Annotated in this window: 49 protein-coding genes; 29 read left to right on the top strand and 20 right to left on the bottom strand. The window is 62.0% G+C overall.

What is annotated here, in order from left to right:
• Positions 1–157: NAD-dependent epimerase/dehydratase family protein (locus tag J4D52_RS23575; protein WP_207272158.1), on the bottom strand; the 157-nt coding region annotated here is incomplete at its 3' end.
• 84 nt (positions 158–241) lie between these two features.
• Positions 242–1,135 (bottom strand): LysR family transcriptional regulator ArgP, encoded by an 894-nt coding sequence (locus J4D52_RS23570; RefSeq protein ID WP_025805971.1) that lies wholly within the window; start codon positions 1,133–1,135, stop codon positions 242–244.
• Between the two features lie 96 nt (positions 1,136–1,231).
• On the opposite strand from J4D52_RS23570, the gene J4D52_RS23565 reads away from it, so the two are divergent.
• The 10 genes from J4D52_RS23565 (at position 1,232) to J4D52_RS23520 (ending at position 15,119) form a co-directional block, all read left to right on the top strand.
• Positions 1,232–1,633 (top strand): ACT domain-containing protein, encoded by a 402-nt coding sequence (locus tag J4D52_RS23565; RefSeq protein WP_009050524.1) that lies wholly within the window; start codon positions 1,232–1,234, stop codon positions 1,631–1,633.
• Between the two features lie 5 nt (positions 1,634–1,638).
• On the top strand, positions 1,639–2,241 hold the full coding sequence (locus tag J4D52_RS23560; protein ID WP_053280653.1) for a LysE/ArgO family amino acid transporter: 603 nt from the start codon (positions 1,639–1,641) through the stop codon (positions 2,239–2,241).
• A gap of 176 nt (positions 2,242–2,417) precedes the next feature.
• Positions 2,418–3,014, top strand: coding sequence for a superoxide dismutase (locus J4D52_RS23555; RefSeq protein WP_007929765.1), 597 nt, complete (start codon positions 2,418–2,420; stop codon positions 3,012–3,014).
• A gap of 305 nt (positions 3,015–3,319) precedes the next feature.
• Positions 3,320–5,371 (top strand): bifunctional diguanylate cyclase/phosphodiesterase, encoded by a 2,052-nt coding sequence (locus J4D52_RS23550; RefSeq protein ID WP_102677778.1) that lies wholly within the window; start codon positions 3,320–3,322, stop codon positions 5,369–5,371.
• A gap of 163 nt (positions 5,372–5,534) precedes the next feature.
• Positions 5,535–6,878, top strand: coding sequence for an imelysin family protein (locus J4D52_RS23545; RefSeq protein ID WP_025805977.1), 1,344 nt, complete (start codon positions 5,535–5,537; stop codon positions 6,876–6,878).
• Between the two features lie 280 nt (positions 6,879–7,158).
• Positions 7,159–8,586: a di-heme oxidoredictase family protein gene (locus J4D52_RS23540; RefSeq protein ID WP_063432814.1), complete on the top strand. Its 1,428-nt coding sequence runs from the start codon at positions 7,159–7,161 to the stop codon at positions 8,584–8,586.
• 30 nt (positions 8,587–8,616) lie between these two features.
• Positions 8,617–9,681, top strand: coding sequence for an imelysin family protein (locus J4D52_RS23535; RefSeq protein ID WP_063432815.1), 1,065 nt, complete (start codon positions 8,617–8,619; stop codon positions 9,679–9,681).
• Between the two features lie 2 nt (positions 9,682–9,683).
• Positions 9,684–10,781: a DUF1513 domain-containing protein gene (locus J4D52_RS23530; RefSeq protein ID WP_102677777.1), complete on the top strand. Its 1,098-nt coding sequence runs from the start codon at positions 9,684–9,686 to the stop codon at positions 10,779–10,781.
• Between the two features lie 149 nt (positions 10,782–10,930).
• Positions 10,931–12,082, top strand: a complete 1,152-nt coding sequence (locus J4D52_RS23525) for an efflux RND transporter periplasmic adaptor subunit (protein WP_102677776.1) — start codon at positions 10,931–10,933, stop codon at positions 12,080–12,082.
• Positions 12,083–12,095: 13 nt separating this feature from the next.
• Positions 12,096–15,119 (top strand): multidrug efflux RND transporter permease subunit, encoded by a 3,024-nt coding sequence (locus J4D52_RS23520; protein WP_102677775.1) that lies wholly within the window; start codon positions 12,096–12,098, stop codon positions 15,117–15,119.
• A gap of 59 nt (positions 15,120–15,178) precedes the next feature.
• Here the strand turns inward: J4D52_RS23520 and J4D52_RS23515 are convergent, their stop codons facing one another.
• The 5 genes from J4D52_RS23515 to colR all read right to left on the bottom strand — a co-directional run bounded on the left by J4D52_RS23515 (position 15,179) and on the right by colR (position 18,953).
• Entirely contained in the window at positions 15,179–15,406 is a 228-nt protein-coding gene (locus tag J4D52_RS23515) for a hypothetical protein (RefSeq protein WP_025805983.1), read from the bottom strand.
• 2 nt (positions 15,407–15,408) lie between these two features.
• Positions 15,409–16,122 (bottom strand): lipopolysaccharide kinase InaA family protein, encoded by a 714-nt coding sequence (locus tag J4D52_RS23510; RefSeq protein WP_025805984.1) that lies wholly within the window; start codon positions 16,120–16,122, stop codon positions 15,409–15,411.
• A gap of 4 nt (positions 16,123–16,126) precedes the next feature.
• Entirely contained in the window at positions 16,127–16,807 is a 681-nt protein-coding gene (locus tag J4D52_RS23505; RefSeq protein ID WP_025805985.1) for a class I SAM-dependent methyltransferase, read from the bottom strand.
• A 192-nt stretch (positions 16,808–16,999) separates the two neighbouring features.
• Entirely contained in the window at positions 17,000–18,280 is a 1,281-nt protein-coding gene (locus J4D52_RS23500) for a HAMP domain-containing sensor histidine kinase (protein ID WP_025805986.1), read from the bottom strand.
• Entirely contained in the window at positions 18,270–18,953 is a 684-nt protein-coding gene (gene colR / locus J4D52_RS23495; RefSeq protein WP_009050537.1) for a two-component system response regulator ColR, read from the bottom strand. The genes J4D52_RS23500 and colR overlap by 11 nt, the downstream gene beginning before the upstream one ends.
• A gap of 219 nt (positions 18,954–19,172) precedes the next feature.
• Between colR and J4D52_RS23490 the strand changes: the two genes are divergently transcribed.
• Positions 19,173–19,916 (top strand): phosphatase PAP2 family protein, encoded by a 744-nt coding sequence (locus tag J4D52_RS23490; protein ID WP_102677773.1) that lies wholly within the window; start codon positions 19,173–19,175, stop codon positions 19,914–19,916.
• Positions 19,917–20,063: 147 nt separating this feature from the next.
• On the opposite strand, the gene groL is transcribed toward J4D52_RS23490, so the two are convergent.
• The 4 genes from groL to J4D52_RS23470 all read right to left on the bottom strand — a co-directional run bounded on the left by groL (position 20,064) and on the right by J4D52_RS23470 (position 23,578).
• Positions 20,064–21,707: a chaperonin GroEL gene (gene groL, locus J4D52_RS23485; RefSeq protein ID WP_063432817.1), complete on the bottom strand. Its 1,644-nt coding sequence runs from the start codon at positions 21,705–21,707 to the stop codon at positions 20,064–20,066.
• Positions 21,708–21,756: 49 nt separating this feature from the next.
• Positions 21,757–22,050 carry a co-chaperone GroES gene (locus J4D52_RS23480; protein WP_009050540.1) on the bottom strand — a complete coding sequence of 98 codons (294 nt, stop codon included), beginning with the start codon at positions 22,048–22,050 and terminating at the stop codon, positions 21,757–21,759.
• A gap of 253 nt (positions 22,051–22,303) precedes the next feature.
• Entirely contained in the window at positions 22,304–22,780 is a 477-nt protein-coding gene (locus J4D52_RS23475; protein ID WP_007932702.1) for an FxsA family protein, read from the bottom strand.
• Between the two features lie 66 nt (positions 22,781–22,846).
• The gene (locus J4D52_RS23470; RefSeq protein WP_102677771.1) at positions 22,847–23,578 is read right to left on the bottom strand and encodes a HugZ family protein; all 732 of its coding nucleotides are present in this window, start codon (positions 23,576–23,578) and stop codon (positions 22,847–22,849) included.
• Between the two features lie 163 nt (positions 23,579–23,741).
• Here J4D52_RS23470 and J4D52_RS23465 point away from each other — a divergent pair, with 163 nt between their 5' ends.
• Entirely contained in the window at positions 23,742–24,500 is a 759-nt protein-coding gene (locus J4D52_RS23465; RefSeq protein WP_102677770.1) for an SDR family oxidoreductase, read from the top strand.
• A gap of 70 nt (positions 24,501–24,570) precedes the next feature.
• Here the strand turns inward: J4D52_RS23465 and apbC are convergent, their stop codons facing one another.
• Entirely contained in the window at positions 24,571–25,665 is a 1,095-nt protein-coding gene (apbC, locus tag J4D52_RS23460; protein WP_025805994.1) for an iron-sulfur cluster carrier protein ApbC, read from the bottom strand.
• Between the two features lie 189 nt (positions 25,666–25,854).
• Here apbC and metG point away from each other — a divergent pair, with 189 nt between their 5' ends.
• The 8 genes from metG (at position 25,855) to J4D52_RS23420 (ending at position 32,952) form a co-directional block, all read left to right on the top strand.
• Positions 25,855–27,900: a methionine--tRNA ligase gene (gene metG, locus J4D52_RS23455; RefSeq protein ID WP_025805995.1), complete on the top strand. Its 2,046-nt coding sequence runs from the start codon at positions 25,855–25,857 to the stop codon at positions 27,898–27,900.
• Between the two features lie 132 nt (positions 27,901–28,032).
• Positions 28,033–28,620 (top strand): Rnf-Nqr domain containing protein, encoded by a 588-nt coding sequence (locus J4D52_RS23450; protein ID WP_102677769.1) that lies wholly within the window; start codon positions 28,033–28,035, stop codon positions 28,618–28,620.
• Complete coding sequence (gene rsxB, locus J4D52_RS23445; RefSeq protein ID WP_102677768.1) at positions 28,617–29,837, top strand: electron transport complex subunit RsxB; 1,221 nt, start codon at positions 28,617–28,619, stop codon at positions 29,835–29,837. The genes J4D52_RS23450 and rsxB overlap by 4 nt, the downstream gene beginning before the upstream one ends.
• On the top strand, positions 29,824–30,819 hold the full coding sequence (locus J4D52_RS23440) for an RnfABCDGE type electron transport complex subunit D (RefSeq protein ID WP_102677767.1): 996 nt from the start codon (positions 29,824–29,826) through the stop codon (positions 30,817–30,819). Before rsxB ends, J4D52_RS23440 begins: the two co-directional genes overlap by 14 nt.
• The gene (locus J4D52_RS23435) at positions 30,816–31,427 is read left to right on the top strand and encodes an RnfABCDGE type electron transport complex subunit G (RefSeq protein ID WP_102677766.1); all 612 of its coding nucleotides are present in this window, start codon (positions 30,816–30,818) and stop codon (positions 31,425–31,427) included. Before J4D52_RS23440 ends, J4D52_RS23435 begins: the two co-directional genes overlap by 4 nt.
• Positions 31,420–32,019, top strand: a complete 600-nt coding sequence (locus J4D52_RS23430) for an Rnf-Nqr domain containing protein (protein WP_102677765.1) — start codon at positions 31,420–31,422, stop codon at positions 32,017–32,019. Before J4D52_RS23435 ends, J4D52_RS23430 begins: the two co-directional genes overlap by 8 nt.
• Positions 32,020–32,026: 7 nt before the next feature.
• Positions 32,027–32,665 (top strand): endonuclease III, encoded by a 639-nt coding sequence (gene nth, locus J4D52_RS23425; protein WP_025806001.1) that lies wholly within the window; start codon positions 32,027–32,029, stop codon positions 32,663–32,665.
• A gap of 107 nt (positions 32,666–32,772) precedes the next feature.
• Complete coding sequence (locus J4D52_RS23420) at positions 32,773–32,952, top strand: PA3496 family putative envelope integrity protein (protein WP_007922443.1); 180 nt, start codon at positions 32,773–32,775, stop codon at positions 32,950–32,952.
• A 189-nt stretch (positions 32,953–33,141) separates the two neighbouring features.
• On the opposite strand, the gene J4D52_RS23415 is transcribed toward J4D52_RS23420, so the two are convergent.
• The 3 genes from J4D52_RS23415 to J4D52_RS23405 all read right to left on the bottom strand — a co-directional run bounded on the left by J4D52_RS23415 (position 33,142) and on the right by J4D52_RS23405 (position 36,372).
• Positions 33,142–33,768 (bottom strand): response regulator transcription factor, encoded by a 627-nt coding sequence (locus J4D52_RS23415; protein ID WP_007922442.1) that lies wholly within the window; start codon positions 33,766–33,768, stop codon positions 33,142–33,144.
• A gap of 348 nt (positions 33,769–34,116) precedes the next feature.
• A complete protein-coding gene (locus J4D52_RS23410; RefSeq protein ID WP_102677764.1) occupies positions 34,117–35,334 on the bottom strand; it encodes an argininosuccinate synthase in 1,218 nt (405 codons plus the stop codon).
• A 129-nt stretch (positions 35,335–35,463) separates the two neighbouring features.
• Entirely contained in the window at positions 35,464–36,372 is a 909-nt protein-coding gene (locus J4D52_RS23405; protein WP_102677763.1) for an OmpA family protein, read from the bottom strand.
• A 156-nt stretch (positions 36,373–36,528) separates the two neighbouring features.
• Between J4D52_RS23405 and pyrC the strand changes: the two genes are divergently transcribed.
• On the top strand, positions 36,529–37,575 hold the full coding sequence (pyrC, locus tag J4D52_RS23400) for a dihydroorotase (RefSeq protein WP_025806003.1): 1,047 nt from the start codon (positions 36,529–36,531) through the stop codon (positions 37,573–37,575).
• The gene (rnt, locus tag J4D52_RS23395; protein ID WP_009050553.1) at positions 37,572–38,246 is read left to right on the top strand and encodes a ribonuclease T; all 675 of its coding nucleotides are present in this window, start codon (positions 37,572–37,574) and stop codon (positions 38,244–38,246) included. Before pyrC ends, rnt begins: the two co-directional genes overlap by 4 nt.
• 70 nt (positions 38,247–38,316) lie before the next feature.
• Here rnt and J4D52_RS23390 read toward each other — a convergent pair whose 3' ends face one another.
• On the bottom strand, positions 38,317–38,919 hold the full coding sequence (locus J4D52_RS23390; RefSeq protein WP_007922432.1) for a peroxiredoxin: 603 nt from the start codon (positions 38,917–38,919) through the stop codon (positions 38,317–38,319).
• Positions 38,920–39,246: 327 nt separating this feature from the next.
• On the opposite strand from J4D52_RS23390, the gene J4D52_RS23385 reads away from it, so the two are divergent.
• Positions 39,247–39,465: a bacterioferritin-associated ferredoxin gene (locus tag J4D52_RS23385; RefSeq protein ID WP_007922430.1), complete on the top strand. Its 219-nt coding sequence runs from the start codon at positions 39,247–39,249 to the stop codon at positions 39,463–39,465.
• 201 nt (positions 39,466–39,666) lie between these two features.
• Positions 39,667–40,140 carry a bacterioferritin gene (gene bfr, locus J4D52_RS23380; RefSeq protein WP_009050554.1) on the top strand — a complete coding sequence of 158 codons (474 nt, stop codon included), beginning with the start codon at positions 39,667–39,669 and terminating at the stop codon, positions 40,138–40,140.
• A 122-nt stretch (positions 40,141–40,262) separates the two neighbouring features.
• On the opposite strand, the gene grxD is transcribed toward bfr, so the two are convergent.
• The 3 genes from grxD to J4D52_RS23365 form a co-directional block, all read right to left on the bottom strand.
• Complete coding sequence (gene grxD / locus J4D52_RS23375; protein WP_007922425.1) at positions 40,263–40,601, bottom strand: Grx4 family monothiol glutaredoxin; 339 nt, start codon at positions 40,599–40,601, stop codon at positions 40,263–40,265.
• A 96-nt stretch (positions 40,602–40,697) separates the two neighbouring features.
• Positions 40,698–42,806, bottom strand: coding sequence for a molybdopterin oxidoreductase family protein (locus J4D52_RS23370; RefSeq protein ID WP_102677761.1), 2,109 nt, complete (start codon positions 42,804–42,806; stop codon positions 40,698–40,700).
• A 126-nt stretch (positions 42,807–42,932) separates the two neighbouring features.
• Positions 42,933–43,226: a hypothetical protein gene (locus J4D52_RS23365; protein ID WP_102677760.1), complete on the bottom strand. Its 294-nt coding sequence runs from the start codon at positions 43,224–43,226 to the stop codon at positions 42,933–42,935.
• 505 nt (positions 43,227–43,731) lie between these two features.
• Here J4D52_RS23365 and argF point away from each other — a divergent pair.
• Entirely contained in the window at positions 43,732–44,652 is a 921-nt protein-coding gene (gene argF / locus J4D52_RS23360) for an ornithine carbamoyltransferase (protein ID WP_025806006.1), read from the top strand.
• On the top strand, positions 44,649–45,758 hold the full coding sequence (locus J4D52_RS23355; protein WP_025806007.1) for an ABC transporter ATP-binding protein: 1,110 nt from the start codon (positions 44,649–44,651) through the stop codon (positions 45,756–45,758). Before argF ends, J4D52_RS23355 begins: the two co-directional genes overlap by 4 nt.
• Before the next feature lie 97 nt (positions 45,759–45,855).
• Here the strand turns inward: J4D52_RS23355 and ybaK are convergent, their stop codons facing one another.
• On the bottom strand, positions 45,856–46,326 hold the full coding sequence (ybaK, locus tag J4D52_RS23350; RefSeq protein WP_016703437.1) for a Cys-tRNA(Pro) deacylase: 471 nt from the start codon (positions 46,324–46,326) through the stop codon (positions 45,856–45,858).
• A 383-nt stretch (positions 46,327–46,709) separates the two neighbouring features.
• On the opposite strand from ybaK, the gene J4D52_RS23345 reads away from it, so the two are divergent.
• From J4D52_RS23345 to J4D52_RS23335, 3 genes are all read left to right on the top strand, one after another.
• Positions 46,710–47,561: an MIP/aquaporin family protein gene (locus tag J4D52_RS23345; RefSeq protein ID WP_025806008.1), complete on the top strand. Its 852-nt coding sequence runs from the start codon at positions 46,710–46,712 to the stop codon at positions 47,559–47,561.
• A gap of 78 nt (positions 47,562–47,639) precedes the next feature.
• Entirely contained in the window at positions 47,640–49,145 is a 1,506-nt protein-coding gene (gene glpK, locus J4D52_RS23340; RefSeq protein WP_025806009.1) for a glycerol kinase GlpK, read from the top strand.
• A gap of 95 nt (positions 49,146–49,240) precedes the next feature.
• Complete coding sequence (locus J4D52_RS23335) at positions 49,241–49,996, top strand: DeoR/GlpR family transcriptional regulator (protein ID WP_007922413.1); 756 nt, start codon at positions 49,241–49,243, stop codon at positions 49,994–49,996.

Raw genomic sequence — 49,996 nt, 5'->3', positions numbered from 1 at the left:
TCAAGTCACCCTGGACGAACTCGGCTCCACGCCGCACCAGATGTTCCACACCTTCGGCCCGACGCCCGTTGACCCGTACATCCAGGCCCTGCTCAAGGGCAAAACGCGCGAAGCGTCCACCAATGAAGCCGCTTGCGCCGGTGACCAGAATTTTCATGACTTGCTCCGATTGCTTTCGTGTTTCATGCCTGTCGCACACTTGTATTGCATGGGGTATTGCCTGATACCTTGACGCCTTGTGTCACGCCAACGGCACCAACCATTGCGCCGAAGAACGCGCCAGGTGCTCGGTGAGCAGACCCAGCAGTTGGCCACCATTGCGCCAATGATGCCAGTACAGCGGCACATCGATCGGCTTATCTGGCAAAAGCTCCACCAACACACCCCGCGCCAACTGGTCGCGCACCTGCAGTTCGGGCACCAGCCCCCAACCCAGGCCGGCCTCGGTCAGGCGGATAAAGCCCTCGGACGAAGGGCACAGGTGATGCTCGAACCCGCCATCGACCCCCAGCGCCGCCAGGTAGCGGTGCTGCAGGAAATCGTCCGGGCCGAACACCAGGGCCGGCGTCCGGGCCAGGCGCTCGGCTTGCACACCCTGCGGAAAATGCCGCTCAAGGAAGGCCGGGCTGGCCAGGGCACGGTAGCGCATGGCGCCCAGCAGCACGCTGCGGGCACCGGCCACCGGCCGCTCGCTGGCGCAGACACAGGCCGCCACTTCCCCGGCCCGCATGCGCTTGAGGCCCACGGTCTGGTCTTCGACGATCAGGTCCAGAAGCAAGTGCTGCTCGGCACAGAAGTCGCCCACGGCCTCGGCCCACCAGGTGGCCAGGCTGTCGGCGTTGAGGGCAATGCGCAGACGCTCCGGCAGACCTTCCTCGTCCAGGGCCGGCACCTGGCTCTGCAGGTCGCGTTCGAGCAGGCGTACCTGCTGCACATGGTTGAGCAGGCGCCGGCCGATTTCCGTCGGCGCCGGCGGCGTGACCCGCACCAGCACCGGCTGGCCGATCCGCGCCTCGAGCAGCTTGATCCGCTGGGAAATGGCCGACTGCGACAACCCCAGCACCTGCGCGGCGCGCTCGAATCCGGCCTGTTCGATCACCGCGGCCAGGGCGGACAGCAACTTATAGTCGAACATCAGTTTTCCTAATGAGCGATCAGTAATATTGGTTTTTCTTATACAGCCTGCGACCGGAAAATAGCCAGCATGCTTTCTCGTTCAAGGACCTTTTTCATGGCTGGCGAAACCTCCCTCGATACCCTGCTGCGCAGCATGAGCCCGCAGCTCAACCCCGGTGACTACGTGTTCTGCTCCATCGCCGACCGCGCCCTGCTCGAGGGCACCGACGTACTGGGCAGCTTTCGCGAGCAGGAAGGGCTCACGGTGATCCTCGAGCGCCAGCAAGCCGAACGCCTGGGGCTGGGCTTCGACTACGTCGCGGCCTGGATCACCCTGAACGTGCATTCGGCTCTGGAAGCCGTCGGCCTGACCGCCGCGTTCGCCAGCGCCCTGGGCAAGGCCGGGATCAGCTGCAACGTGATCGCCGGCTACTACCACGATCATCTGTTTGTCGGTAAGGCCGATGCCGAGCGCGCCATGCACGTACTGCGGCAACTGGCGGCGGGCGAGGAGTAAACGACATGTGGCAGAGCTACGTTAACGGGCTGCTGGTAGCAGCCGGGCTGATCATGGCGATCGGCAGCCAGAATGCTTTTGTCCTGGCCCAGAGCCTGCGGCGCGAACACCACCTGCCGGTGGCCGTGCTGTGCGTGACTTGCGATGCGTTGCTGGTGGCGGCCGGGGTATTCGGCCTGGCCACGGTGCTGGCGCAGAACCCGACGCTGCTGGCGGTTGCCCGCTGGGGCGGCGCCGCGTTCCTGATCTGGTACGGCAGCCAGGCCCTGCGTCGCGCCTGCTCCAGGCAGAGCCTGCAACAGGGCGAGAACCAGACCGTCCGCTCACTGCGCGCGGTGCTGCTCAGTGCGCTGGCAGTGACCCTGCTCAACCCCCATGTGTATCTGGACACCGTGCTGCTGATCGGCTCGCTGGGGGCGCAACAGACCGAACCCGGCGCCTATGTGGTCGGTGCGGCCAGCGCTTCGCTGCTGTGGTTTTTTACCCTCGCCCTCGGCGCCGCGTGGCTGGCTCCATGGCTGGCACGGCCGAGCACCTGGCGCATTCTCGACCTGCTGGTGGCAGTGATGATGTTCAGTGTCGCGATTCAACTCCTCACCGCCGCATGATTTATTCCAAAAGGCTCTGGAACCTCTATCCCACACAGTTGTTGCGTGGTTATGCCGCACCCCCGGTGCTATGATCCGAACCCTGCGCCGCAAAGAGTACAAACTCCCCGGCGCTTGTCTGGCCGCCCGTGATCGGCCTTGCGCCCACCGCAACTGACCTGATTAGGAGAATCACCATGGCTTTCGAATTGCCGCCGCTGCCTTACGCACACGATGCCCTGCAGCCGCACATTTCCAAGGAAACTCTGGAATACCACCACGACAAGCACCACAACACCTATGTCGTGAACCTGAACAATCTGGTGCCAGGCACCGAGTTCGAAGGCAAAACCCTGGAAGAGATCGTCAAATCCTCCTCGGGCGGTATCTTCAACAACGCCGCTCAGGTCTGGAACCACACTTTCTACTGGAACTGCCTGGCGCCAAACGCTGGCGGTCAACCAACCGGCGCACTGGCTGAAGCCATCAACGCGGCTTTCGGTTCGTTCGACAAGTTCAAAGAAGAATTCACCAAGACTTCCGTCGGCACCTTCGGTTCCGGTTGGGGCTGGCTGGTGAAAAAGGCTGACGGTTCCCTGGCCCTGGCCAGCACCATCGGCGCCGGCAACCCGCTGACCAGCGGCGACACCCCGCTGCTGACCTGCGACGTCTGGGAACACGCTTACTACATCGACTACCGCAACCTGCGTCCCAAGTACGTCGAAGCGTTCTGGAACCTGGTCAACTGGAAATTCGTGGCCGAGCAGTTCGAAGGCAAGACCTTCGTCGCCTAAGCCCGTTTGCAGTCAAAAAAACCCGGCATTGCCGGGTTTTTTCGTTTTACCGGCAAGGGCCCGGCTTGCCGCGCCAGCCCAGCGGGCTAACCTCTCTATTCAGGTAAAAAATCTCCGCCGTCCCTCAAGTTGCAAGGCTTGGCTACCGACATATAACCGATAAGCACGGATATGCTGGCTCCCGGCATTCCAGCCAAGCCTACAGGTGAAATATCCTGGGCCTGATTGTCCCTTTGACTGCCATCACGGGATTGCCAATACTCATGGCAACTTGACGCTACACGCACGGAACAAGGAATAACCCTTTGAAGCTGGAACTCAAAAACAGCTTGTCGGTGAAGTTGCTCCGGGTTGTGCTGCTGTCGGCACTGATAGTGGGCGTAGTTCTGAGCTGCGCACAAATCGTCTTCGATGCTTACAAGACTCGGCAGGCGGTCGCTAATGATGCCCAGCGCATTCTCGACATGTTTCGCGACCCCTCGACCCAGGCCGTTTACAGCCTGGACCGCGAAATGGGCATGCAAGTCATCGAAGGTCTGTTCCAGGACGATGCTGTGCGCATGGCCTCCATTGGCCATCCCAACGAAACCATGCTCGCGGAAAAAACCCGTGAGTTGCAGGCCTCCCCCAGCCGCTGGCTGACCGACCTGATCCTCGGCAAGGAACGCACCTTCACCACCCAACTGGTGGGTCGTGGACCCTACAGCGAATACTACGGCGACCTGAGCATCACCCTCGACACGGCCACCTACGGCCAGGGATTCATCGTCAGCTCAGTGATCATTTTCATTTCCGGCGTACTGCGCGCCCTGGCCATGGGCCTGGTGCTGTATCTGGTTTACCACTGGCTGCTGACCAAGCCGCTGTCGCGCATCATCGAGCACCTGACCACCATCAATCCGGACCGCCCCAGCGAACATCAGATTCCCTTGCTCAAGGGCCACGAGCGAAACGAACTGGGGATCTGGATCAATACCGCCAACCAGTTACTGGCGTCGATCGAGCGCAACACGCACCTGCGCCATGAAGCGGAAAACAGCCTGCTGCGCATGGCCCAGTACGACTTCCTCACCGGCCTGCCCAACCGCCAGCAGTTGCAGCAGCAACTGGACAAGATCCTCATCGATGCCGGCCGCCTGCAGCGCCGGGTCGCGGTGCTCTGTGTCGGCCTCGACGACTTCAAGGGCATCAACGAACAGTTCAGCTACCAGACCGGTGACCAGTTGCTGCTGGCCCTGGCCGATCGCCTGCGGGCCCACAGTGGTCGCCTGGGCGCCCTCGCCCGCCTCGGCGGCGACCAGTTCGCCCTGGTCCAGGCCGACATCGAACAACCCTACGAAGCCGCCGAGCTGGCGCAGAGCATTCTCGACGACCTGGAAGCGCCGTTCGCCCTCGACCACCAGGAAATCCGCCTGCGCGCCACCATCGGCATCACCCTGTTCCCGGAAGACGGCGACAGCACCGAGAAGCTGCTGCAGAAAGCCGAGCAGACCATGACCCTGGCCAAGAGCCGGTCGCGCAACCGTTATCAGTTCTATATCGCCAGCGTCGACAGCGAGATGCGTCGGCGCCGCGAACTGGAAAAGGACCTGCGCGAAGCCCTGAGCCGCGAGCAGTTCCACCTGGTCTACCAGCCGCAGATCAGCTACCGCGATCATCGGGTGGTCGGGGTCGAGGCGCTGCTGCGCTGGCAGCATCCGGAACACGGCTTCGTCCCGCCAGACCTGTTCATTCCCCTGGCCGAGCAGAATGGCACCATCATCGCCATCGGCGAATGGGTGCTGGACCAGGCCTGCCGCCAGCTGCGCGAATGGCATGACCTGGGCTTCAGCGACCTGCGCATGGCGGTCAACCTGTCCACCGTGCAACTGCACCACGCCGAGCTGCCGCGGGTGGTCAACAACCTGCTGCAGATCTATCGCTTGCCGCCGCGCAGCCTGGAACTGGAAGTCACCGAAACCGGCCTGATGGAAGACATCAGCACCGCCGCCCAGCACCTGTTGAGCCTGCGCCGCTCGGGTGCGCTGATCGCCATCGACGACTTCGGTACCGGCTATTCGTCCCTGAGCTACCTCAAGAGCCTGCCGCTGGACAAGATCAAGATCGACAAGAGCTTCGTCCAGGACCTGCTGGATGACGACGACGATGCGACCATCGTGCGGGCGATCATCCAGCTCGGCAAAAGCCTGGGCATGCAGGTGATCGCCGAGGGCGTGGAAACCGCCGAGCAGGAGGCCTACATCATCTCCGAAGGCTGCCACGAAGGTCAGGGTTACCACTACAGCAAACCCCTGCCGGCACGGGAGCTGAGCGCCTACCTGAAACAGGCCCAGCGCAGTAACGCGGCCATCCTCTGAAAGCACGATTGCGCGCATAGGCTTGATCCAGCGCAATCGCTTTCTGAATAGGAAATATTTACAACCACAACCCTTTACACATAATGCAAATCTTTCGCATTATGTCGCAGTTTTGCGCGCCCCTCGCGCCAGTCCACCCCTCTCTCGAAGCAGGATGTTCGCCATGATTCGTATGCCTCTGGCTACCGCCAGTCTGTTGGCCATCGCTATTTCCCTCGCCGGTTGCGGCGAAGGCAAAGACAAGGCTGCCGCGCCGCAAGCCGCTGCTCCAGCCGCCAGCACCGCAGCCCCGGCCACCGCTCCTGCGGCCGGCAAGGTCGATGAAGCGGCGGCCAAGGCTGTTGTCGCGCATTACGCCGACATGGTCTTCGCCGTATACAGCGATGCCGAATCCACCGCGAAGACCCTGCAGACCGCGATCGACGCCTTCCTCGCCAAGCCCAACGCCGACACCCTGAAAGCCGCCAAGGCCGCCTGGGTCGCCGCTCGCGTACCTTACCTGCAGAGCGAAGTGTTCCGCTTCGGCAACACCATCGTCGACGACTGGGAAGGTCAGGTGAACTCCTGGCCGCTGGACGAAGGCCTGATCGACTACGTCGACAAGTCCTACGAGCACGCGCTGGGTAACCCGGGCGCCACCGCCAACATCATCGCCAACACCGAAGTCCAGGTCGGCGAAGACAAGGTCGACGTGAAAGACATCACCCCGGAAAAACTCGCCAGCCTCAACGAGCTGGGCGGTTCCGAGGCCAACGTCGCCACCGGCTACCACGCCATCGAATTCCTGCTCTGGGGCCAGGACCTGAACGGCACCGGCCCTGGCGCCGGCAACCGTCCGGCGTCCGACTACCTGGAAGGCGCCGGCGCCACCGGTGGCCACAACGACCGTCGTCGCGCCTACCTGAAAGCCGTGACCCAACTGCTGGTCAACGACCTGGAAGAAATGGTCGGCAACTGGAAACCGAACGTGGCCGACAACTACCGCGCCACCCTGGAAGCCGAACCGGCTGAAAGCGGCCTGCGCAAAATGCTGTTCGGCATGGGCAGCCTGTCCCTGGGCGAACTGGCGGGCGAGCGCATGAAGGTTTCCCTGGAAGCCAACTCCCCTGAAGACGAGCAGGATTGCTTCAGCGACAACACCCACAACTCGCACTTCTACGACGCCAAGGGCATCCGCAACGTCTACCTGGGCGAGTACACCCGCGTCGACGGCACCAAGCTGACCGGCGCCAGCCTGTCGTCGCTGGTGGCGAAAATCGACCCGGCCGCCGACACCGCACTGAAAGCAGACCTGGCCGCTACCGAAGCCAAGATCCAGGTCATGGTCGATCACGCCAACAAGGGTGAGCACTACGACCAACTGATCGCTGCCGGCAACGACGCGGGCAACCAGATCGTGCGTGACGCCATCGCCGCGCTGGTCAAGCAGACCGGTTCGATCGAACAGGCCGCGGGCAAACTGGGCATCAGCGACCTGAACCCGGACAACGCCGATCACGAGTTCTGATCAGCGTTGCGGGAATGAAAAGGCGACCTTCGGGTCGCCTTTTTTGTGCCTGCAGTCCTGTAGCCGCTGCCGCAGGCTGCGATAAGGCCACAGGCCTTCAGCAATCTTGAAACCCTGCGCCCCCTTCGGTGGCGAGCGCAGCCTGCGGCAGCGGCTACAGGACCAGGAAGGCTCGAACCACAGTTGTCCCACGTCAAACGGAACGATAATTCCTCTTATTCAAACTCCCCTGCCCTGTTAGACTTTGCGCCCTTGTTTTGCTCGTCCTGCAGGATATCCGATGCCCCGATCGCTGCTTCGCTGGTCTGCGCTGTTCATGGCCTTGAGCCTGAGTGCCTGCGATGACGCCCCGCGTTTTACCCAGGCCGAGCCGGGTGAAGCGCGTTCCGGCGGTGAAGCGACCGTGCGCAAGAGCGACCAGAACGCCTTTTCCATGCCGTCGGCCAATCTGTCGCCGACCCGGCGCCTGGACTTCAGCGTCGGCAATAGTTTCTTCCGCAGCCCCTGGGTGATCGCCCCCTCGACCACCACCGCCCGCGACGGCCTGGGCCCGCTGTTCAATACCAACGGTTGCCAGAACTGCCATATCAAGGACGGCCGCGGCCACCCGCCGACGCCCGACTCGGACAACGCGGTGTCGATGCTGGTGCGCCTGTCGATCCCCAATGAGCCGGCCTACGCCAAGGTCATCGAGCAGATGGGCATAGTGCCCGAACCAGTGTACGGCGGGCAGTTCCAGGACATGGCGGTGCCTGGCGTCGCTCCGGAAGGCAAGGTGCGGGTCGAGTACGAGCCGCTGACCCTGCGCTTCAAGGACGGCAGCGAAGTCGAACTGCGCAAGCCAAAGCTGCAGATCACCCAGCTCGGCTACGGCCCGATGCATCCCGACACCCGATTCTCGGCCCGCGTGGCGCCACCGATGATCGGCCTGGGCCTGCTCGAAGCCATCCCCGAGGCAGCGATCCTGGCCAATGCCCAAGCACAAGCCAAGGCCAACAACGGCATCGCCGGACGGCCGAACCGGGTCTGGGACGACGCCCAGCAAAAGACCGTACTCGGGCGTTTTGGCTGGAAAGCCGGACAACCCAACCTCAATCAACAAAATGTTCACGCGTTCTCTGGTGATATGGGCCTGACCACCCGCCTGAGACCCTTCGATGACTGCACCGACGCCCAGACCGCCTGCAAGCAAGCCCCCAACGGCAACGGGCCGGATGGCGAACCGGAAGTCAGCGACAACATCCTGCGCCTGGTGCTGTTCTACAGCCGCAACCTCGGGGTGCCGGCGCGTCGCGATGTTGGTTCGCCACAAGTCCTGGCTGGCAAGAACCTGTTCTACCAGGCCGGCTGCCAGTCCTGTCATACCCCCCAGTTCACCACCGCCGCCGATGCCGCGGAACCCGAGCTGGCCAATCAGGTGATCCGCCCTTACAGCGACCTGCTGCTGCACGACATGGGCGAAGGCCTGGCCGACAACCGCAGCGAATTCCAGGCTGGCGGCCGCGACTGGCGCACCCCGCCGCTGTGGGGGATCGGCCTGACGCAAACGGTCAGCGGCCACACCCAGTTCCTGCATGACGGTCGCGCCCGCAACCTGCTCGAAGCCGTGCTCTGGCACGGCGGCGAAGCCCAGGCGGCGCAGCAACAGGTTTTGTCCTTCAATGCCGAACAGCGCGCTGCGCTGCTGGCATTCCTGAATTCTCTTTAACGCCTTCCTACAAGAACCGGGAGCCCGAACATGTTCCGTCCCAAGCTGTTGTTCACCAGCCTTGCCGCGCTCGCCCTGGGCGCCTGCTCGCCGCAGGACCCACAAGCCGTGACCTCGGCGGCCATCGCCAAGCAGGTGATCCTGCCGACCTACAGCCGTTGGGTCGAAGCCGACCGCCAGTTGGCGATCAGCGCCCTGGCCTTCTGTGAAGGCAAGCAAAGCCTGGACACCGCCCGCGCCGACTTCCTGCACGCGCAGAAAGCCTGGGCCGAACTGCAACCCTTGCTGATCGGTCCGCTGGCCGAGGGCAACCGTTCCTGGCAGGTGCAGTTCTGGCCGGACAAGAAGAACCTGGTCGGCCGTCAGGTCGAACAGCTGGTCACCGCCACGCCGCAGATCGACGCCGCCGCCCTGGCCAAATCCAGCGTCGTGGTACAGGGCCTCTCGGCCTACGAGTACATCCTGTTCGACGCCAAGATCGACATGGCCGACAGCGCGCAGAAAGCCCGCTACTGCCCGCTGCTGAGCGCCATTGGCGAACGCCAGAAGCAACTCGCCGAAGAGATCCTGTCGCGCTGGAACACCAGCGACGGCATGCTCGCGCAGATGAGCAAGTTCCCCAACCAGCGCTACGCCGATTCCCACGAGGCCATCGCCGACCTGCTGCGGGTCCAGGTCACCGCGCTGGACACCCTGAAGAAGAAACTCGGCACGCCGATGGGCCGTCAGAGCAAGGGCATTCCACAGCCGTTCCAGGCCGACGCCTGGCGCAGCCAGTCGTCCATGCAGAGCCTGGAAGCCAGCCTCGCCGCAGCCCAGACCGTCTGGGCCGGGGTCGACAACAAGGGCCTGCGCGGCCTGTTGCCGGCCGAGCAGAAGCCGCTGGCCGACAAGATCGACGCCGCCTACGCCGCCTCGCTGAAGCTGTTCGCCAGCACCCAGCGCTCGCTGACCGAGCTGCTGGCCGACGACGCCGGCCGCCAGCAACTGAACGATATCTACGACAGCCTCAACGTCGTCCACCGCCTGCACGAAGGCGAGCTGGCCAAGGCGCTGGGCATCCAACTGGGCTTCAACGCCAACGACGGTGACTGATCATGCTGCGACGTCAGGCTCTGGCACTCGGCAGCCTGCTGCTGAGCGCCGTCACGCTGGGTGGTTGGACGCTGTTCAAGCACAAGGACCAAGGCCCGCTGCTGCTCTCGGCGCGGGATGACGGCGACGGCAAGCACTACGCCGTCGGCTATCGCCTGGATGGCCAGCAAGTGTTCGCCACCCAGGTCGGTCAACGCTGCCATGACATCGTCAACCACCCGACGCTGCCGATCGCCCTGTTCGTCGCCCGCCGCCCGGGCACCGAAAGCTACCTGATCGACCTGCGCGACGGCGCCTTGCTGCAAACCCTGGCCTCGCAGCCCAACCGGCACTTCTATGGCCACGCGGTGATCCACAAGAGCGGCGACTGGCTGTACGCCACCGAGAACGACACAAGCGATCCGGGTCGCGGCCTGCTCGGGGTGTATCGGTTCGAGGGCGAACGCCTGGTGCACAGCGGCGAGATCCCGACCCACGGCATCGGCCCGCACCAGGTGTCGTGGATGCCGGACGGCGAAACCCTGGTGGTGGCCAACGGCGGGATTCGCACCGAAGCGGAAAGCCGCGTCGAGATGAACCTCAACGCCATGGAACCGAGCCTGGTGCTGATGCAGCGCGACGGCAGCCTGCTGAGCAAGGAAACCCTGGCCCAGCAGATGAACAGCGTGCGCCACATGGGCATCGCCGGCGACGGCACCATAGTCACCGGCCAGCAGTTCATGGGCGACGCCCATGAGTCGTCGCAACTGCTGGCGATCAAGCGCCCGGGGCAACCGTTCCAGGCTTTCCCGGTGGCCGAGCACCAGTTGCAGGCAATGGGGCATTACACCGCCAGCGTCGCGGTGCACAGCGAACTGCGCCTGGTGGCCCTCACCGCCCCGCGCGGCAATCGCTTTTTCATCTGGGACCTGGACAGCGCCGAAGTGCGCCTGGACGCGCCCTTGCCGGACTGTGCCGGGGTCGGTGCGGTGGCGGACGGTTTTGTCGTGACCTCGGGTCAGGGGCGTTGCCGCTTCTACGACTGTCGCCAGAAACAACTGGTGGCAAAGCCCCTGGATTTGCCGGCAGGGCTCTGGGACAACCATTTGCACCTGGTCTAGCTTTCGCCTGCGCGCAGGATCGGAAAGCGGAGCCCCAGATGACCGGATTGTCATCTGGAAGCCCCCGGAAAGTCGGAGTAATGTCTCCGGCAATCAGCTTGGTTTTCCCTGCTTGGTTTTCCCAGCTTTGTTTTCCAAGGGACCGGAATATGCTGCGTCGCCGCATGCTTATCATGTTGGGTGTCGTCCTGCTGATCCTGCTGTCGCTGGCGGGCTACAAGGCCTTCTCCATCTATCAGCAGGTCAAGCTCTTCTCGGTGCCCAAGCCGCCGATCAGCGTGGCCGTGGCCACGGCTCGCGAACAACCCTGGCAAACCCGCCTGCCCACGGTCGGCACCCTCAAGGCCCTGCAGGGGGTCAACCTCAGCCTGGAAGTGGCCGGCACCGTCAAGGAACTGCAGTTCGAGTCCGGGCAAAAGGTCACGTCCGGCCAGCCCTTGCTGCAACTCGACAGTGCCGTGGAAAGCGCCCTGCTGGAAACCGCCCAGGCCGACCTGGGCCTGTCCCAGCTGGATTTCGGTCGCGGCAGCCAGCTGGTAGGCAGCCAGGCGATTTCCCGCGGCGAATTCGATCGATTGTCGGCGGTGCTGCAAAAGAACAAGGCCACGGTCAATCAGCTCAAGGCGGCGCTGGCGAAAAAACGCATGCTCGCGCCCTTCAGCGGCACCATCGGCATCCGCCATGTGGATGTCGGCGACTACCTGGCCAGCGGCACGGTGATCGCCACCCTGCAGGACCTCAGCAGCCTGTATGTCGACTTCTTCGTCCCGGAACAGGCGGTGCCGAAAATCGCCCTGGGGCAATCGGTCAGCGTGATGGTCTCCGCCTATCCGGCGGACCAGTTCACCGCCACCATCAGTGCCATTAACCCCAAGGTCGAAGACACCACGCGTAACGTGCAGGTGCGCGCCACCCTGGCCAACCCCGACGGCAAGCTGCTGCCCGGCATGTTCACCAACCTGCAGGTGCTGCTGCCCGATCCGCAGCCCCGGGTGGTGGTCCCGGAAAGCGCCATCACCTACTCCCTGTATGGCAATTCGCTGTACGTGGTCAGTGAGAAAAAGGCCGACGACGGCAGCCCGGAAAAAGACGACAAGGGCCAGCCGGTGCTGATCGCCGAACGGCGCTTCGTTGAAACCGGCGAGCGGCGCAACGGGCTGGTGCTGATCAACAAAGGCGTGAGCAACGGCGAACAGGTGGTGAGCGGCGGGCAGATCAAGCTCGACCATGGCGCCCACATCACCACCACACCGGACAAGACGCTGCCCGCCGAACAGAACGGCCAGCCACGCGCGAACTGATCAAGGAGTCCTCATGGCTTTTACCGATCCGTTCATCCGTCGTCCGGTCCTGGCCACCGTGGTCAGCCTGCTGATCGTGCTGCTGGGCTTCCAGGCCTGGAGCAAACTGCCTCTGCGCCAGTATCCGCAGATGGAAAACGCCCTGATCACGGTGACCACCGCCTACCCCGGAGCCAACGCCGAGACCATCCAGGGCTATATCACCCAGCCGATGCAGCAGAGCCTGGCCAGCGCCGAGGGAATCGACTACATGACCTCGGTCAGCCGCCAGAACTTCTCGGTGATCTCGGTCTACGCCCGTATCGGCGCCAACAGCGACCGCCTGTTCACCGAGCTGCTGGCCAAGGCCAACGAGGTGAAAAACAAGCTGCCCCAGGACGCCGAGGACCCGGTGCTGAGCAAGGAAGCCGCCGACGCCTCGGCACTGATGTACATCAGCTTCTTCAGCCAGGATCTGAGCAACCCGCAGATCACCGACTACCTGTCGCGGGTGATCCAGCCGAAACTGGCGACCCTGCCGGGCATGGCCGAGGCCGAGATCCTTGGCAACCAGGTGTTCGCCATGCGCCTGTGGCTGGACCCGGTCAAGCTCGCCGGCTACGGCCTGAGCGCCAGCGACGTGACCAGCGCGGTGCGCCGCTACAACTTCCTGTCCGCGGCCGGCGAGGTCAAGGGCGAGTACGTGGTCACCAGCATCAACGCCAGCACCGAGCTGAAATCCGCCGAAGCCTTCGCCGCCATTCCCCTGCGGACCGAGGGCGACAGCCGGGTACTGCTCAGCGACGTGGCACAGGTGGAAATGGGTGCGGAGAACTACAACGCCATCAGCTCCTTTGGCGGCATTCCTTCGGTCTATATCGGCATCAAGGCGACCCCCAACGCCAACCCGCTGGACGTGATCAAGGAAGTGCGCAAGATCATGCCGGAGCTGGAGGCCCAGCTGCCGCCCAACCTCAAGTCCGAGATCGCCTACGACGCCACGCTATTCATCCAGGCCTCGATCAACGAGGTGGTGAAGACCCTGTTCGAAGCCGTGCTGATCGTGATCGTGGTGGTGTTCCTGTTCCTCGGCGCGCTGCGTTCGGTAGTGATCCCGGTGGTGACCATTCCGCTGTCGATGATCGGCGTGATGTTCTTCATGCAGTTGATGGGCTACTCGATCAACCTGCTGACCCTGCTGGCGATGGTGCTGGCCATCGGCCTGGTGGTGGACGACGCCATCGTGGTGGTGGAAAACATCCACCGCCATATCGAGGAAGGCAAGACGCCGCTGGACGCGGCCCTCGAAGGCGCCCGGGAAATCGCCATGCCGGTGGTGTCGATGACCATCACCCTGGCGGCGGTCTACGCCCCCATCGGCTTCCTGCAGGGGCTCACCGGGGCGCTGTTCAAGGAGTTCGCCCTGACCCTGGCCGGCGCGGTGGTGATTTCCGGCATCGTCGCCCTGACCCTGTCGCCGATGATGTGCGCCCTGCTGCTGCGCCACGACGAAAACCCCAGCGGCCTGGCCCACCGTCTCGACCTGATTTTCGAGAGCCTCAAGCGGCGCTACCAGAGCCTGCTGCATGGCACCCTCAACACCCGGCCGGTGGTGCTGGTGTTCGCCCTGATCGTGCTGTGCCTGATCCCGGTCCTGCTCATGTTCACCAAGTCGGAACTGGCCCCGGACGAGGACCAGGGCATCATTTTCATGATGGCCACCGCACCCCAGCCGGCCAACCTGGATTACCTCAACGCCTATACCGACGAGTTCCTGGAGATCTTCAAGACGTTCCCCGAGTACTACTCCTCGTTCCAGATCAACGGCTTCAACGGCGTGCAATCGGGGATCGGCGGCTTCCTGCTCAAGCCCTGGAACGAGCGCAAGCGCACGCAGATGCAGATCCTGCCCGAAGTCCAGGCCCGGCTCGCGGGCATCGCCGGGCTGCAGGTCTTCGGTTTCAACCTGCCATCCCTGCCGGGCACCGGCGAGGGGCTGCCGTTCGCCTTCATCATCAACAGCCCCAACGATTACGAGTCGTTGCTGGAGCTCTCCGACCGGGTGAAGAAGCGCGCCATGGAGTCGGGCAAGTTCGCCTTCGTCGACATCGACCTGGCCTTCGACAAGCCGGAAGTGGTGGTCGACATCGACCGCGCCAAGGCGGCGCAGATGGGCGTGTCGATGCTGGACCTGGGCGGGACCCTGGCCACCTTGCTCGGCGAGGCGGAAATCAACCGCTTCACCATCGAGGGGCGCAGCTACAAGGTCATCGCCCAGGTCGAACGGCCTTATCGCGACAACCCCGAATGGCTGAACAACTACTATGTGAAAAACGCCAGGGGCGAGGCGCTGCCGCTGTCGACCCTGATCAGCGTCCACGATAGGGCCCGCCCGCGACAGCTCAACCAGTTCCAGCAACTCAACGCCGCCACCATTTCCGGGTTCCCGGTCGTCAGCATGGGTGAAGCCATCGATACCGTGCGCCAGATCGCCGAGGAAGAAGCCCCGCCGGGCTACGCCTTCGACTATGCCGGGACCTCACGACAGTTCGTCCAGGAAGGCAGTGCGCTGTGGGTGACCTTTGGCCTGGCGCTGGCGATCATTTTCCTGGTGCTGGCGGCGCAGTTCGAGAGTTTCCGCGATCCGGTGGTGATCCTGGTGACGGTGCCGCTGTCGATCTGCGGGGCCTTGATTCCACTGTTTCTCGGCTGGTCGAGCATGAACATCTATACCCAGGTCGGGCTGGTGACCCTGATCGGCCTGATCAGCAAGCACGGGATCCTGATCGTCGAGTTCGCCAACCAGCTGCGCAAGGACCAGGGACTGACGCCGCGCGAGGCAGTGGAAGCTGCCGCGGCCATTCGCCTGCGGCCGGTATTGATGACCACCGCGGCGATGGTCTTCGGCATGGTGCCGCTGATCCTGGCCACGGGCGCCGGCGCGGTCAGCCGGTTCGACATCGGCACGGTGATCGCCACGGGGATGTCGATCGGCACCCTGTTCACCCTGTTCGTGCTGCCCTGCATCTACACCCTGCTGGCCAGACCGGACAAGTAAAGAGCTCCCAATAAAAAAGGCCTCGCGATGCGAGGCCTTTTTATCGGGCTTTATGGTCTTCAACTCTGCGGCCTCATTCCCTGAGTCAAGCCGAACATGAACAACAACAGGTCACGATCGGGTTGGGCTGCCTGGGTCGCCTTGACGACCCGTGGCAACGGGCAATGCGCATCACCCTGCGCCGTGCTGAGGACTTCCATGCGTGGCTGCTCCCATGCAGCCACCGCCAAGGATGCAACTGCCAAGGCTCCTATTAAAAACAAACCTCGTGCAATTTCGAGCTTCATCACTATAAGCCTTTGATAGCGCTGCCAAACGCCGTCCTATAAAAATAGTAGAGTTTGTCCCAGTCCGTGGCACTCCACGACGAGTGGCGACGCAATTGTTTCATGTCATGGGCGGCGGCCCGTTTAGCGGTCAGGCGCTGGCGGCATTTCTCGAAATCCAGCAGCGCGATATCCACCTTCGCCGCTGCGCCTTCACCCATGACCCGTACGAACACATGCTTGCTATACAGGCAGCCATGCTGCCAGCGGCCCCGGTGCATGCGCGCCAGCGTGGCCGCCAATTCCTTGAGTACAGACTCGTGCAGGGCCTCGCCGTGCCGCTCGCGCTCGCCAGCGGCATACCAGTGGTCGATTTCCACAAAGCCGTCCAGCGCCTCGGTCACCAGCAACGCACGCCACTGGCCCTGGGAATCACGCTGCGCACCACAGAACACCAGGTGCGGCACCTCCACGTTGAGCTGGCTCAGGCCCTTGAGCGCATCCTGCTCGCGCAGCACCGTGGGACGGCCGAAGGGGTGCAACCAGCTGCGATATATATGGCCGATCTGGCGCTTGGCATACAGCACACGCCCGTCAGTGCCCGGAAGACGTTGGACACCGCTTTCCCCGCCTCGACGTTGATTGGGCTCTTCGACCCACTCCCCCTGCTGATTCCAGAAGTAATCGAAACGGTCCGCAGCAGCGACTTCCATTCCCGGTGCACATTCAACGGCCATCCTGTTACCTCTTGCGTAATACGTAGACCCGCCACATGGCATAGAGCGGAAAAAAGTCCAGATGATCCTGAACGCGAAACCCGGCCTGCTTGAATTCTTCTTCAACCGTGGCAGCCGGTAACACAAAACGGTTCTGGTAACCTTCCTGCCCGGATTCCTCCTTGCGCCGGACTTCCATGCGCTTGCGTTTCCAGGCCTTGAAGTTGCCATCGACCCACAGTGAAACGATCACGCTGTCCCGGGTAACCCGCTGGAACTCCCGGAGCAGAGCCAGGCGATGGGACGACTCGCCAATGTGATGCAGCAGCCGCATGCAGAAAATGCTGTCGACGGCGTTGTCCGGTAAGTTGATGTCGAAGGCAGACGTCTGCAAGGGTTGTACCCGTTTCACCACCTCGGCCGGTTGCGCCACCGTGGCGATCTTCAACATCGCCGCGGAGTTGTCCGCACCGATGATCACCCGGTTGGGTTTCTCCGCCAGCAACGGCCAGAAACGCCCGGCACCACAGGGCAGGTCAAGCACCAGCCCCGGCTCTCCGGCCATGGCCAGCGCGGCACGCGCCAACTGCTCGTCACGCTTGTGGGACATCCGGCGAGCTACGCCATCCTGATGCTTGAGCAGATACTCCTGAGCATGTTGTTCGTCGTACTTCTCGGAAAATTCCAACTTGATCGGGGTCGCCATCACACAGTCTCCTGAATCTGATGGCCTCACCTTAGGCAGCGGCTTGTCAGCGTCAGGTCATGTCTTTGTGAAAACTTCGTCCGGTCCAGAGCGGAAATATTTCAGGGTTTTACAGGCTCTGACAGATGGCCTGGGGCCATCAACCAGGGAAATTCCCGACCTGACGGCCCACGCAGAAGCCATAGAGACCCGTCATGCCGTGCGACGGTTCAACTCGACATGAAACCGGCAGCCGTTGGGCTCCATGGTGCTGAGGCTGACGCTCCAGCCTTGGTCCTCGCAGATCCGCTGCACCAGCGACAAGCCCAGGCCCAGGCCCTCGCCGCGCTTCTCGTTGCCGCGCACGAAGGGTTCGAACATCGCCTCGCGTTTCTCCTCGGGAATGCCGACACCGCTGTCCTCGACCACAAAGCCGCGGGGCTCCAGACTCAGGCGAATGAAGCCCTGCTCGGTGTAGTGCAGGGCGTTACGCAGCAGGTTGCCCATCACCGCGTGCAGGAAGGTGGCGTTATAGCGGGTGTCCAGTGGTTGGCCGGCATCGAAGATCAGCTCCAGGCCCTTTTGCCGGATCGGTCCCCCCCACAGCCCCATCAGGTCTTCGGCCACCTGGCTCAAGCTCGCCTGGGGCGACATGCCGCCGTCTTCGCGCTGGGCGCGGGCCAGCATCAGGAAAGTCTGCACCAGCTCGCGCATCTCGCCACACGCCCGGGCGATACGCTCGACCTGGGCCCGACCGCGCTGGTCGATCGCCGGGTTTTCCAGTAACAGCTCGCAGGAGCTGGCCAGTACCATCAGCGGCGTACGCAGTTCGTGGCTGACATCGCTGGTGAACAGCCGCTCGCGGTTCAGGGCCTGGCGCAGACGTCCCAGGGTGGCGTCAAAGGCCACCGCCAGCTCCCCTACTTCGTCGGCCGCGTAGTCCGGTGCCAACGGCGGCGCCAGCCCCAGCAGTTGGTCGCGATGCCGCACCTGACGCGCCAGCCTCACCACCGGCGCCATGACCCGGCGCGCCAGTACCCAGCCGAGGAACACCGCCAAGGCCAGGCTCAGCACGAAGCCCACCAGCACCACCGCGAAGAGCACCCGTTCGCGCTCTTCGAAATCGCTCTGATCCTGCAGCAACACGTAGCGCCGACCGTCGACCACCTCGACCATGGCGTGGTACGACAGCTGTTCGCGGAATACCTCATGAAAGCCCGGATCCAGGTGCCGCAGATCCTTGGGCAACTCGAAGTCGCCACGCCCGCCGCTGAAGTAAAACAGCTGGTCCGGCTCGGGACGGTGGCTCCAGTCGGAAACGTTGTCCATCAACAGCAAACGCTGAAGGTCGCCCCCCAGGCCCGCGGAAATCAGCTTCTCTTCCACCAGGTGCACCGTCGCCACGATACCCAGGGCGAAGGCTCCAGCGACCAGCGCACTCATCAGCGCAAAGGCGATGATGATCCGCTGGGAAAGGCTTTGCTTAAACTCCATCACGACCCTCGGCCAGGCGGTAACCGACCCCGTGCACGGTATGCAGCAACGGTTTGCCGAACGGCTTGTCGATCACCTGGCGCAATTGGTGGACGTGGCTGCGCAGGCTGTCGCTGTCCGGGCAGTCGTCGCCCCACAGCGCTTCTTCGAGGATTTCGCGGCGCAGCACGTGCGGGCTCTTCTGCATCAGCACCGCCAGTAACTTGAGCCCGACCGGGTTGAGCTTGAGCAGGCGCCCTTCGCGAGTGACCTCCAGGGTATCGAGGTCATAACTCAGGTCGCCGACCTGCAGGGCCCGGCGTCCGCCGCCCTGGGTGCGGCGCATGACCGCCTCGACCCGCGCGGCCAGCTCGGACAAGGCGAAAGGCTTGACCAGGTAATCGTCGGCCCCGGACTTGAAGCCCTGCAGGCGATCGTCCAGTTGATCGCGGGCAGTGAGCATGATCACCGGCGTATCGCGGCGGGCATCTTCGCGCAGGCGCTTGCACAGGGTGTAGCCATCGATACCCGGCAGCATGATGTCGAGCACGATCAGGTCGTAATGTTCGGTGGCGGCCAGGTGCAGGCCCGACAGACCGTCCTGGGCACAGTCCACGGTGTAGCCTTTAAGCCCCAGGTAGTCGGCCAAGTTGGCCAGAATATCGCGGTTGTCTTCAACCAGTAGAATTCGCATGGGCACTCTCTCCGCACACAGTTACGGCCGTCTTGGCTCGCGCAGCTTAAGGCCAAGTGTGGCTGACGGCTAGGGTTGTTCAATCCCCCGTGGCGAATGCCGCCGCAGGGTTCCAGGGCCTTGACGAGTTTTTCACCCAGGGTTCACACGCTGACGACAAGGGCCGCTCCAGACTCCGCGGGAACCCGCGACCGCAACGCTTCCCTCGAAGGACTTTCCATGGCTCCGACCCTCGCCCGCCCCGCCTCCAGAGCGCTGAACTGGTGGATCTGCCTGGGCGTTCCCGCCCTGGCTGCCGTCAGCTTGCTGCTGCTTGAACTGACCTCCCTGGACATGGACCTGGCCCACTACTTTTATGACCCCGCCGCTGGTGGCTTCATCGGCGGCCACAGTTATTTCCTGGAAAATATCCTGCATGACCGGGCCAAGCAGGTGGTCATCGTCTTTTCGGTGCTGGCCATTGTCGGCTTCATCGGCGCCTTCTTCGTCCAGTGTCTCAAGCCGTTCAAGCGCGAACTGGGCTGCCTGGTGCTGTCGCTGGGCCTAGCCACCGCCTTCGTCACCCCGGTCAAGGCAGTCACCGCCGTGCAGTGTCCCTGGAGCCTGAAAGAGTTCGGCGGCAAGGAAACCTACAGCGAACTGCTCAGCCCCCGGCCAGCGACCGACAAGCCCGGCCGCTGCTGGCCAGGCGGCCATGCCGCCACCGGCTTCACTTTGTTCGCCCTGTTCTTTGTCCTGCGTGATCGCCGCCCGCGCCTGGCGCGCAAGGCGCTGGTGTTCGCCTTTGCCCTCGGCACGGTGTTCTCGGTCGGGCGCATGCTGCAGGGCGCGCACTTCTTCTCCCACAACGTCTGGACCGCGATCTTCTGCTGGCTGATCTGCCTGGGGGCCTACTACTTCATTCTCTATCGACCGGCGGGCAAGGCTGAGCCTGTGCTGGAGACGGAAGCGGTCAAGGCCTAAGTCTTATGGCGAAAACATGCCCACGCCTACCGCGTAGAGGCGAGCTTGTTCGCGATGGCGCCAGCCCAGGCAGTCAAAGATCCCGCCCATAAAAAAGCCCCGCCGGCTTTCGCCGGCGGGGCTTTTTCGTACGGGGGTAAGGCTGGCTTACATCATGCCGCCCATGCCACCCATGCCGCCCATGTCTGGCATGCCGCCAGCTGCAGGCTTGTCTTCAGCGATTTCAGCAACAGCCGCTTCGGTGGTCAGGATCAGACCGCCGATGGAGGATGCCGCTTGCAGCGCCGAACGGGTCACCTTGGTTGGGTCCAGGATGCCCATTTCGATCATGTCGCCGTATTCGCCGGAAGCAGCGTTGTAACCGAAGTTACCCGAACCCTGCTTGACCTTGTCGACCACTACGCTTGGCTCGTCGCCGGAGTTGGCAACGATCTGGCGCAGAGGTGCTTCGACAGCGCGACGCAGAACAGCGATACCCACGTCCTGATCGGCGTTGTCGCCTTTCAGGCCGCTGATCGATTGCAGAGCACGGATCAGGGCTACGCCACCGCCAGGTACCACGCCTTCTTCAACGGCCGCACGGGTAGCGTGCAGGGCGTCTTCAACGCGGGCTTTCTTCTCTTTCATTTCAACTTCGGAACCGGCGCCAACCTTGATCACCGCAACGCCGCCGGACAGCTTGGCCAGGCGCTCTTGCAGTTTTTCACGGTCGTAGTCGGACGAAGTGTCGGCCACTTGTTGACGGATCTGGGTCACACGAGCCTGGATGTCCGCTTCAACGCCAGCACCGTCGATGATGGTGGTGTTTTCTTTGGACAGGATCACGCGCTTGGCGTTACCCAGGTGCTCCAGGGTGGTGCTTTCCAGGCTCAGGCCGATCTCTTCGGAGATAACGGTACCGCCGGTCAGGACGGCGATGTCCTGCAGCATGGCCTTGCGACGGTCGCCGAAGCCTGGCGCCTTGACGGCAGCGACTTTGACGATGCCACGCATGTTGTTCACAACCAGAGTCGCCAGGGCTTCGCCTTCAACGTCTTCAGCCACGATCAGCAGTGGGCGGCCGGCTTTGGCAACGGCTTCCAGCACTGGCAGCATTTCGCGGATGTTGGAGATCTTCTTGTCCACCAGCAGGATCAGCGGGCCGTCCAGCTCGGCGACCATGGTGTCCGGCTTGTTGATGAAGTAAGGGGACAGGTAGCCACGGTCGAACTGCATGCCTTCAACGACAGACAGTTCGTTTTCCAGGCCCGAGCCTTCTTCAACGGTGATCACGCCTTCTTTACCGACTTTTTCCATGGCTTCGGCAATGATGTCGCCGATGGAGTTGTCGGAGTTGGCGGAGATAGTGCCGACCTGAGCGATCGCCTTGGAATCGGCGCATGGCTTGGACAGACCTTTGAGCTCTTTGACGATGGCGATGGTCGCCTTGTCGATGCCGCGCTTCAGGTCCATCGGGTTCATGCCGGCAGCGACGGCTTTCAGGCCTTCGTTGACGATCGACTGAGCCAGTACGGTAGCGGTGGTGGTACCGTCGCCGGCGTCATCGTTGGCACGGGAAGCAACGTCTTTTACCAGCTGTGCGCCCATGTTTTCGAAGCGATCTTTCAGCTCGATTTCTTTGGCGACGGAAACGCCGTCCTTGGTGATGGTCGGAGCGCCGAAGCTCTTCTCGATGATCACGTTACGGCCTTTCGGGCCCAGGGTCGCTTTTACCGCGTCAGCCAGGACGTTAACGCCGGTGAGCATTTTCTTGCGGGCGGAGTCGCCGAATTTAACTTCTTTAGCAGCCATGATCGATATTCCTTAAATACTTTGTAGTAACGGGAAAATGAGCGGGTAATCAGCCTTCGATAACGGCGAGAATTTCGTTCTCAGCCATTACCAGCAGGTCTTCGCCGTCTACTTTCACAGTGTTGCTGCCGGAGTAAGGGCCGAACACAACCTTGTCACCCACTTTCACGGCCAGCGCACGTACTTCACCGTTGTCGAGGATACGACCGGTACCTACAGCGACGATTTCGCCACGGTTAGGTTTTTCAGCGGCCGAACCTGGCAGAACGATACCGCCAGCGGTTTTCGATTCTTCTTCGCTGCGACGGATGACGACGCGGTCATGCAGAGGACGAAGCTTCATTGTCGATCTCTCCTAATTATGGTTTTCAGCGGCCGGTGTCGTTACCGGCGGGTTAACAAATCCGGCGTGGCCGGTTGCGGCTCGACGAGCGAGACGCGGAAGTCTGTCTGGTGTTGCCACCAGAAACCTTGCGGTGACCGATACATGTGGGCGCATATGCTTATTACAAGGGCTGCCCAGTGAAATTTTTTAGATTTTCAGTCGGGCAAAACGAACACGGCACCCGAAGGTGCCGTGTCGATCATTGAGAGACTCAGGAATCGCGGTGCTCGAACTCGCCTTCGATCACATTCGGCTCGCGGCCCAGAGGGCGTTGCGGCGCAGGTCCGCCACGGGCGGCCTGCATGTCGTCGGCAAAGGCACGCTGACGAATGGCCTGTTCTTCGGCACGCTGGCGCATCTTGTTGGCCAGCAGGCGACGGGTGATCGGCAACAGCATGAACAGGCCGAATACGTCACTGATGAAGCCAGGCAGGATCAACAGGCCGCCCGCCAGGGCCAGCATCAGGCCTTCGAGCATGGTCTGGGCCGGCAGCTCGCCGCGGTTCAGGCTTTCACGGGCACGCAATGCCGTGGCCAGCCCCGCGACGCGCAGGACCAGCACACCCAGCATCGAGCCCAGGATGATCAGCAGCAACGCCGGGAAAAACCCGATCGCACCGCTGACTTTGACGAATACGAACAGCTCTAGCACCGGGAACAGCAGAAAGAGCAACAGAAAAGGGCGCATCAAATGGTTTCCTCTACGGAAGAATGCCTTCCAGTAGACCCTAGATGACGTCGGCAATTCGTGAATTCAAGCCTCGGCCCCGGCATTTTTCGGCCATTGCTCGGCGTGAGCCAGAAAAACCAAGGCCTCGCGCACTTGTGTCGGCGTATTACAAGGGCTGGGGAACGGCAGCCAGTACAACCCCTGGCCGATCCGCAGGTGCATGCCTTCGGTATCGATGCCGGCCAGTTGCGCCGCAGCGGTTTTCGGCAACCCGGCCAGGTCGACGTAATGGGCGATGGCCTTGGCGTGATCGCTGTTCATGTGTTCGACCATGCTCAGCTCGGCCTTGCCGGCAAACGGGTTGGCCAGCGTTACCTGGTCGATCCAGTGGATCGCGCCAAAGCCGCCGATGTAGCGATGACGCACCGGCTTGAGCAGCCAGAAATCGAAATCGTGGGCCTTGTGGTAGTTATGCGACTCCGGGAAATAGCGGTAGTAGCGTTCGGCGGCCGCCTCGATCGCCGCGGCGTCCTCGAGCTTTTCGGCTTCGGCCAGATAGGTCAGGCGGCCCACCGCCTGGACGTCCTCGGCGTCGCGCTCGCCCACCAGCAGCGAACACTTGGGATCCTTCTGCAGGTTGTGGGTGTGCTGGGCAATACGGCTGATCAGGATCAGTGGCCGCCCCTGCTCGTCCAGGCAATAAGGAACCACCGAGCCGAAAGGAAAACCCGGCATCGCCTTGGAGTGCGTCGACAGCACGCCACGGTATTCCTTGAGCAGTAATTCTCGTGCATGCTTCGCAGCTTCAACGCTCAATTTATGACTCCTTATATAGAATCCGTCTAAAACGGACGGGCGTATGGAGCAAAGTTCCAGCGACGCCATCGGGGCAATTCTCAATCTGCAGCCAGGCCATGCCCGACGCACAAGAGAGGCGCCTTAAAGGACACCACTCCAGTTCTGCTTTCGGAGCATGCGAATGCAACTCAATGACAAAGTAATCATTATCACCGGCGGTTGCCAGGGTCTGGGCCGCTCCATGGCGGAGTATTTCGCCAGCAAAGGCGCCAGGCTGGCACTGGTCGACCTGAATCAGGAAAAGCTCGACCAGGCCGTTGCCGCCTGCCAGGCCGCGGGAGTCGAGGCCCGTGCCTACCTGTGCAACGTCGCCAATGAAGAGCAGGTGGAACATATGGTCACCCAGGTTGCCGCAGACTTCGGCGCCATTCACGGCCTGATCAATAACGCCGGCATCCTGCGCGACGGCTTGCTGCTCAAGGTCAAGGACGGCGAGATGACCAAGATGAGCCTGGCCCAATGGCAGTCGGTGATCGACGTCAACCTCACCGGCGTATTCCTCTGCACCCGCGAAGTCGCGGCGAAGATGATCGAGCTGAAAACCAGCGGCGCGATCATCAATATTTCCTCGATCTCCCGTGCCGGCAATATCGGCCAGACCAACTACTCCGCCGCCAAGGCCGGGGTCGCCGCGGCGACCGTGACCTGGGCCAAGGAGCTGGCGCGCTACGGCATTCGCGTGGCCGGCATCGCACCGGGCTTCATCGAAACCGAAATGACCCTGGGCATGAAGCCCGAAGCCCTGGAGAAAATGACCTCCGGCATCCCGCTCAAGCGCATGGGCAAGCCGGAAGAAATCGCTCACTCGGCGGCCTATATCTTCGAGAACGACTATTACACCGGCCGGATCCTTGAGCTGGACGGCGGCCTGCGGATCTGAACCCCGCCCATAAAACACCCATAAAAAAGCCCGGTGCACTGCACCGGGCTTTTTTGTTTGCCCAACCGGCTCAGTCGTCGCTGACGGTAATGTTCGGCATCGCCGGCGCCGCGGCTTCCTGCAACACGATGCGCGCGCCGACATGGCGGGCCAGTTCCTGGTAGACCATGGCGATCTGGCTTTCCGGCTCGGCGATCACGGTCGGCTTGCCGCCATCGGCCTGCTCGCGAATCAGCATCGACAACGGCAGCGAGGCCAGCAGTTCGACGCCATATTGGGTCGCCAGCTTCTCGCCACCGCCTTCGCCAAACAGGTGCTCGGCGTGGCCGCAGTTGGAGCAGATGTGCACCGCCATGTTTTCCACCACGCCCAGCACCGGGATGTTGACCTTGCGGAACATCTCCACGCCCTTGCGCGCGTCCAGCAGCGCCAGGTCTTGCGGGGTGGTGACGATGACTGCGCCGGCCACCGGGACCTTCTGCGCCAGGGTCAGCTGGATATCGCCGGTGCCTGGCGGCATGTCGATCACCAGGTAGTCCAGGTCGCCCCAGGCGGTCTGGGTCACCAATTGCAGCAGGGCACCGGAGACCATCGGCCCGCGCCAGACCATCGGCGTGTTGTCATCGGTCAGGAAAGCCATGGACATGACCTCGACCCCGTGGGACTTGATCGGCACGAACCATTTCTGGTCCTTGACCTGCGGCCGGGTGCCCTCGGCGATACCGAACATGATGCCCTGGCTCGGGCCATAGATATCCGCATCGAGAATCCCCACCTTGGCGCCTTCGCGGGCCAACGCCAGGGCCAGGTTGGCCGCGGTGGTGGACTTGCCCACGCCACCCTTGCCGGATGCCACTGCCACCACGTTCTTGACGTTGGCCAGGCCCGGAACCTGCGCCTGGGCCTTGTGCGCGGCGATCACGCTGGTGACCTCGACCTTGGCCGCTGTCACGCCGTCCAGGCCTTCGATGGCCAGTTGCAGCATCTGCGCCCAGCCGCTCTTGAACAGGCCGGCGGCATAACCCAGCTCGAGCTGGACCGTTACCCGGTCCCCCTGGACATCGATGGCACGGACACAACCGGCACTGACCGGGTCCTGGTTCAGGTAGGGGTCGGTGTATTGGCGAAGAACGGCTTCCACCGCTGCGCGATTGACGGCGCTCATGGGCAACTCCGATAACAAGACGGGAAAATCAGGCGGCTATCCTACGCCGGACGCTCATTTGTGGCGAGGGAGCTCGTCCTTCGCCACGAACCCCGGCGGCGCGACACCCGGAAACCGGCCTGAAGGGTGAAAAATATGCGCCGGCGCTTTATAGTGGCCGACCTCCGTTTCATCAAGTAGCCGAGCCCCATGTCCGAGCCACGCAAGATCCTCGTCACCAGCGCCCTGCCCTATGCCAATGGTTCCATCCATCTTGGCCATATGCTTGAGTACATCCAGACCGATATGTGGGTGCGCTTCCAGAAGCATCGCGGCAATCAATGCATCTATGTCTGTGCGGACGACGCTCACGGCTCGGCCATCATGCTGCGCGCGGAAAAGGAAGGCATCACCCCGGAACAACTGATCGCCAACGTCCAGGCCGAACACAGCGCCGACTTTGCCGACTTCCTGGTGGACTTCGACAACTTCCACTCGACCCACGCCGAAGAGAACCGTGAGCTGTCGAGCCAGATCTACCTGAAGCTGCGCGACGCCGGGCACATCGCCACGCGCTCGATCACTCAGTATTTCGACCCGGAAAAACAAATGTTCCTGGCCGACCGCTTCATCAAGGGCACCTGCCCGAAATGCGGCACCGAGGACCAGTACGGCGACAACTGCGAAAAATGCGGCGCCACCTACGCGCCGACCGATCTGAAGGATCCGAAGTCGGCGATTTCCGGTGCTACCCCGGTGCTCAAGGATTCCCAGCACTTCTTCTTCAAGCTGCCGGACTTCCAGCAGATGCTGCAGGAGTGGACCCGCAGCGGCACCCTGCAGGACGCCGTGGCGAACAAGATCGCCGAATGGCTGGATGTCGGCCTGCAGCAGTGGGACATCTCCCGCGACGCGCCGTATTTCGGCTTCGAGATCCCCGACGAGCCGGGCAAGTACTTCTATGTCTGGCTGGACGCGCCGATCGGCTACATGGCCAGCTTCAAGAACCTGTGCAACCGCACGCCGGAGCTGGACTTCGACGCGTTCTGGGGCAAGGACTCGACGGCCGAGCTGTACCACTTCATCGGCAAGGACATCGTCAACTTCCACGCGCTGTTCTGGCCAGCCATGCTCGAAGGCGCCGGCTACCGCAAGCCGACCGGCATCAACGTGCACGGCTACCTGACCGTCAATGGCCAGAAGATGTCCAAGTCCCGCGGCACCTTCATCAAGGCCCGGACCTACCTCGACCACCTGTCGCCGGAATACCTGCGTTACTACTACGCGGCCAAGCTGGGCCGTGGCGTCGACGACCTGGACCTGAACCTCGAAGACTTCGTGCAGAAGGTCAACTCCGACCTGGTGGGCAAGGTGGTGAACATCGCCAGCCGTTGCGCCGGCTTCATCCACAAAGGCAACGCCGGCGTGCTGGTGGACCAGAATGCCGCGCCGGAGCTGACCGACGCCTTCCTGGCGGCCGCGCCAAGCATCGCAGATGCCTATGAGGCCCGCGACTTCGCTCGCGCCATGCGTGAAATCATGGCCCTGGCCGACCGCGCCAACGCCTGGATCGCCGACAAGGCGCCGTGGTCGTTGAACAAGCAGGAAGGCAAGCAGGATGAGGTCCAGGCCATCTGCGCCACCGGCGTCAACCTGTTCCGCCAACTGGTGATCTTCCTCAAGCCGGTGCTGCCGCTGCTGGCCGCCGATGCCGAGGCGTTCCTCAACGTCGCCCCGCTGACCTGGAACGACCACCAGCACCTGCTGAGCAACCATCAGCTGAACGAATTCAAGCCGCTGATGACGCGGATCGACCCAGTGAAAGTACAAGCCATGACCGACGCCTCGAAAGAAGACCTGACCGCCAGCCAGACCGATACTGGCGCTCAGCAAGGCAATGGCGAGCTGGCCAAGGATCCGCTGTCGCCGGAAATCGACTTCGACACCTTCGCCGCCGTCGACCTGCGCGTGGCCCTGATCGTCAAGGCCGAACACGTGGAAGGCGCCGACAAGCTGCTGCGCCTGACCCTGGATATCGGTGACGAACAACGCAACGTGTTCTCCGGGATCAAGAGCGCCTACCCGGATCCGTCCAAGCTCGACGGTCGCCTGACCATGATGATCGCCAACCTCAAGCCACGGAAAATGAAGTTCGGCATCTCCGAAGGCATGGTGATGGCGGCCGGCCCTGGCGGCGAAGAGATCTACCTGCTGAGCCCGGACAGCGGCGCCAAGCCGGGTCAGCGGATCAAGTAAACCCGTCTGCGGGATCGATCCCCCCGTCGCGCCGCTGCGTGGCGGGGGGATTTTCATATCTGGATGGGCCTGCGCCCTTGCCGGATAATTGCCTAGTCTTCAGGTATACGCCCGCCCTCACCGGCCACGAACATGACCGAGATTGTCCTCACGCTCATCAGCGCTGCCCTGATCAACAACTTCGTGTTGCAGTGGCCGCTGGGCGTCGATCCGCTGTTGCAGGCCAGTGCCGAGCCGCAGGTTGCGCGGCGGCGGATCCATGCCCTGGGGATCGCCACCAGTTGCCTGATGCTGCTCTGCAGCCTGCTGGGCTATGGGCTTTATCAGGCACTGTTGGTGCCGCTGGGCCTGACCTCGCTGCAACTGTTCGTGTTCCTGCCGCTGGGCGTGCTGCTGATCGCCCCACTGCTCAAGCTGCTGACCCGGATGTTGCCCGGGCTGCCGTTCGACGGCCTCTGGCCGCTGCTGCTGGGCAACGCCGGCGTGCTCGGCGCGTTGCTGCTGGCGGTCCAGGCCAATCGGGGAATCGCTTATAGCCTCGCCCTGGGCCTGGGCGCGGGCCTCGGTTTCTGGCTGGTGCTGAGTCTGTTCAGCGACCTGCGCCAGCGCATTCTCAACAACGATGTGCCCCTGCCCTTTCGCGGCCTGCCGATCGACCTGATCAGCGCCGGCCTGATGGCGGTGGCATTTCTCGGTTTCAACGGACTGCTCAACCCATGAGTCTGATTCAACGCATCGACGCCCTGCTGCCGCAGACCCAATGCGGCAAGTGCGGCCATCCCGGATGCAAGCCCTACGCCGAAGGCATCGCCAACGGCGAGGCGATCAACAAGTGCCCGCCCGGTGGCGACGAAACCATCGCCGGCCTGGCCAGGCTGCTGAACGTCCCAGTGGTGGAGTTGGACATCAGCCGCGGCCCAGCGCCGGCCCAGGTGGCCTTTATCCGCGAAGCCGAATGCATCGGCTGCACCAAGTGCATCCAGGCCTGCCCGGTGGATGCCATAGTCGGTGCGGCCAAGCAGATGCACACGGTGCTGATCGACGAATGCACCGGCTGCGATCTCTGCGTGGCACCGTGCCCGGTGGACTGCATCGAGATGCACCCGCTGCCGCTAAACAATGTGTTGCCGATCGTCGGTGGCCTGGCCACCAGCCTCGAAGAACAGCGCGCCCGGACCGCCAAACGCGATCACGCGCGCCTGCGTTTCGAGCGCCGCAACGCTCGGCTGGAACGCGAAGAACAGCACAAGCAGGCCGAACGTGCCGCCCGCGCACAACGTGCGACGCAGCCCAGCGAAACCACCTTGAACCCGGTGCAGGCGGCCATCGAGCGGGTACGCGCGCAAAAGGCAGCCGCCGCCGATGCCGCGGTGAAAAAAGCCAAGATCGATCTGGCGATGAGCCGGGCCCAGTTGAACAAATCGCTGAAAGCCTTCGGCCACCCGCCGACCTTCGAGCAACAGTCGCAACTGATCGTCCTGCAGCGCCAGTTCGAGGCCGCCGAACAAGCTCTCGCCCAACTGGAAAGCGCTGCCGAAAGCACTGTCGCTCCCTCAGCCTCACCGCCTCCCGCCAAAGACGCCGAGCTCAAGCGCGCGAAAATCCAGCTGGCGACGCGCCGCGCGGAACTGAAAAAGGCCCAGGCCAACCAGGCGCCTGCCGAACAATTGGCCAGCCTGGAGCAGGCACTGAAAGACGCAGAACAGGCCTTGCACGCAGCTGAAGAAGCCAGCGGACAACCGGCCCCCAATCTGGTGCGGGTCGAGAAGCGCCCGATCGACGTCCGCCTGCGGCAACTGAAAACCGAACTGGCTTACGCTCGGGCGCAAGTCAGCAAACTGGAACGCCACAGCGACACCCCGCCGCCCCTGCTGGCCGAGGCCCGCGAACGGCTGGCCGAAGCCGAGCGCCAGGTACAAGCCCATGACGCCCCTTGAGCAGCCGGACGAGCGCCTGCAACAAGCCATGAAGCGTGTGCTTCTGGCAACCCTGCCGGGGCTGCTGGCGCTCTTCTGGCTGTTTGGCTGGGGGATTCTGATCAACCTGCTGCTGGCCTGTGCCACTGCCCTTGCCGTCGAAGCTGCAGTACTCCGATTGCGCCAGTGGCCGCTGCGTCCCTTCCTTGGCGATGGCAGCGCCCTGGTCAGCGCCACCCTGCTGGCCCTGGCCTTGCCGCCGTACTGCCCGTGGTGGCTGACGGTCAGTGCGGCGGCCTGTGCCTTGCTGTTCGGCAAGCATCTGTATGGCGGCGTCGGCAAGAATCCGTTCAACCCGGCGATGCTCGGTTATGCCCTGGTGCTGGTGTCGTTCCCCCAGCAGATGACTCACTGGCCGGCCTCCCATGGCCTGGACCTGCTGGGCGGCCTGCAGCAGATCTTCGGCATAGCCCTCGACAGCACGGCACCCGATGCCTGGGCCCAGGCCACGGCGCTCGACAGCCTGCGCATCAACAAGAGCCTGACCATCGACGAACTGTTCGCCGGCAATGCCGCCTTCGGCCATTTCGGCGGCAAGGGTGTGGAATGGGTCAACCTGGCCTTTCTCGCCGGTGGCGCCTTTTTGCTGCAGCAACGGGTATTCAGCTGGCACGCACCGGCCGGCATGCTCGGCAGCCTGTTCGTCATCAGCCTGCTGTGCTGGAACGGCTCCGGGTCGGACTCCCACGGCTCGCCGTTTTTCCACCTGCTGACCGGCGCCACCATGCTCGGCGCCTTCTTTATCGTCACCGAGCCGGTCTCCGGCCCCAGGTGCGCAAAGGCGCGCCTGCTGTTCGGGGTCGGGGTCGGCCTGCTGACCTACCTGATCCGAACCTGGGGCGGTTACCCCGACGGTGTTGCCTTCGCGGTACTGCTGATGAACCTCGCCGTCCCGGCCCTGGAGCGCCTGGCTACTCCAGCCCCTGAGCCTTTCCTGCGATGAATCGCGTAACGAGTCTGGGAGTGTTGGTATTGCTGGCAGCTATCGGCGCCACCGGTACTTTCTTCGTCCATCAGGCCACGGCCCCAGGCATCGAGCGCGAACAGCGCGCCATCCAGGCACGCAATCTGCTGGATATCCTGCCCATCGACAGCTACGACAATCAGCCGCTGGATCAGCCCCTGGCCGTCGATAACATCCCGCTCAGCCACAGCACCCTGCTCGCTGGTTATCGCGCCACCCGCAACGGCCAGCCCAGTGCCGTGTTGCTACGCAGCCAGGTCAGCGGTTACGGCGGCCCGATCGAGCTGCTGATCGGCATCGCCGCCAATGGCAAACTGCTGGGTAGCAAGGCCCTCAGGCATTCGGAAACCCCCGGGCTGGGCGCGCGCATCGCCGAGCGCCCCAATGCCTGGCTGCAGGGTTTTATCGGCAAGTCGTTGGGCAACCCGGGCGACGCCGGCTGGGCACTGAAAAAGGACAATGGTCAATTCGACCAGATGGCCGGGGCCACCATCACCTCACGGGCGGTGGTCGAGGGGATTCACGACAGCCTGCGTTACTTCGACGAGCATCGCGAACAACTGCTGGGAAGTCCCGCCCATGAATAAATCCTCGCCCCTGCAGAATGCCCTGATGCTGACGCCGCTGATCGGCGCCAGCGACTCACTGGTCAAGGCCCTGGGCCTGGCCCTGGTATTTCTCTGCGTGAGCGCGGTGTTCGGCCTGTGCATGAATGCCCTGCGCCCACGCCTGGCTGGTCAGGGTCGCCTGGGCGCCAGTATCCTGCTCAGCGCCACACTCACCAGTTGTGCCATGCTGGCCGCGCAGGCCTGGGCCTTCGAGCTGCAACAACAGCTGGCCCTCTACCTGGGCCTGATTGCCGTGCAATGCGTAGTACTGGAGTACCAGGATTTTTTCCAGCGTCCCGTGCGCTTGCGTTTCGCCGGCCGGTTCTGCCTGCTGCTGATTACCCTGGGCGCACTGCGCGAAGCCTTCGGCAGTGGCACCATTGGCAATCATCTGCAATGGCTGCTGGGGATGAACGATGTCGACTGGCCAGGCTGGGTTCTGACCTCCCAGGGCGGCTTGCACCTGCTGACGCTCGCCCCTGGCGGTTTTATCCTGTTGGGGCTGCTGCTGGCTGCCAGGCAGGCCTGGGCTGCTGCTTCGACCTCACACCGACCGCCTTCAAGGAAATGACTCACCCATGAATGCTGCAAAACGCCTGGAAATTTTCCGCAGGCTGCACGAAGACAATCCGGAACCGAAAACCGAACTGGCCTATTCGTCGCCCTTCGAGCTGCTGATTGCCGTGATCCTCTCGGCCCAGTCCACCGATGTCGGGGTCAACAAGGCGACGGCCAAGCTCTTCCCCGTGGCCAACACGCCGGCCGCCATCTATGCCCTGGGCGTCGAAGGCCTATCCGAGTACATCAAGACCATCGGCCTGTACAACAGCAAGGCGAAAAACGTGATCGAAACCTGCCGCTTGCTGGTGGAACGGCACAACAGCGAAGTCCCGCAGACCCGGGAAGAGCTTGAAGCCCTGCCGGGCGTCGGCAGGAAGACCGCCAATGTGGTGCTCAATACCGCCTTCCGCCAACTGACCATGGCCGTCGATACGCACATCTTCCGGGTCAGCAACCGCACGGGACTGGCGCCGGGGAAAAATGTCGTGGAAGTCGAACAGAAACTGATGAAGTTCGTGCCCAAGGAGTATCTCCTCGACTCCCATCACTGGCTGATTCTCCATGGCCGCTACGTCTGTCTGGCCCGCAAGCCGCGCTGCGGAAGCTGCCGGATCGAGGATCTGTGCGAATACAAGCACAAGACCTCTGACGATTGAGCAATTATTGATTTTGATGATAGGTCGATTGAAAAAATCTTTTTTACCAGTCCCGAGAATATCGATATAAGGAGCGCCAATGGCAGTCTTAGCCTGGAGTTAACCTTATGAGTACTGGTAAAGAACAACTGGACGTAGAAGACGACTTCACCCCTGTTGAAACAGAAGATGCGGAGCCTGTGGTAGAGGTAGCCAAGACCAACTTGAGCAAACGTCGGACCATCGACAACCTTCTGGAAGAGCGGCGCTTGCAAAAGCAACTGGCCGATTACGACTTTGATCTTTAGTAACAAAAAGCCTCCTTTTACGGAGGCTTTTTTGTTACACCAGCTAACACTCCGAGTCGGCTTTTCAAAGCAGGTCATGCGCGACTGATGGATCCAACATCGTCGACAGACCGGCAAGCCCACAACGTAATGAAGGCTCGCAAAAACCGCTGCTTTTCCCTCGCGAGCCTTGTTGTGGCACCTCAACCTTCATACCAACTGATGGCGCTTGGCAAACTCGATCAGGTCCACCAGCGAGCGGGCGTTGAGTTTTCCCAACAGCCGCCTTTTGTAGGTGCTCACCGTTTTACTGCTCAAACACAGGCCCTCGGCAATCTCCTTGTTGGTCTGCCCACCGGCGAGTTGCTTCAGAACCATCAGCTCCCGACCGGACAGGCTGGACAACATCCCCTCCTCGCTGGCGATGCCCAGGCTCGAGCGCAGGGTATGCAAGGCCTCGTTGGGAAAGTAACTGTAGCCAGCCAGGACTGCCCTGACGGCGCTGATCAATTCAGTGATGTCCTGCTGCTTGCACACATAACCCGCCGCGCCGGCCTGCATGCAACGCATCGAGAAAGGGCCAGGTACTTGCAGGCTCAATACCAGCACTTTGGTCGACATGGCTTTTGACGAAAGTCTGGCGATAACTTCCAGGCCATCGAGTTTGGGAATACCAATATCAAGAATAAGGATGTCTGGAACATGTTCATAAGACAGTTTCAGGGCATCCATGCCATTGTCCGCCTCGGCAACTACTTCAAAGCCGTGCCGCTCCATCAGCATGCGCACAGCCAGACGAGTGACGGGATGATCATCTACGATCAAAACTTTCTTCATGGGTAAGTCCAGAGTCCGCTATTGGTTTTTCAAGCAAACACCATAACCCAGTCATTTGGCCCGTGGCATGGCCACGCCCTGAGCCAGCATCGCCCAGAGAAGTTCCTTACAAACAATACGGATTTACCCTACAAGGAAAATTTGAACGTCGCTCCTTATATATAAGCAACTCCGAACTTCCTACACTTTGTATTGAAAAGAACAGACTGAAAGATAGTCGAGAACCCGTTGAAACAATGACCTGTGGAAACTTTAGTCATGGCCTTCAGATACCCGCCTGATCGATTAAATCATCAGGCATAAAAAAGCCCCGCTCATGGCGGGGCTCTTTTAAAACGACTCAACGCATCAGGACAGAGTCCGACCCTTGTTGGCCGCAATGCGCATGCGCAGGGCATTGAGCTTGATGAAGCCAGCCGCATCCGCCTGGTTGTAGGCGCCGCCGTCTTCTTCGAAGGTCGCGATGTTGGCATCGAACAGCGACTCATCGGACTTGCGACCGGTGACGATCACATTGCCCTTGTACAGCTTCAGGCGAACCACGCCGTTCACGTGGGCCTGGGAGGCGTCGATCATCTGTTGCAGCATCAGACGCTCAGGGCTCCACCAGTAGCCGGTGTAGATCAGGCTGGCGTACTTGGGCATCAGCTCGTCTTTCAGGTGAGCCACTTCGCGATCCAGGGTGATCGATTCGATCGCCCGGTGAGCGCGCAGCATGATGGTGCCGCCAGGGGTTTCGTAGCAGCCGCGGGACTTCATGCCGACATAGCGGTTTTCCACGATGTCCAGACGACCGATGCCGTTTTCACCGCCGATGCGGTTCAGGGTCGCCAGCACGGTGGCCGGGGTCATCTCGACGCCGTCGATCGCCACGATGTCGCCGTTGCGGTAGGTCAGCTCGATGTAGGTCGGGGTGTTGGGAGCCTTCTCCGGGGAGACGGTCCAGCGCCACATGTCTTCTTCGTGCTCGGTCCAGGTGTCTTCCAGCACGCCGCCTTCATAGGAGATGTGCAGCAGGTTGGCATCCATCGAGTACGGGGATTTCTTCTTGCCGTGACGCTCGATCGGGATCGCGTGCTTCTCGGCGTAGTCCATCAGCTTCTCGCGGGACAGCAGGTCCCACTCGCGCCAAGGCGCGATCACTTTCACCCCTGGTTTCAAGGCATAGGCGCCCAGTTCGAAACGAACCTGGTCGTTGCCCTTGCCGGTAGCGCCGTGGGAAATGGCGTCGGCGCCGGTTTCGTTGGCGATCTCGATCAGGCGCTTGGCGATCAACGGACGAGCGATGGAGGTACCCAGCAGGTACTCACCTTCGTAAACGGTGTTGGCGCGGAACATCGGGAAAACGAAATCGCGGACGAACTCTTCGCGCAGATCGTCGATGTAGATCTCTTTCACGCCCATGGCTTGCGCCTTGGCACGTGCAGGTTCGACCTCTTCGCCCTGACCCAGGTCAGCGGTGAACGTCACCACTTCACAGTTATAAGTATCCTGCAGCCACTTGAGGATCACCGAAGTGTCCAGGCCGCCGGAATACGCCAGAACGACCTTGTTTACGTCCGCCATGCCATCACTCCACGGGGTTCTACGGAAAGCCATCAAGTCTACCGATCAACGCGGATAATTTACAGAGGCGCGACAGCTTATGACGACGAAGCGACAGATTATGTCGAGCGGGCGACGACGACAGCCGTTTCAGGAAGTCGCCGCGGCGTTGGCGGGAGCAGCAGCCTGGGGCGCCGGCTTTTCCGCGACCGGGACACGTTGCAGCTGAACGTTGACCCGACGATTCTTCGCCCGGTTCGCCGCGTTGGTGTTGGACGCCAACGGGTAGCGTTCGCCGTGGAAGCGCATCTCGATCTGCGATTCGGGAATGCCGTTGGCCTTGAAGAACTCCATCACCGCCAGCGCTCGGCGCCGCGACAGGTCACGGTTGGTCAAGCGGTTGCCGCTATTGTCCGAGTGGCCGTCGAGCTGGATGTGATTGACCGTCGGATCGGCCTTGAGGAACTCCAGCATCACCTGCAGCCTGGCCTTGGCCTTGGCGTCCAGATCGATACCGCCCCCGGGGAAGCCGACCTCGGACTGCCGGACCTGATCGAAGTTCTTCGGCAACAACTTGGCGACGCAGCTTTGGTAGTCGCCATACGCCTTGCTGAACCTGACCGGCAACAAGCGCACCTCGGACACCCCGCCCTCGCGGGAATAATGGCGGACCACCGGGCTGCGCCCTTCCATCAGCCCACCGATCAGCCGCCCGGCCTGCAGTTGCGAGCTGTTGAACAGCACATCGCCACTGCCGAGCCGCACCGACCCCAGGTTGATGTCGCCCCGCCCAGGCTGCCACGGCGCAGCCGCCGCGAGCAGCGTGGCCGAACCGCCACCGAGCATCGGGTTGTAGGCCTTGAGGCGGAAGGTCGCCTGCTCGCCGGCACGGCGCACGAACTCCCCGGAACCGAAATCGGTGATCGGCTGGCTCAGACGGCACTCGAATTTATCGCCTTCGACCGTCCACTCAATGCTCTCCAGACGGGTCTGGAAAGTCAGCGCCATCGCGGGAAGACTGGCGAACACACTGAGCAAGGCTAGATAACGCTGGCGCACGGGAGGCTCCACTGACTTGTACATCACGAAAATCGAAATGCCTGTTTACGGCATACCTCCGGGATATCGGAAGCTTCACGCAAAACTTGATAGCGAGTGCCTGGAAGAGTCTTTTCCGGTAGCATTCACCGGAGTTTGACCCGCCTGGAATCCCCAATGTCCGACCGCCTGACCCTGCTGCGTCCCGACGACTGGCATATTCATCTTCGCGATGGTGCCGTGTTGACCAATACTGTCGCGGATGTCGCGCGCACCTTTGGCCGCGCCATCATCATGCCTAACCTGGTACCTCCGGTGCGCAACGCCGCTGAAGCCGACGCCTATCGCCAGCGCATTCTCGCTGCGCGGCCGGCCGGCAGCCGCTTCGAGCCGCTGATGGTGCTCTACCTTACCGATCGCACGCAGCCCGAAGAAATTCGCGCGGCCAAGGCCAGTGGTTTCGTCCATGCCGCCAAGCTCTATCCGGCCGGTGCGACCACCAACTCTGACTCGGGCGTCACCAGCATCGACAAGATCTTCCCGGCGCTGGAGGCCATGGCCGAAGTCGGCCTGCCGCTGCTGGTCCACGGCGAAGTCACCCGCAGTGAAGTCGACGTGTTCGACCGCGAGAAGCAGTTCATCGACGAGCACATGCGCCGCGTCGTCGAGCGCTTCCCGACGCTCAAGGTGGTGTTCGAACACATCACCACCCGTGACGCCGTGCAGTTCGTCAACGAGGCTTCGGCCAACGTCGGCGCGACCATCACCGCCCATCACTTGCTGTACAACCGCAACCACATGCTGGTCGGCGGCATTCGCCCGCACTTCTATTGCCTGCCGATTCTCAAGCGCAACCTGCACCAGGAAGCGCTGCTCGACGCCGCCACCAGCGGCAGCCAGAAGTTCTTCCTCGGCACCGACTCCGCGCCCCACGCCCAGCACGCCAAAGAAGCGGCCTGCGGCTGTGCCGGCTGCTACACCGCCTATGCCGCGATCGAGTTGTACGCCGAGGCCTTCGAACAGCGCAACGCGCTGGACAAGCTGGAAGCCTTCGCCAGCCTCAACGGCCCGCGCTTCTACGGCCTGCCGGCCAACACCGATCGCATCACCCTGGTTCGTGAAGAATGGACCGCCCCTGCCAGCCTGCCTTTCGGCGAGCTGACTGTCATCCCGCTGCGCGCCGGTGAAAAACTGCGCTGGCGCCTGCTGGAGGAACACGCGTGAGTGAAGACCATTTCGACGACGAGCAGGACGGTCACAACGGCGGTGGCTCGCGTCATCCAATGGCGGCACGCTTTCGTGGTTACCTGCCGGTAGTCGTCGACGTTGAAACCGGTGGTTTCAACTCGGCCACCGATGCCTTGCTGGAAATTGCCGCGACCATCATCGGCATGGACGAAAAGGGCTTCGTGTTCCCCGAACACACCCTGTTTTTCCGCGTAGAGCCTTTCGAAGGCGCCAACATCGAAGCCGCGGCGCTGGAGTTCACCGGGATCAAGCTCGACCATCCGCTGCGCATGGCCGTCAGTGAAGAAACCGCGCTGAACGATATCTTCCGCAGCGTGCGCAAGGCGCTGAAGGCCAACGGCTGCAAACGCGCGATCCTGGTCGGGCACAACAGCAGCTTCGACCTGGGCTTCCTCAACGCGGCTGTCGCGCGCCTGGACATGAAGCGCAACCCGTTTCACCCGTTCTCCAGCTTCGACACCGCGACGCTTGCCGGCCTGGCCTACGGCCAAACCGTGCTAGCCAAGGCGTGCCAGGCTGCCGACATCGACTTCGATGGCCGTGAGGCGCACTCCGCCCGCTACGACACCGAGAAGACTGCCGACCTGTTCTGCGGCATCGTCAATCGCTGGAAGGAAATGGGCGGTTGGGAAGACTTCAACGACTGATACCGTCGCTGATCGACCGCGCATAAAAAAACCGGCCCTGAGGCCGGTTTTTTTATGCGTGAAGCGCGGCTTACAGCTTGCCGGCGTTCTCGCTCAGGTAAGCAGCAACGCCTTCTGGCGAAGCGGTCATACCCTTGTCGCCCTTCTTCCAGTTGGCCGGGCAGACTTCGCCGTGCTCTTCGTGGAACTGCAGAGCGTCGACCAGACGGATCAGCTCTTCCATGTTACGGCCCAGTGGCAGGTCGTTGACGATCTGCGAACGAACGACACCTTTGTCGTCGATCAGGAACGCGCCACGGAAAGCCACGCCGCCTTCGGACTCAACGTCGTAGGCCTTGGCGATGTCGTGCTTCATGTCGGCAGCCATGATGTACTGAACCTGACCGATGCCGCCGGCATTGATCGGGGTGTTGCGCCAGGCGTTGTGGGTGAAGTGCGAGTCGATCGAAACAGCGATCACTTCAACGTTGCGTGCCTTGAAGTCAGCCATGCGGTGGTCCAGGGCGATCAGCTCGGACGGGCAGACGAAGGTGAAGTCCAGCGGGTAGAAGAACACCAGGCCGTATTTGCCTTTGATGGCCGAGGACAGGGTGAAGCTGTCGACGATTTCGCCATTGCCGAGAACGGCGGGAACGGTGAAGTCAGGGGCTTGTTTGCCTACGAGTACGCTCATTGGATATCTCCTGGTGTGATCGAATAGAAGAATGAGATCCAGCCCAGTTTGCCGCCGCCAAGCGACAGCCCTGTGACTCGATCCCGCTTCGTAAGGACCGCACATCATACACCGCGTTTTTGAGCTGTCCTTAGTGGTTTTTCCATCCCCCGGGTTCAGGCCGCAAAAAAGCCGGCCAGCCGGACAACTCGTCCCCCCTGGTAGAAAAAACCGTTCGTCTGCCAGATACGCATCTGGCAAAAAGCCCCAGGAAACCACTTTGACAATCATTCTCGTTAACATTAAGATCCGTCGCATTGAGCCATAACCAGCGACGGTTCTCACCTTATGTATGTCTGCCTCTGCACTGGCGTCACCGACGGACAAATCCGCGATGCAATCTACGACGGTTGCTGCAGCTATCGTGAAGTGCGCCAAGCGACCGGCGTTGCCAGTCAATGTGGCAAATGTGCCTGCCTCGCCAAGCAGGTGGTACGTGAAACCCTGACCGAGTTGCAAAGCAGCCAGCCAGCGATTCCTTACCCAGTAGAATTTAATGTTGCGTAATTAGCGTCATTTAAAAGAGCCGGACTTCGTGTCCGGCTTTTTTATGCCTGTAATTCAATCGCTTAGCGTCAAAACGCGGAACACAAACATTCTTATTCCGATTAATTTTCATATATTATTCAATAACTTAGGTTTGACACTAATCATTGTGCGGCTCAGACTCTGCCTTATATACCGCTAATTACAGGGCAGGACCCCATCATGAAAGGCGACATCACAGTCATCCAGCATCTCAACAAGATCCTTGCCAATGAACTGGTCGCGATCAATCAGTACTTCCTGCACGCACGCATGTACGAAGACTGGGGCCTGAACAAGCTGGGCAAGCACGAATACCACGAGTCCATCGACGAGATGAAGCATGCGGACAAGCTGATCAAGCGCATCCTCTTCCTCGAAGGCCTGCCAAACGTCCAAGACCTTGGCAAACTGCACATCGGCGAACACACCAAGGAAATGCTCGAGTGCGACCTGCGCATCGAGCGTACCGGCCATGCCGACCTGAAAGCCGCCATCGCCCATTGCGAATCGGTTGGCGACTTCGGTAGCCGCGAGCTGCTGGAAGACATCCTGGAGTCGGAAGAAGAACATATCGACTGGCTGGAAACCCAACTGGGCCTGATCGATAAAGTCGGCCTGGAAAACTACCTGCAATCGCAGATGGGCGACGAGTAACTTCTCTCAAAGTTCAGCCCATAAAAAAGCCCCGCCTCTCTCACGAGGGCGGGGCTTTTTATTGCGTGGACACATCCACACAACCGGCAGGAGCGAAGGTGTCGCTCCTGCCGGAGGGCAAATCAGGCTTCGGTCTTGGCAGCGGCTTTTTCAGCGGCGGCCTTGATCAGGGTCTGCAACTCACCATTGGCGAACATCTCAGCCATGATGTCGCTGCCGCCGACCAGTTCGCCGGCTACCCACAGTTGCGGGAAAGTCGGCCAGTTGGCGTATTTAGGCAGGTTGGCGCGGATTTCCGGGTTCTGCAGGATGTCCACGTAAGCGAACTTCTCACCACAACCCATCACGGCCTGAGCGGCTTTCGCGGAGAAGCCACACTGCGGGGCATTCGGCGAGCCTTTCATGTAAAGCAGAATGGTGTTGTTGGCAATCTGCTCTTTAATAGTTTCGATGATATCCATGGAGCACCTCGGCTGAACTTTCCGACTCTGTTGTCGACACGGTGGCGCATTGTAACGGAAAGCCGAGCGCCATGCTCGGCCTCTCCGACAGACTCCTCAGGCCGCCTCCACCTTCACCGGCACGCCATTGAGCGCCGCATTGCCCGATAGCTCGTCCAGCTGACGCTCGTCGGTCAGGTCATTGGCGCTCGACCCCGGTTGCGCCATCGCGATACTCATCTGCACGCCCGGCCGACCATGCCCCCAGCCATGGGGCAGGCTGACCACCCCGGGCATCATCTCGCTGCTGGCCAGGACTTCCACTTCGATCGCCCCGACCCGCGAACTGACCCGCACGCGCTGCCCGTCAGCCAGCCCCCGCTGGGCCAGATCATCGGGATTCATCAGCAACTGATGCCGTGGCTTGCCCTTCACCAACCGATGGTAGTTGTGCATCCACGAATTATTGCTGCGCACATGGCGCCGGCCGATCATCACCAGTTCATCGGCCGCCGGAGCCTGCAACGCAGCAAAGCGCTCGAGGTCCGCCATGATCGGCGCAGGAGCGGCCTGCACCCGGCGGCTCTCGGTTTTCAGGCGAGCCGCCAGATTGGACTTGAGCGGCCCCAGGTCGATCCCGTGGGGGTAATCGGCCAGAGCTGCCACCGACAAGTTGAATTCGGACGCCTCGCCATACCGCCCCGCTCGCAGTCCCCTGTCGATCATCTGCGCCGGCGGCACGGTCGGCTTGAGCTCCTTGCCGGTCCGCGCAGCGAAGGCCCTGGCCAGGCCGACGAAGATTTCCCAGTCATGCAGCGCGCCTTCGGGCTTGGGCAGGATCGCCCGGTTGAAGCGGCTGACATTGCGCACTGCAAACATATTGAACGTGGTGTCGTAGTGATCGTTCTCCAGGGCCGAGGTCGATGGCAGGATCAGGTCCGCATAACGGGTGGTTTCGTTGATGTACAAATCGATGCTGACCATGAACTCCAGGCCATCCAGCGCCTGCTCCAGCTGTCGTCCGTTGGGGGTGGAAAGCACCGGATTGCCAGCCACCGTGATCAGCGCCCGCACCTGCCCGTCCCCTTCGGTGAGCATCTCTTCGGCCAGGGCCGATACCGGCAGTTCGCCGCCATATTCGGGGCGTCCGGAAACCCGGCTTTGCCAGGCATTGAAGTGCCCGCCCGAAGTCGCCGCCACCAGATCCACCGCCGGCTCGGTACACAGGGCGCCACCGACCCGATCGAGATTGCCGGTCACCAGATTGAGCAGTTGCACCAGCCAATGACAGAGGGTGCCGAACGACTGGGTGGACACGCCCATCCGGCCATAACACACAGCCCTGTCCGCTGCAGCGAAGTCCCGCGCCAACTGGCGGATCTGCTGCGCCGGCACCGAGCATAAAGGGCTCATGGCTTCGGCACTGAAGCGGGAAATGGCCTCACGCACCTCGGCCAGGCCATCCACCAGCAGATGGCTGTCACGCGTCAGCCCCTCCGCGAAGATCGTATGCAGCATGCCGAACAGCAGCGCCACGTCCCCGCCGGGACGGACAAACACATGCTGGTCGGCCATGGCCGCCGTCTCGCTGCGCCGCGGGTCGACCACCACCACTTTGCCGCCACGCCCCTGGATCGCCTTCAGACGCTTCTCCACATCCGGCACGGTCATGATGCTGCCGTTGGACGCCAGCGGATTGCCGCCCAGGATCAGCATGAAGTCGGTGTTATCGATATCCGGGATCGGCAGCAACAGCCCGTGGCCGTACATCAGGTAGCTGCTCAGGTGCTGCGGCAACTGATCCACCGAGGTGGCGGAAAAGCGGTTCTGGGTTTTCAGCAGGCCGAGGAAATAGTTGCTGTGGGTCATCAACCCATAGTTGTGCACGCTGGGATTGCCCTGATAGACCGCCACCGCATTGTTGCCGTGCCGCTCCTGGATCGCCGCCAGGCGCTCGGCCACCAGCTTGAAGGCCTCATCCCACTCGATCGCCTGCCAATCGCTGCCAACCCTGCGCATGGGCTGACGCAACCGATCCGGGTCGTTCTGGATGTCCTGCAGCGCCACCGCCTTGGGGCAGATATGGCCGCGGCTGAAGCTGTCCTGGGCATCGCCCTTGATCGAGGTGATCTGCGGGCCGGCGCCGTCGGCTTCGGTGGTTTCGATGGTCAGGCCGCAGATGGCTTCACACAGGTGGCAGGCACGGTGATGGAGAGTCTTGGTCATGGCCAGTCTCTATTTTATTCGGGGCGGCCAGCGTCAGGCCGCGGGAACAAAACTATGGTGCCAGACCGGCATCAGCGCCAGGGACGTTCATCTTGTGAATCGGCAAGCATCAAGCCAGCCGATGGCTCAGTTGGAGGGCAGCCTCGGAGTGTCGTCCTGCCGGGCGATCGGCGTCATACTGTCCACCGGCGCCTCGCTGCCCTGCACCCCGCTGAATTCGGCAAGCAGCCGCCAGTGCTCATCGAGATTGCTGCTGATGGTCATCATGCGATCGATCATCTGCCGCGCGGCGTTGCGCGTGGTGCTGTCTTCGCTGCGCAGCAACTCGAAGGACATCGAGGTGATCGATGCCGTCAGGTCGGTCAGGGTTCGCGTCGTCAACCCCAACAGTGTCTTCAGTTGCTGTTCTTTCGAGTCCATTCCAAGCACTTCCCTGTTGCCGGTGCGCATTTATAACCCCAGCCCTTTGCCTTAGGAAATATTTCTGGCCGATATCCCCTGCCGCGAGCCTTCCGTTGCCTGCCTGGCTCAAAGTACCCAAGAGCCGAGCAGAGAAAAATGCAGCCCGCGCCAGCCATATGCCTGATAGCGGCATGCGCCACCAGGTGCGTTGCAAAGCGGCCGAGGCGCAGTGTACAAATGCTGCTCCGGACCTACGCAAAGTGGATTGGCTCCACATCGGACCGGACCGATCTGAACAGGCTGTAAACGTCACGAATGGCCCATTTTTTGGCCCAGACCACTCGCTGCAAGTGGTGAAAGCCTTAGAAACCAAGCCTGCTATTGGTAAGACGCGACATTTAATTATAAGATCGCGCCTTCCCCTATTTCGTCGCCCCGTGCGGCTTTCGCCGCAGGTCTCGCCCGTTTCTCGATAAAACAAGGCTTTGAGTATCTGCGGTCTGTTGCAAAAAGGTAGTTAATGATGAGCGCAAGGCACTTTCTCTCCCTGATGGATTGCACGCCCGAAGAGCTGGTCAGCGTGATTCGTCGAGGCATCGAGCTGAAGGACCTGCGTAATCGCGGCGTACTCTTCGAGCCCCTGAAAAACCGCGTTCTCGGGATGATTTTCGAGAAGTCGTCTACCCGCACCCGCCTGTCTTTCGAAGCCGGCATGATCCAGCTCGGTGGCCAGGCAATCTTCCTGTCCCCGCGCGACACCCAGCTGGGTCGTGGCGAGCCGATCAGCGACTGCGCCATCGTCATGTCGCGCATGCTCGACGCGGTGATGATCCGTACCTTTGCCCACAGCACCCTGACCGAGTTTGCGGCCAACTCCCGCGTACCGGTGATCAACGGCCTGTCCGACGACCTGCATCCGTGCCAGTTGCTGGCCGACATGCAAACCTTCCTCGAACACCGCGGCTCGATCCAGGGCAAGACCGTGGCCTGGATCGGCGACGGCAACAACATGTGCAACAGCTATATAGAAGCGGCGATCCAGTTCGACTTCCAACTGCGCATCGCCTGTCCCGAAGGCTACGACCCCAACCCTGAATTCGTCGCCCGCGCCGGCGACCGGGTGAGCATCGTGCGCGATCCGAAAGACGCGGTGATCGGCGCCCACCTGGTGAGCACCGATGTCTGGACCTCCATGGGCCAGGAAGAAGAAACCGCCCTGCGCCTCAAGCTGTTCGCGCCGTTCCAGGTCAATCGCGCACTGCTCGACCTGGCCGCCGAAGACGTGCTGTTCATGCACTGCCTGCCCGCTCACCGTGGCGAAGAAATCAGCCTCGACCTGCTGGACGATCCGCGCTCCGTCGCGTGGGACCAGGCAGAAAACCGTCTCCACGCACAAAAGGCCCTGCTCGAGTTTCTGGTCGAGCCGGCGTACCACCACGCATGAGCCAGCCATTACTGCTTAACCTGCGCAATCTCGCCTGCGGCTACCAGGACCAACGGGTCGTGCAGAACCTCAACCTGCACCTCAACGCCGGCGATATCGGTTGCCTGCTCGGTTCCTCCGGCTGTGGCAAGACCACCACCCTGCGCGCGATTGCCGGTTTCGAACCGGTGCACGAAGGTGAAATCCAACTGGCCGGCGAAACCATCTCCAGCGCCGGCTTCACCCTGGCACCGGAGCGCCGCCGGATCGGCATGGTGTTCCAGGACTACGCCCTGTTCCCGCACCTCAGCGTGGCGGACAACATTGCCTTCGGCATCCGCAAGCATCCGCAGAAGAACCGGGTGGTCGAGGAACTGCTGGAACTGGTCAACCTGAAGAACCTCGGCAAGCGTTTCCCCCACGAGCTGTCCGGCGGCCAGCAGCAGCGCGTCGCACTGGCCCGGGCACTGGCGCCGGAACCGCAGTTGCTGCTGCTCGACGAACCCTTCTCCAACCTCGATGGCGAACTGCGGCGCAAGCTCAGCCACGAAGTGCGCGACATCCTCAAGGCACGGGGCACCAGTGCGATCCTGGTGACCCACGACCAGGAAGAAGCCTTCGCCGTCAGCGATCACGTCGGGGTGTTCAAGGAAGGCCGCCTGGAGCAATGGGACACGCCGTACAACCTCTATCACGAACCGCTGACGCCGTTCGTGGCGAGTTTTATCGGCCAGGGTTATTTCATCCGTGGCCAGCTGGACAGCCCGGAATCGGTGCAGACCGAGCTCGGTGTACTGCGCGGCAACCGCGCCTACACCTGGCCGCCCGGCGGCGCGGTGGATGTGCTGCTACGCCCGGACGACATCGTTTATGCACCGGACAGCGCCCTCAAGGCGCGGATCGTCGGCAAGAGTTTCCAGGGCGCCTCGACCCTGTACCGCCTGCAACTGCCGACCGGCAGCCAGCTGGAATCGATCTTCCCGAGCCACGCCGATCACCTGGTCGGCGCTGACGTGGGAATCCGCGTGGCCGCCGAACACCTGGTGCTGTTCCAGGCCTCCGGCAGCACCGCGGCGCAACTGCCACAGGCCGAATCAGGCGTTCGCCGCTACAGCAGCGCCCAGTGACATCCCACAGGAGCCGGTTCGCCGGCTCCTGTGTCGTGACGCCCCCTCATCTTCCCCCCTTCCAGACAGATACTGAGACCTCAGGCTGCGCGCCGAATCAGTCGCGACCGATATCGGCGAAGGTCGCCTGGGTGTGTTCGGCCAGCACGGCAGCCGCGAGTTCGACCTCAAGCCCGCGCCGACCAGCACTGACGAAGATGCTGGCAAAGGGTTGCGCACTGTTGTCGATAAAGGTGCGCAGGCGCTTTTTCTGCCCCAGCGGGCTGATGCCGCCCAGCAGGTAACCGGTCGCTCGTTGCGCGGCAGCCGGGTCGGCCATCTCGGCTTTTTTCACCCCAGCGGCGTGTGCCAGGGCCTTGAGGTCGAGACTTCCGACGACCGGCACCACAGCCACCAGCAATTCGCCCTTTTCACTGCTGGCCAACAGCGTCTTGAACACCTGCGCCGGATCGAGGCCAAGCTTTTCCGCTGCCTCCAGACCATAGGAAGCCGCCTTTGGGTCGTGTTCATAACTGTGCACCCGATGTTCGGCGCGAACTTTTTTCAGCAGATCCAGTGCAGGGGTCATGGCAACTCCATAGGCAGGGAAAACAACAGAAACAATGCCGGCGATTCTAGGATATCCGCCCGCAAAAGGCTCTATTCCAAGGCTCATCCTCCAGCCCAGGCAGCCGCCGGCACCAGGCTGGCCGCGCCTTCTGCGCAAAACCCGCAAGCTTCCCGCAAGATCATTCACACAACTGATAGTTATAAAATGACCAATGGTTCACTTTCGACCTTTGACAGTAATGTTTCTTGTCTATATTTTTTCGTTTGCGAATATCATGTGCTAGATCCAACAGCCGTACCCAGCAGTAAGCCGCGCCCAGGATGGGGATCCTGCCGACGGTGAAAATCGCGCTCGGCGCCCTTTACGCCAGTGCCAGACAACAACAAAAACCGAGGTTTTCCATGACAACTGCGTTACAACAACCGTCGCTCTCCGGCCAGTGCATGGCCGAATTCCTGGGTACAGCCTTGTTGATCTTCTTCGGCACCGGTTGCGTCGCCGCGCTCAAGGTCGCGGGTGCCAGCTTTGGCTTGTGGGAAATCAGCATCATCTGGGGGATCGGCGTGAGCATGGCGATCTACCTCACCGCCGGCGTTTCCGGCGCGCACCTCAACCCCGCGGTCAGTATCGCGCTGTGCATCTTTGCCGACTTCGAGAAGCGCAAGCTGCCGTTCTACATCTTTTCCCAGATCGCCGGCGCCTTCTGCGCGGCGCTGCTGGTCTACACGCTGTACAGCAACCTGTTCTTCGATTACGAACAAGCCCACCAGATGGTCCGCGGCTCCCAGGCCAGCCTCGAGTTGGCGTCGGTGTTCTCCACCTTTCCCAACCCGGCGCTGTCCACCGCCCAGGCGTTCCTGGTCGAAGTGGTGATTACCGCGATCCTGATGGGCGTGATCATGTCCCTGACCGACGACAACAACGGCTTGCCACGCGGTCCGATGGCGCCGCTGCTGATCGGCCTGCTGATTGCCGTGATCGGCAGTGCCATGGGTCCGCTGACCGGTTTCGCGATGAACCCGGCGCGGGATTTTGGTCCTAAACTGATGACATTCTTCATGGGTTGGGGCGAGGTTTCCTTCACCGGCGGCCGCGATATTCCGTACTTCCTGGTTCCGATCTTCGCGCCGATTGTCGGTGCCTGCCTCGGCGCCGTGGCTTACCGCGGGCTGATTGCCCGTCACCTGCCAACCGTCGCCCCTGCTCCAACGGATGCCGAAAAAGCCATTGACGGCAAAGTAAGAACTTCTTGAAACCGGTGGCGCAAGGTCCTGCCCAATCCCGACCTGCGCCTCTTGCCCACTTCCTTATTTTTGTCCAAGGCAATCGACATGACCGACATTCAGAATAAAAACTACATCATTGCCCTCGATCAGGGTACGACCAGCTCCCGCGCGATCATCTTCGATCGCGACGCCAACGTCGTGTGCACCGCCCAGCGCGAATTCGCCCAGCATTACCCGCAAGCCGGCTGGGTCGAACACGACCCGATGGAAATCTTCGCCACCCAGAGCGCGGTGATGGTCGAGGCCCTGGCGCAAGCCGGCCTGCACCATGACCAGGTCGCCGCCATCGGCATCACCAACCAGCGCGAAACCACCGTGGTCTGGGACAAGACCACCGGCCGGCCGATCTACAACGCCATCGTCTGGCAGTGCCGCCGCAGCACCGAAATCTGCCAGCAGCTCAAGCGCGATGGCCTGGAAGACTACATCCGCAACACCACCGGCCTGGTCACCGACCCGTACTTCTCCGGCACCAAACTGAAGTGGATCCTCGACAACGTCGAAGGCAGCCGCGAACGCGCGCGCAACGGCGAACTGCTGTTCGGCACCGTCGACAGCTGGCTGATCTGGAAATTCACCGGCGGCAAGACCCACGTCACCGACTACACCAACGCTTCGCGCACCATGCTCTTCAACATCCACACCCTGGAGTGGGATGCGAAGATGCTGGAAGTGCTGGATATCCCTCGGGAAATGCTGCCGGAAGTGAAATCCTCCTCGGAAATCTACGGCCGTACCAAAAGCGGTATAGCCATCGGCGGGATCGCCGGCGACCAGCAGGCCGCGCTGTTCGGTCAGATGTGCGTCGAGCCGGGCCAGGCGAAGAACACCTATGGCACTGGTTGCTTCCTGCTGATGAACACCGGCGACAAGGCGGTCAAGTCCAAGCACGGCATGCTCACCACCATCGCCTGCGGCCCTCGCGGTGAAGTGGCTTACGCCCTGGAAGGCGCAGTGTTCAACGGTGGCTCCACCGTGCAGTGGCTGCGTGACGAACTGAAGATCATCAACGACGCCCACGACACCGAATACTTCGCCAACAAGGTCAAGGACAGCAACGGCGTATACCTGGTCCCGGCCTTCACCGGCCTGGGCGCTCCGTACTGGGACCCCTACGCCCGTGGCGCGCTGTTCGGCCTGACCCGTGGCGTGCGCGTGGACCACATCATCCGCGCCGCGCTGGAATCGATCGCCTACCAGACCCGCGACGTCCTCGACGCCATGCAGCATGACTCCGGCGAACGCCTCAAGGCCCTGCGCGTGGATGGCGGCGCGGTGGCCAACAACTTCCTCATGCAGTTCCAGGCCGACATCCTCGGCACCCAGGTCGAGCGTCCGCAAATGCGCGAAACCACGGCCCTGGGCGCGGCCTACCTGGCCGGCCTGGCCTGCGGTTTCTGGGGCAGCCTGGAAGAGCTGCGCGGCAAGGCGGTGATCGAGCGCGAGTTCGAACCACAGCTGGCCGAAACCGAGAAGGAAAAGCTCTACGCCGGCTGGAAAAAAGCCGTCAGCCGCACCCGCGACTGGGAACCGCACGAAGGCGCTGAATAAGCCAAGTCGCGGATTCGTATCAGGTTGTAACTGGTCGGGAGCGGATTCCTGCGGCATCATGGGCAAATTTTGCATGGCAGCCCAAAGGAAGCCCCATGAATCTGCCTCCCCGTCAGCAGCAAATCCTCGAGCTGGTCCGCGAACGCGGCTATGTCAGCATCGAGGAGATGGCCCAGCTGTTCGTCGTTACACCGCAAACCATCCGCCGCGATATCAACCAGCTGGCGGAAGTGAACCTGTTGCGTCGCTACCATGGCGGCGCAGCCTACGACTCCAGTGTCGAAAACACCGCCTACGCCATGCGCGCCGATCAGATGCGCGACGAGAAACAACGCATCGGCGAAGCCATCGCCGCGCAGATCCCCGATCACGCCTCGCTGTTCATCAACATCGGCACCACCACCGAATCCATTGCCCGGGCGCTGCTCAATCACAGCCACCTGAAGATCATCACCAACAACCTGCACGTGGCCTCCATGCTCAGCGCCAAGGACGACTTCGACGTGCTGCTGACCGGTGGCAATGTGCGCCGCGATGGCGGGGTGGTCGGCCAGGCCAGTGTCGACTTCATCAACCAGTTCAAGGTCGACTTTGCCCTGGTCGGCATCAGCGGTATCGACGAGGACGGCAGCCTGCTGGACTTCGACTACCAGGAAGTGCGGGTTTCCCAGGCGATCATCGCCAATGCCCGCCAGGTGATCCTGGCCGCCGACTCCAGCAAATTCGGGCGCAATGCCATGATCCGCCTCGGCCCCATCAGCCTGATCGATTGCCTGGTCACCGACCAGCAGCCGGTTCCGGCGCTGACCCAGTTGCTGCAGCAGCACAAGATTCGCCTGGAAGTCGTCTGA

The organism is Pseudomonas sp. GW460-12-10-14-TSB1, from assembly GCF_017349775.1.
GTDB lineage: Bacteria > Pseudomonadota > Gammaproteobacteria > Pseudomonadales > Pseudomonadaceae > Aquipseudomonas > Aquipseudomonas piscium.
This window is presented reverse-complemented; position numbering and strand designations above follow the sequence as displayed.

Bases quoted from the DNA above. Each gene is read 5' to 3' on its own strand.
- J4D52_RS23570 (WP_025805971.1), bottom strand. From the start codon at position 1,135: ATGTTCGACTATAAGTTGCTGTCCGCCCTGGCCGCGGTGATCGAACAG.
- J4D52_RS23565 (WP_009050524.1), top strand. From the start codon at position 1,232: ATGGCTGGCGAAACCTCCCTCGATACCCTGCTGCGCAGCATGAGCCCG.
- J4D52_RS23560 (WP_053280653.1), top strand. From the start codon at position 1,639: ATGTGGCAGAGCTACGTTAACGGGCTGCTGGTAGCAGCCGGGCTGATC.
- J4D52_RS23555 (WP_007929765.1), top strand. From the start codon at position 2,418: ATGGCTTTCGAATTGCCGCCGCTGCCTTACGCACACGATGCCCTGCAG.
- J4D52_RS23545 (WP_025805977.1), top strand. From the start codon at position 5,535: ATGATTCGTATGCCTCTGGCTACCGCCAGTCTGTTGGCCATCGCTATT.
- J4D52_RS23540 (WP_063432814.1), top strand. From the start codon at position 7,159: ATGCCCCGATCGCTGCTTCGCTGGTCTGCGCTGTTCATGGCCTTGAGC.
- J4D52_RS23535 (WP_063432815.1), top strand. From the start codon at position 8,617: ATGTTCCGTCCCAAGCTGTTGTTCACCAGCCTTGCCGCGCTCGCCCTG.
- J4D52_RS23530 (WP_102677777.1), top strand. From the start codon at position 9,684: ATGCTGCGACGTCAGGCTCTGGCACTCGGCAGCCTGCTGCTGAGCGCC.
- J4D52_RS23525 (WP_102677776.1), top strand. From the start codon at position 10,931: ATGCTGCGTCGCCGCATGCTTATCATGTTGGGTGTCGTCCTGCTGATC.
- J4D52_RS23520 (WP_102677775.1), top strand. From the start codon at position 12,096: ATGGCTTTTACCGATCCGTTCATCCGTCGTCCGGTCCTGGCCACCGTG.
- J4D52_RS23515 (WP_025805983.1), bottom strand. From the start codon at position 15,406: ATGAAGCTCGAAATTGCACGAGGTTTGTTTTTAATAGGAGCCTTGGCA.
- J4D52_RS23510 (WP_025805984.1), bottom strand. From the start codon at position 16,122: ATGGCCGTTGAATGTGCACCGGGAATGGAAGTCGCTGCTGCGGACCGT.
- J4D52_RS23505 (WP_025805985.1), bottom strand. From the start codon at position 16,807: ATGGCGACCCCGATCAAGTTGGAATTTTCCGAGAAGTACGACGAACAA.
- J4D52_RS23500 (WP_025805986.1), bottom strand. From the start codon at position 18,280: ATGGAGTTTAAGCAAAGCCTTTCCCAGCGGATCATCATCGCCTTTGCG.
- colR (WP_009050537.1), bottom strand. From the start codon at position 18,953: ATGCGAATTCTACTGGTTGAAGACAACCGCGATATTCTGGCCAACTTG.
- J4D52_RS23490 (WP_102677773.1), top strand. From the start codon at position 19,173: ATGGCTCCGACCCTCGCCCGCCCCGCCTCCAGAGCGCTGAACTGGTGG.
- groL (WP_063432817.1), bottom strand. From the start codon at position 21,707: ATGGCTGCTAAAGAAGTTAAATTCGGCGACTCCGCCCGCAAGAAAATG.
- J4D52_RS23480 (WP_009050540.1), bottom strand. From the start codon at position 22,050: ATGAAGCTTCGTCCTCTGCATGACCGCGTCGTCATCCGTCGCAGCGAA.
- J4D52_RS23475 (WP_007932702.1), bottom strand. From the start codon at position 22,780: ATGCGCCCTTTTCTGTTGCTCTTTCTGCTGTTCCCGGTGCTAGAGCTG.
- J4D52_RS23465 (WP_102677770.1), top strand. From the start codon at position 23,742: ATGCAACTCAATGACAAAGTAATCATTATCACCGGCGGTTGCCAGGGT.
- apbC (WP_025805994.1), bottom strand. From the start codon at position 25,665: ATGAGCGCCGTCAATCGCGCAGCGGTGGAAGCCGTTCTTCGCCAATAC.
- metG (WP_025805995.1), top strand. From the start codon at position 25,855: ATGTCCGAGCCACGCAAGATCCTCGTCACCAGCGCCCTGCCCTATGCC.
- J4D52_RS23450 (WP_102677769.1), top strand. From the start codon at position 28,033: ATGACCGAGATTGTCCTCACGCTCATCAGCGCTGCCCTGATCAACAAC.
- rsxB (WP_102677768.1), top strand. From the start codon at position 28,617: ATGAGTCTGATTCAACGCATCGACGCCCTGCTGCCGCAGACCCAATGC.
- J4D52_RS23440 (WP_102677767.1), top strand. From the start codon at position 29,824: ATGACGCCCCTTGAGCAGCCGGACGAGCGCCTGCAACAAGCCATGAAG.
- J4D52_RS23435 (WP_102677766.1), top strand. From the start codon at position 30,816: ATGAATCGCGTAACGAGTCTGGGAGTGTTGGTATTGCTGGCAGCTATC.
- J4D52_RS23430 (WP_102677765.1), top strand. From the start codon at position 31,420: ATGAATAAATCCTCGCCCCTGCAGAATGCCCTGATGCTGACGCCGCTG.
- nth (WP_025806001.1), top strand. From the start codon at position 32,027: ATGAATGCTGCAAAACGCCTGGAAATTTTCCGCAGGCTGCACGAAGAC.
- J4D52_RS23420 (WP_007922443.1), top strand. From the start codon at position 32,773: ATGAGTACTGGTAAAGAACAACTGGACGTAGAAGACGACTTCACCCCT.
- J4D52_RS23415 (WP_007922442.1), bottom strand. From the start codon at position 33,768: ATGAAGAAAGTTTTGATCGTAGATGATCATCCCGTCACTCGTCTGGCT.
- J4D52_RS23410 (WP_102677764.1), bottom strand. From the start codon at position 35,334: ATGGCGGACGTAAACAAGGTCGTTCTGGCGTATTCCGGCGGCCTGGAC.
- pyrC (WP_025806003.1), top strand. From the start codon at position 36,529: ATGTCCGACCGCCTGACCCTGCTGCGTCCCGACGACTGGCATATTCAT.
- J4D52_RS23390 (WP_007922432.1), bottom strand. From the start codon at position 38,919: ATGAGCGTACTCGTAGGCAAACAAGCCCCTGACTTCACCGTTCCCGCC.
- J4D52_RS23385 (WP_007922430.1), top strand. From the start codon at position 39,247: ATGTATGTCTGCCTCTGCACTGGCGTCACCGACGGACAAATCCGCGAT.
- bfr (WP_009050554.1), top strand. From the start codon at position 39,667: ATGAAAGGCGACATCACAGTCATCCAGCATCTCAACAAGATCCTTGCC.
- grxD (WP_007922425.1), bottom strand. From the start codon at position 40,601: ATGGATATCATCGAAACTATTAAAGAGCAGATTGCCAACAACACCATT.
- J4D52_RS23370 (WP_102677761.1), bottom strand. From the start codon at position 42,806: ATGACCAAGACTCTCCATCACCGTGCCTGCCACCTGTGTGAAGCCATC.
- J4D52_RS23365 (WP_102677760.1), bottom strand. From the start codon at position 43,226: ATGGACTCGAAAGAACAGCAACTGAAGACACTGTTGGGGTTGACGACG.
- argF (WP_025806006.1), top strand. From the start codon at position 43,732: ATGAGCGCAAGGCACTTTCTCTCCCTGATGGATTGCACGCCCGAAGAG.
- J4D52_RS23355 (WP_025806007.1), top strand. From the start codon at position 44,649: ATGAGCCAGCCATTACTGCTTAACCTGCGCAATCTCGCCTGCGGCTAC.
- ybaK (WP_016703437.1), bottom strand. From the start codon at position 46,326: ATGACCCCTGCACTGGATCTGCTGAAAAAAGTTCGCGCCGAACATCGG.
- J4D52_RS23345 (WP_025806008.1), top strand. From the start codon at position 46,710: ATGACAACTGCGTTACAACAACCGTCGCTCTCCGGCCAGTGCATGGCC.
- glpK (WP_025806009.1), top strand. From the start codon at position 47,640: ATGACCGACATTCAGAATAAAAACTACATCATTGCCCTCGATCAGGGT.
- J4D52_RS23335 (WP_007922413.1), top strand. From the start codon at position 49,241: ATGAATCTGCCTCCCCGTCAGCAGCAAATCCTCGAGCTGGTCCGCGAA.